This window comes from Sphingomonas sp. Leaf23, assembly GCF_001421585.1.
In the GTDB taxonomy this organism is placed as follows: Bacteria; Pseudomonadota; Alphaproteobacteria; order Sphingomonadales; family Sphingomonadaceae; genus Sphingomonas.
On sequence record NZ_LMKR01000004.1, the window covers coordinates 222,500 to 279,890 of the forward strand.

Consider the following 57,391-nt stretch of genomic DNA (forward strand, 5'->3'; position numbering starts at 1 on the left):
CTTGGCCAGCGCTTCGGCCACCGGGGGGACGGGGTTGCCGACCTCCTTGGCGCGCTCGGTCGCGAGGCGGGCATGGACCTCGATCATGAAGGCGTGGAAATGGACGCGGCGCTTGGCCGGTTCGGCGACGCAGTCGTAGAACAGGTCCATCAGCATCGACTTGCCGCGCCCGACCCCGCCCCACAGGTACACACCACGCGGCGCTGGCGCGTCGCTGCCGGTCAGGCGCGCGAACAGGCCGCGTTTGGGCGGATGGTCGATGGCATCGGCAAGGTGCGACAGCCGCTCGGCGGCGGCGCGCTGTTCGGGGTCGGGGCGGAGTTCGCCGGCGGAGACGAGTTGGTCGTAACGGGTGAGGACGGTCATGCGCGTCCCGCCTCTACCCAAACCACCCCGTTTGCTTCGAGCGCAGATTCGAGCCTGTCGAGAACCGAAGTCGAGACGGCGGTGGCAACATCAACCGAGTTCTCGACAGACGCTTTTCGACAAGCTCGAAGCTGCTCGAACCGAACGGGGAGGAAATAGTAGGGCACGAAGCGATCAGATGATCCGCTCGACTTCCATCTTCTTGATCTCGGCGATCGCCTTGGCCGGGTTCAGCCCCTTCGGACACACGTTCGCGCAGTTCATGATCGTGTGGCAACGATACAGGCGGAACGGATCTTCCAGTTCGTCCAGACGCTCGCCGGTCATCTCGTCACGGCTGTCGGCCAGCCAGCGATAGGCTTGCAACAGGATCGCTGGACCCAGGAACTTGTCGCTGTTCCACCAATAGCTCGGGCAGGAGGTCGAGCAGCAGGCGCACAGGATGCATTCGTACAGCCCGTCGAGCTTCGCGCGCTCGTCCGGCGACTGGAGCCGTTCCTTGCCGGCAGGCTCCGGGGTCACGGTCTGCAGCCACGGCTTGATCGACGCATATTGCGCATAGAAATGCGTGAAGTCCGGCACCAGGTCCTTGATGACGTCCATGTGCGGCAGCGGGGTAATGCGGATATCGCCCTTGATATCCTCGATCGCCGTCGTGCAGGCGAGGCCGTTGCGGCCGTCGATGTTCATCGAACACGACCCGCAAATGCCTTCGCGGCACGATCGGCGGAAGGTGAGTGACGGGTCCTGCTCCGACTTCATCTTGATGAGCGCGTCGAGCACCATCGGACCGCATTCGTCCAGATCGATCTCGAAATCGTCGTAGCGCGGATTCTGGCCCGAATCGGGATCGTAGCGATAGACCTTGAATTTCTTGATCCGGCCCGACGTCGGCGACTTGTGGGTCGTACCCTTCTTGACGACGCTGTTCTTGGGCAAACGGAATTCGGCCATGATACTCGCTCGGTTCGGCTAGTGGGTGGGTAATCCACCCGGTCTGCGGGTCAGATACATGACAGGTAGGGTTGCCGCAAACGCGAACAAGGGAAAACTGTCCTAAGGGGAGGGAGCAGTGTCCGCGACGGACGTCCGCTCCCCACCACCCCTCACACCGCCGGCAACCCTTCCAGCAGCTTGTCCAGCGTCGCGGGGTAATCGCGTACCCGGACGCCGGTCGCATTGTAGATCGCATTGACCACCGCCGCGCCCGCGCCGCCGATGCCCAGCTCGCCGATCCCCTTGGCATGGAGCGGGTTGGCATGGACGTCGCGTTCGTCGAGGAACACGATGTCGATCGGTGGAATGTCGGCATGTGCCGGCACATGATATTCCGCCAGGTCGTGGTTCACGATCCGCCCGTCGCGGTCGTCGTGCACCAGTTCCTCGGTCAGTGCGGCGCCGATGCCGAACACGATGCCGCCGATGCACTGCGACCGCGCGGTCTGCTGGTTCAGGATGCGCCCGGCCTCGAACGTCGCATGCCAGCGCGTCACGCGGACCTCGCCGGTGACGGCATGGACCTTCACCTCGCAGAAATGCGCGCCATAGCCGGCTTGCGTCGTTTCCTTCTCCTGTTTGCCCGGCTCGATCGATCCGGTGGCGGTGATCCCGTCGCCGACCAGCTCGCCGATCGGCACCCGGCGATTGCCGGCGACCGCATGGCCGTCCTTCAGCGTCAGCTCGTCGGGCGCGACGTCCATTGCCTTCGCCAGCTTCTCCCGCAGCGCCTGCGCCGCCAGATAGACCGACGACCCGCTGCTGCCCGCACCCCAGGAGCCACCCGAACCCGCGCCCGGCGGCGACTTGGTATCGCCCAGATGCACGTCGATCCGCTCGATCGGCAGGCCCAGCAGCTCGCCCGCGATCTGGGCGAGGATGGTGTAGGTGCCGGTGCCGATGTCGGTCATGTCGGTTTCGATCAGCGCGCGGCCGTCGGGACCGATCGTCACCGCCGCCTCGCTCGGCTGCAGCATGTTGGTGCGGGTGGTCGCCGCCATGCCCTGCCCGATCAGCCAGTCGCCCTCGCGCTTTCCGCCCGGCACCTTGTTGCGCGCATCCCAGCCGAACGCCTTCGCGCCTGAATCGAGGCAACGCGTCAGCGAACGGGTGGAAAAGGGCACGTCCTTTTGCGGATCGCGCGCGGCATCGTTGCGCCGGCGCAGCTCGACCGGGTCGATCCCGATCTTTTCGGCCAGCTCGTCCATCGCATTCTCATGCGCCAGCAGCCCGACCGCCTCGCCCGGCGCGCGCATCGATCCCGACAGCATCCGGTTCAGCTCGACCACGTCGTGGGTGATGACGCGGTTCTCGCCGGCATACAGGAACTGGGTGGCGATCCCCGCCGGTTCGAAATAGCCCTCGCCCGGCAGATTGCTGGTGATCGTCTCATGCCCGATCCCGGTCAGCTTGCCCTCGGCATCGGCGGCCAGCCGCATCCGCTGATGCGTGTTCGACCGGCGCACGGTGGTGTCGAACACTTGCTGGCGGGTCATCACCGTCTTGACCGGCCGTCCGACCGCCTTCGCGGCGATCGCGGTTGCGACCGATTCGGGCGCGATGCCGAGCTTCGATCCAAAGCCGCCACCGACATAGCGCGCGACGATCCGCACCCGCGACGCACGCTCACCCAGCGCCTTGGCCAGCTGTTGCTTGTCTGACGACGGCATCTGGTACGCGCCGTAGAGCGTCAGGCCGTCGTCGTCCCACACCGCGGTCGAGGCGTGCGGCTCCATCGCCGCCGAGTTTTGCGACGGCGTGGTCCAGATGTCATCGACGGTGAATGCCGCATCGGCCATCGCCGCGTCGAGGTCACCCTGCTTGTGATAGGGCGGCATCGATCCCGCCGGCGGCTTCTTCGCGCTGTCCAGCCGGTCGTCGAAGGTAAACACGCCCTCGGCGGGATCGAAGCGGATCGACACCAGCTGTGCCGCGTCGCGGGCAATCTCGAAGCTCTCCGCCACGACGATCGCCACCGGCTCACCGAAATAGGCGACGTCCTTGACGCCCTGCGTCGGCGCGCCGGTCTCGCCGCCCTGCTGCGCGTTGCGGATGAAAGTCTTCAGGTCGACCACGACGTCCAGCACACCGGGCAGTGCCTTCGCTCCCTCGGCATCGATCGCGGTGATCGTGCCCGCCGCGAATGGTGCACGCACCAGAAAGCCATAGGCGAGGTTGTCGGGGGCATATTCGGCGGCATAGGTCGCCTGTCCCGCGACTTTCAGCGGACCGTCGATCCGCTCGATCCCCTTGCCAATGATCCCCTGCACGCCCGAATCGAGCAGGCTCTGTTCGACGGGCTTGTCCATGCGCAGTGCGTTGGTGGTCATGCCGTCAGCTCCCGCAGCGTCGCAACCAGCGTGCGGCGCGTCAGTGGAATCTTGAAATCGTTGCTGCCGAAACCCCTGGCATCGCGCAGCAACAGGTCGGCGGCCTGTCCGAACAATTCGTCGGACGGGGCCTGCCCGACCAGCAGGCGCTCCACGCCCTCGTCCCGCCACGGCATCGGGCCGAGACCACCGAACGCCAGTCGCACGGAGGTGATCTTGCCGTCTTCGACTGCGACGATCCCGGCGACCGACACCAGCGCAAACGCATAGGACGCCCGGTCGCGCACCTTGCGATAGGTCTGCTTGCCTTCGGGAGCGGGCGGCAATTCGATATGGGTGATAAGCTCGCCGGGACGCAGCACATTCTCGACCTCCGGCGTGTCGCCGGGCAGGCGATAGAAATCGCCGATCGCGATCCGCCGCTTCTCACCATCGCTGCCGAGCGTCACGATCGTCGCGTCCAGCGCGCGCATCGCCACCGCCATGTCGCTCGGATGCGTCGCGATGCACGCCTCGCTGGTCCCCAGCACGGCGAGGATGCGGTTGAAGCCTTCCTTCGCATCGCAACCCGACCCCGGCACGCGTTTGTTGCAGCGCGCGGCGGTCTCGTAGAAATAATAGCAGCGGGTGCGTTGCAGCAGGTTGCCACCGGTCGACGCCTTGTTACGCAGCTGCCCCGATGCCCCGGCGAGCAGCGCGCGGCTGAGCACCTCGTAGCGCTCGCGGATGACGGGCGATGCGGCGAGGTCCGAATTGGGCACCAGCGCCCCGATCCGCACGCCGCCGTCGATGTCCTCGATATCGTTCAGCGGCAGGCGGCTGATATCGACCAGCCGCGCCGGCGTCTCGATCTGCAATTTCATCAGGTCGAGCAGGTTGGTCCCGCCCGCGATGAACTTCGTGCCGTCTTCGGCGCCCTCGCGCACGGCGGCTTCGGCGCTGTCGGCCTTGGCATAGTCGAACAGCTTCATGCCGCCGTCTCCACTTTTGCATCGGCGACTTCACGGATCGCGTCGACGATGTTGGGATAGGCCGAGCAGCGACAGATATTGCCGCTCATCCGCTCGCGGATTTCATCGTCGGTAAAGTCGGCGTCGGCAAGGTCGACGCTGACATGGCTCGGCCAGCCTTTCGCCACCTCGTCCAGCATGCCGACCGCCGAACAAATCTGCCCCGGCGTGCAATATCCGCACTGGAATCCGTCATGCTTGACGAACGCGGCCTGCAGCGGATGCAGCTTGTCCGGCGTGCCCAATCCCTCGATCGTCACGATGTCGTCATCCTGATGCATCACGGCGAGCGTGAGGCAGGCATTGATGCGGCGGCCGTTCACCAGCACGGTGCACGCCCCGCATTGGCCATGATCGCAGCCCTTCTTGCTGCCGGTGAGCGAAAGATGTTCGCGCAGCAGGTCGAGCAACGACGTGCGGATGTCGACCTCCGCCTGATACGGCTGTCCGTTGATGGTGAATTGCATGGGGCGCGCTCCGTTGGTCGTGATGGCTAACGATCGCGATCCAAAGGGTTTCCTGTTGCGAGAGGGTCGCAGATGTTGGGGATGATAGTGGCGGCGATGATGGGAAGTGCTCCGATGGCCGAGGAACGACCGCTGACCAGCCCACCGATCGTGATCGCGCATCGCGGGGCCAGCGGATCGCGCCCCGAACACACGCTGGCGGCGTATGAACTCGCGATCGAACAGGGGGCGGACTTCATCGAACCCGACCTTGTGCTGACCAAGGACAATGTGTTCGTCGCCCGGCACGAAAACGAGATTTCGGGCACGACCGACGTCGCAGACCATCCCGAATTCGCCAGCCGCCACACGACCAAGACGATCGACGGGGCCGCGATCACCGGCTGGTTCACCGAAGACTTCACGCTTGCCGAACTGCGCACGCTGCGCGCAAAGGAACGCCTGCCGCAGTTTCGCCCCGGCAATACCGCCTATGACGGCCAGCAACCCGTCCCGACGCTGGCCGAGGTGATCGCGCTGGCCAAGCGCGCCACCGCCGCGACCGGCCGCACCATCGGCATCTATCCCGAAACCAAGCACCCGACCTATTTCGCGTCGATCGGCCATCCGATGGAAAAGCGGCTCGTGCGCGAACTGCGCGCCGCCGGCTGGGACAGCCCGCAGGCGCCAGTGTTCATCCAGTCGTTCGAGGTGAACAACCTGAAGGCGCTGAAGACACTGACCGGCATCCGCCTGATCCAGCTGATGAACGATACCGGCGGCCCGGCCGATCACGCGGTCGACAGCTATGCGGCGATGGCGACCCCGGCGGGGCTGAAGGCGGTGGCGACCTATGCCTGGGGCATCGGCCCGAACAAGGTGCTGGTCGGCCGAGGAAAACCGCTGGTGCATGACGCCCATGCGGCCGGCCTGCGCGTCCACTCCTGGACCTATCGCGCGGAAAACGCCTTCCTTCCCGAAGCGTATCGCGTGCCGGGCGATCCGGCGACCCATGGCCGGATCGGGCAGGAGATCGCCGATGCGGTCGATGCCGGCGTCGATGGTTTCTTCACCGATTTCCCGCTAATCGGGGCACAGGTGCGAGACAAACCGTATTGAGGACAGACAGATGCGACTGGCGTGGATGGTATTGGCGGTGGCGCCGCTGACCGGGGGGTGCGTCAGCACGGTATGGAACGTGGCGACCGCGCCGGTGCGCGCGGGCGCGCAGGTGGTCGACTGGACCACCACCAGCCAGTCGGAAGCCGACCGCAACTACGGCCGGAAGATGCGCAAGAAAGAAGCCCGCGAAGGCCGCGAACTGCGCAAGGAAGAGGCACGGCGGCGGCGGGAACGTCGCCGCGACGACGATTGAGAGGGGTACCCGCACACAAATCCATTCGCCCTGAGAGCCTGATTCTTTATTCGGTTTTGGCAATTGGTCGCGCGAGGTTTTTAACGGAAGCAAGGTTGCATCGAGCTTCCTGTGCTCGTTCGGAGGCCTCATAGCCTTTTGCCAGATGCCGGTTGCGACCGGACCATGCGAAAATTCACTCGACGACCAATCGCCGTGGTTCCTGAGCGACGTGTCCGACGCGTTGCGAGCGGGTAATGTTCTGGATGGTCCAGGGCAATGGATCGGCGACTGCGGCGAGCAGCTTACCGGCGTGATAGATATGGCGGGCATGGACGTGCCGCAGCCGGGAAACCGGGGGCAAGCGCCTTGAGCAACGGCATGGCACCATGGGTTATCTTGCGACGTTTGACGGCGTGACCTGCGCTGCGATCAATCGACCTGACGTGTCGGTGGCGATGTGGCGCTTACGCCCTCTTAACCTTCGTGGCGGCATCGAACCCGCAAGGACCGCCGCGCCCGTTTGTGCGCGCGCTCTGGCTGTCGATCGCTAGCCCCGGTGGTTCGGGATCGCACACCTCAGGTGTACGCGATTGCGCTAATGGCAACGCATTGTTCCACGGCCACCAGCCCTGATTGCGCTTGTGGTAGAAGCGATATTGTACGGTTGTGAAGGGCGGAAAATCGCGCGGCAGGCCACGCCGCGGACGTTCACCCGTACGCAACGCGCTTACATACCGCCACTTGTCCCGGCGGTACCGTTTTGTCATCCAACCTTTCCCCTGTCAGCATCTCAGGAGGAGCGGAGGTTGGAGCCTTCCGAGAAGGGGCCGCCCCAGACGACCGAGTTCTCGACCGACGTTTCTCGACAAGCTCGACTAGCCCGAACCGAACGGGTTTCTTGGGGATAAAGCAGGCCGCCCTACCCCGTCGGCCGCCCGTCCGCGTCCATCAACACCTCGCGCCGCCCGACATGGTCGGGCCGCGACACCAGCCCTTCCTTCTCCATCCGCTCGATCAGCCGCGCCGCCGAATTATAGCCTACGCGCAACTGGCGCTGGAGCCAGCTGGTCGACGCCTTCTGGCTTTCCGCGACCAGCTGGCATGCCTGGCGGAACGTCTGTTCCTCCGGCGAATCGTCGCCGGTCGGTGCCCCGTCGAGGCTGAAGCCGGCATCGCCCTCCGGCTCGTTGACCACCGCGTCGATATAGTCGGGCGCGCCCTGCGAGCGCCAGAAGTCGGACACCGCCTGCACCTCGTCATCGCTGACGAAGGGCCCGTGGACGCGCGCCAGCGCCTTGCCGCCGGGCATGTAGAGCATGTCGCCGCGGCCCAGCAGCTGTTCGGCGCCCTGTTCGCCCAGGATGGTGCGCGAATCGATCTTCGACGTGACGTGGAAGCTGATGCGGGTCGGCAGGTTCGCCTTGATGACGCCGGTGATGACGTCGACCGAGGGACGCTGCGTCGCCATGATGAGGTGGATGCCCGCCGCACGCGCCTTTTGCGCGAGGCGCTGGATCAGGAATTCGACTTCCTTGCCCGCGGTCATCATCAGGTCGGCGAGTTCGTCGACGATCACCACGATCTGCGGCAGCGGCGACAGGTCGAGCGTCTCTTCCTCATAGATCGGCGTGCCGGTGTCGGCGTCATAGCCGGTCTGCACCTTGCGGCCGAGCTTCTGCCCCTTGGCGGCGGCGGCGCGCACCTTGTCGTTGAAGCTGGCGAGGCTGCGGACGTTGATCGACGCCATCATGCGATAGCGGTCCTCCATCTGCTCGACCGCCCATTTGAGCGCGCGCACCGCCTTGGGCGGGTCGGTCACGACATCGGCCAGCAGGTGCGGGATGCCGCGATACATGCTGAGTTCGAGCATCTTCGGGTCGATCATGATCATGCGACACTGGTCCGGGGTCAGCCGGTAGAGCAGCGACAGGATCATGCAGTTCAGGCCGACCGACTTGCCCGACCCGGTGGTACCGGCGACGAGCAGATGCGGCATGGGGGCGAGGTCGGCGACGACCGGGTCGCCCGCGATATTCTTGCCCAGCACGATCGGCAGCTGCGCATTCTGGTCGGCGAACGCCTGGCTGGCGATCAGCTCGCGCAGCGACACCATCTCGCGCTTCTGGTTGGGCAGTTCGATACCGATCACGGTGCGGCCCGGAATCGTCGCGACGCGGGCCGAGATCGCCGACATGTTGCGGGCGATATCGTCGGCCAGCTGGATCACGCGGCTGGCGCGGATGCCGGGTTCGGGCTCCAGTTCGTACATGGTGACAACCGGGCCGGGGGCGACCTTCACCACCTGCCCCTTCACGTTGAAATCGTCGAGGACGCTTTCGAGCAGGCGCGAGTTGCGTTCCAGCGCGGCCTTGTCGACGGTCGGGCCGGTCGATTCGGGCGCGGGGGCGAGCAGGTCGATCGCGGGCAGCGCGAAATTGTCGCGGCCTTCGCTGCTGGCGGGCCGGGGCGCGCTGGCGAGCGCGGGGGAGGCGGCGCGGTCGGCGATGACCGGCGGGGCGCGGTCGTCGGCGGGCGCCGCGCGCCGCGGCTGCGGGCGGGCGGGCGCTTCGTCCGGATCGTCGTCCTCCGTCGCCAGCGCGGTGCGCGGCGCGGGATCGAACGGCAGGTCGTCGTCCTCGACCAGTACCGCGCCAACGTCGGCGACGGAACGGGCGCGACGTTCGAATTTCGGCATGCGGAAGGTGCCGTCGGGGATCTCGATCGTCAGCCCCTTGGCCCAGCGCCACACGCCGAACAGCGCGGTGGCGAGCGCGACGACGCGGATCGTCCACAGCTCGGCGACCGGCACGCCGATCAGGTGGACCAGTCCCTGCACCGCCCGCGCGATGCTCCAGCCGATCACCCCGCCATAGCCGGCGGGCAGCGACAGGATCGCCTCCCCCGACACGAACGCCAGCGTGGTGCCCATTGCCAGCACGCCGATCCCGCAGTCGCGAATCATGCGCGGCCACGGCCCCACGGGCACGTCGCGCCACAACCGGACGCTGACGATCAGCCCCAGTGGCAACAGCATCGCGACGGGCACGCCAAAGATGGTGAGCAGCAGGTCGGCGAGCAGCGCGCCGGGCGCGCCGAGCTTGTTGGCGACCGGCCCGCCCGCCGCCGTGCTGAACGACGGGTCGGCGGGCGAATAGCTGACGAGCGCGATGGCGATCACGATCATGGCGACGAACAGGATCGTCGCACCGATCATCGCGCCGCTGCGCTTCGCACCCGCCTTCATCGCGTCGCGCCACAACATCGGCTGCGCGTTGGTCGCCATTCGTTCCACCCTTGTTCGATACGCCCCCGATGTGCGCCGCCGTGGGGTACGCCGTCAAGGCGGCGTTGCGGTGGGCCGCGCCAGACCCTAAGTCCGTTCGGACGAAGCGACTTTACGGATGGGACGGGTTTCATGGCACAGGCGGACGTCATCATCCTGGGCGGCGGGCTGGTCGGCAGCACGCTGGGCGTGTCGCTGGGCGTGCATGGGCTCAGCTCGATCATCCTCGATCCGGCCGATCCGGCGGTGACGCTGGCGCCGGGCTTCGACGGTCGCGCCTCGGCAATCGCCAGCGCGACGCACCGCATGTTCGAGGCGATCGGCATCGCGCCGGGCCTGGGTGACGAGGGCTGCCCGATCGCCGCGATTCGCGCGACCGACGGGCTGGAGGCGGGCAAGCTCGACTTCGTCCCCGATGCCGCCGACGATCCGGTGGGCGTGATGTATGAGAACAAGCGGCTGCGACAGGCGATCTACGACGCCGCCGTCGCATCGCCACATGTCGACCTGCGCTACAAGGATCGCGCGATCGACGTGCGCCGCGAGGCGCATGGCGTCACGGTGACGACGGCGGGTGGCGACACGCTGACCGCGCCGCTGCTGATCGCCGCCGAGGGTCGCAATTCGCCGACGCGCGAGGCGGCGGGCATCCGTGTCGCGCGCTGGAGCTACGACCATGCCGCGATCATCACGACGCTGGGCCATGCAGAGCCGCACGAGAATATCGCGTACGAAATCTTCTATCCGGCAGGCCCCTTCGCGATCCTGCCGCTGAACGACGACGCGCATGGCCATCGCTCGGCGATCGTGTGGACGGTCGATGCGAAGGATCGGCCGGCGATGCTGAAGCTGTCCGACCGCGCGTTCCTGGCCGAAGCGTCGAAGAAGATGGGCGGGTTCCTGGGGCAGCTGTCCAACCTGTCGGCGCGCTCGAGCTATCCGCTGGGCTTCCACCATGCCGCGCGGATCACCGCCGATCGGCTGGTGCTGGTCGGCGATGCCGCGCACGGCATCCATCCGATCGCCGGACAGGGTCTCAATCTCGGCCTGCGCGACGTCGCGGCGCTGACCGAGGTGCTGGTCGAGGGCAAGCGCACCGGCCTCGACCTCGGCGATCCCTATCTGCTGGAACGCTATCAGCGGTGGCGGGGGCTGGACACCTTTGCGGTGGCGCTGGCGACCGATGGCCTGACGCGCCTGTTCGGTATTCCCGGCAAGGCGGCGAGCGCGGTGCGGCGCTTCGGCCTGTCGGCGGTCGATTCGATCCCGCCGCTGAAAGCCGCATTCATGGCCGAAGCACGCGGCGAAACCGGAAAGCTGCCGAAATTGCTGCAGGGCATCACCGCTTGACGCTTTCCGCCGTCCAGCGCGGTGTCGCGCGCGGGATGGCGGGTGCAGCGGCGATCGGCATCGTTGCGCTAGTGACGGCGGGCTGGTTCGATCCCGGCCACGACTTGCCCGAGCGGCTGCGGGCCCTGGCGATGGCACTGGTCGTGCCCGGACTATGGAGCGCGGCGGCGATCGGCAATGTCGCGCGGTCGCGGTTCTTTTCGGCGCGGTCGATCGATGGCGGCGATGCCGATCCGGCGGTGGCGCAGGGTCGCGCGATTGCCCAGAATACACTGGAGCAGGCGGTGCTGGCGGTGATCGCCTATGCCGCGCTGACGATCGCCACCAATCGATCGACCTTCGCGCTTGCCGTGCTGGCGACCTGTTTCACGGTCGGACGGGTCGGCTTCTGGGCAGGCTATCGGCGGGGTGCCGCAGCCCGCGTTCGGCTTCGCGCTGACCTTCTACCCGACGGCGCTGGCGCTGCTAGCGGCGCTGGTCCTCGCGATCCGGGGGTAGCTACCAGTTGCCGCCGCCGGTTGTGCCGGCACGAAACTCGGCGATACGCCGCAACGTCGCCGGTGTCGTGCCATCGGGCAGCGCATCGAGCGCGAACCAGCCGACCTTCGCCACCTCCAGCGTGTCCGCGCCGTGCAGCGAATCATCGGGGGCATGTGCGACATAGACGATCACATGGTCGTCCTTGCCCTCGTGCCGGTTGTGATAGACGCCCAGCACCCGCTCGACCGTCGCACCGCGAACCGCGACCTCCTCGGCCAGTTCGCGGTGGAGCGCGTCGGTCACGCACTCCCCCTTCTTCACCCCGCCGCCGGGCATGTACCAGCCATCGACATAGGTGTGCCGCACCAGCGCCACGCGTCCGTCGGGACTGAGCAGCAGGCCGCGCACGCCGATCGTGCGCGGGCGGGTGATGCGCCACACAATCCGCGCCGCCCTGCCCAACAGGCGATGCAGCAGCGCCACGCCCTATGCCGATCCGTTGCGCGTGGCTTCGGCCGCTTCCTCCGCCGCCACCGGTTCGGCCATTGGCCGGATCATCAGGAAGCTGCCCGACCAGACGCCGGGAATGTCCCACCGCCCGCTGATCTCGCACCCGTCGTCGCTCAGTACGCCGGCATAGACGACCATGTCGGCATAGCCGTCGCTATCGTCGTAGAATTTGCTGAAGCGTACCTGCGCCCCGTCGCGATGCCCGTCGATCGCGGCGGCGATCAGCGCGCCCGGCGGCACCGAATAGAGGTCGGGTTCGTGGATCGTGCCGACGATCGACCCGCCCAGATCGGCGATATCCGCCTCGAACGCGGTCGGCGGGTTGGTGTGCGGGTAGTTGAAGATTCCGCTCCACTTGCCCGACAGGTCGCGGGTCACAACGCTCGCGCCGCTTCGACCAGCAGCACCGGCACGCCGTCGCGAATCGGAAAGGCGAGGCCGGCAGCCTCCGACACCAGTTCGCCCGCCGCCGCATCATGCCTGAGCGGCGTGCGCGTCACCGGGCAGACCAGGATCGACAGCAGCCACGGATCGATCGTCATTGCAGCGTCGCCTCTTCGTCATCGCCATGCCTGCCGAAGAATTGCATGAGCTGCACGATCAGTTCCGCACGTTCCGCGAGCGCGTCGACTTCCAGCAGCGCCTGCTTCGCCGCCACGTCGAACGGCGCGATCTGCGCGATGCCGTTGACCAGGCTTTCATCGTCCAGCCGCCCGACCGATTCCCAGTCGACGGCATAGCCCAGCCGGTCGGCGAAGCGTTTCGATTCCATCTCCAGCGACGCCCGCTCGGCCAGCGCCAGCGTAGTGTCGCCGACCATCGGCAGCATCTCCGCCTCCACCTGCCGGAACGCGGTCGTCACGTCGAGTTCTCGCACGATGCGAAATCGCGACAGCCCGCGCAGCACGACGTCGTAGCGGCCATCGGCATGCGCCTCGACATCGACGATCTGGCCGATACAGCCGATGTCGAACAGCGGCGGCTTGTCCGCTTCGATGCCGACCGGGCGCGGCTGGATCATGCCGATGCGGCGGTCCCGCGCCAGCGCATCGGACACCATCGCGCGGTACCGCGGCTCAAAGATGTGCAGCGGCAAATGCATGTTCGGAAACAGCAGCGCCCCCGCCAGCGGGAAGACGGAGACGCGTGCCGTCATCCGAACAGGATCGCCGAAAGCTTGCGCCGCTGCTGCGACACCCACGGGTCCTCCAGACCAACCGCCTCGAAGACCTTCAGCAGTTGTTGGCGCGCGGCATCGTCGTTCCACGCGCGGTCGGCAGCGACGATCTTCAGCAGCGATTCGGCGGCACCGTCGCGGTCGCCGGCCGCCATCTGCCCACCGGCCAGGCGGAAGCGCGCGTCGTGATCGTCGGGGTTCGCCTCCACCTCGGCCTTAAGCCCCGCCAGATCATCGACCGGCTGCGCATCACGGGCCAGCGCCAGCGCGGCGCGGACCTGCTCGATGCCCGGCTGCTTCGCCGCATCCTCAGGCAGCGCGTCGAGCGCCGCCTGCGCCGCATCGTGCTCGCCCAGCGCCATCAGCGCGCGGACGCGGCCAGCGGCGACGGCGGCGTTCTCCGGCACCATCTCCGCGATCTGGTCGAAGATCGACAGCGCGCGGGCCGCATCGCCCTCGACCAGCGCTTCCTCGCCCATCGCGATCAGCGGTTCGATATCCGGCCCCGCCGCCTCGCCCGGCTGTATCGGCAACTGGCGCAGTAGCTGGTCGAGCATCTGCTTGAGCTGGCTTTCGGTGCGCGCGCTGGTCAGGTCGGCGACCAGCTGCCCCTGGAACATCGCATAGACGGTCGGGATCGACCGGATCTGGAATTGCGAGGCGATGAACTGGTTCTTGTCGGTGTCGACCTTGGCCAGCACCACGCCCTTGTCGGCATAGGCCTCCGCAACCTTCTCGAGGATCGGGGTCAGCGCCTTGCACGGCCCGCACCATTCCGCCCAGAAATCGATGATGACGAGGCTGGTCATCGATGGTTCGACGACATCGCGGCGGAACGCCTCCACGGCATCCTTTTCCGGGGCGGTCAGTCCTAGCGTGGCCAAGCGTCGATTCCTTATCCTGTGACAGCCGCCCCTATGTGGGCATCACAGGCAAAACAGAAAAGAGTTCATTTAGGGCTTGCGCGATCTGAAACCCCCATCTAATAGCCCGCCTCACCCCAGCCGGTTCGCCGGTTCGGAACGCCAGAGCGGGCGTAGCTCAGGGGTAGAGCACAACCTTGCCAAGGTTGGGGTCGAGGGTTCGAATCCCTTCGCCCGCTCCAGTCGCTGCCGCTGATTAGCGGTAGCTAATCAGCGAAATGTCAGCGACTTCGGCCGGCGCCGTTTACGGCGACCGACGGCATGGCTTCGCCATGCCGCGCCCCCGTCCGTCGCACACTCCCGAATGTTTTGCCGACGCGGATGATTCGCACTCTTCGACATATTCGGAGCATGACGCGCCAGCGATGGCCGGCGATCAACGCGTCCGACGCGAATCAGCGTGCCCGCGCGCACCCTTCTTCGTTCCGATGGTCTTGATCCGGGCTCCCCGTTTCCCGCTTCGAAAAGAAAGAAGAAGCGGGACCCCGGATCAAGTCCGGGGTGACGATGGGATTGGAGTCGGCGCTGCCTGAAAAGGCGCGCGAATCACACCCGCTCCCGTCCGCCTCAAAATTCCGACCAGTCGTCCTCGCTGATCGCGACCGCCGCGTTGCCATGCGACAGGCGCTGCACCACGGCGCGTGCCGGGCTACGTACCGGCAGGCGCTGCACCGTGTCGCGCTGGTCGCGCACGGCCATCGCGCCCAGCTGGAACCGGGCGATTTCGCCCGACAGCGCGTCGGCTTCGGACGACAGGCTGCGCGCGGCGGCGCTGCTTTCCTCGACCATCGCCGCGTTGCGCTGGGTCACGCCGTCCATCTCGCCGACCGCGGTGTTGACCTGCGCCAGCCCCTGCGACTGCTGCTCTGCCGATCCCGAGATATCGGCGACCAGCGCGCTGATCTCGCCGAAGCGGCCGATGATCCGGTCGAGCGAGCGGCCGGTCTCACTGACCAGCGCGACGCCGGTGTCGACCGTCTGGACCGAGGCGGTGATGCGCTGCTTCACATCCTTTGCCGCCTCGGCCGAACGCTGCGCCAGCGCGCGGACTTCGGAGGCGACCACGGCAAAGCCCTTGCCCGCATCGCCCGCCCGTGCGGCCTCGACGCCGGCGTTCAGCGCCAGCAGGTTGGTCTGGAACGCGATACCGTCGATGACCGCGATGATGTCGGAGATTTCGGCCGAGGTGCGTTCGATCCGCGCCATCGCATCGACCGCGCGGCGCACGACTTCGCCCGATTCGATCGCCTCGTCGCGGGCGGTGCCGACGATTTGGTCGGCGCGCGACGCGCTGGCGGCGCTTTCGCGCATCGTCGCGGTGATCTGCTCCATCGCGGCGGCGGTCTGCTCCAGGCTGGCGGCCTGTTGCTCGGTGCGCTGCGACAGGTCGTCGGACGCGGCGCTGATCTCCCCGGCACCTTTCCGGATGCCGCCGGCGACGGTCGACACCGACAGCATCGTCGCGCGCAGCGAGGCGACGGCGGCGTTGAAATCGTCGCGCAGCGACAGGAACGGCTCCTGCAACTCAGCATCGATCCGCGCGGTCAGGTCGCCGGCGGCGAGCTTGCCCAGCCCCTCACCCATGATCGCCACCATCTGGCGCTGGGTATCGCGCTCCATCGCCGCCAGCGCGCTTTCGCGGAACGCCGCCATCGCCTTGGTAATGCGGCCCACACAGTCGCGATTGTCGGTATAGGCGACCGGACTTTCGAGGTCGCCCGCCGCCAGCGCCTCCATCCGCACCACCGTGGTGACATAGGGGGTGCAGATCAGCCGCGACGCGACCAAAGTGACGGCGACGATTGCCGCGACCCCCGCAATAGCCCCGCCGATGACGATGCCCGCCCCCACCGGAGCACCCAGCGCCAAAGCCATCGCCAACGCCGCAATCCCCCCGGACAGCAGCAGATAGACCAGCGCCAGGACCCGGAATTTGACCCGGATCGGCGCGTTACGCGAAAACCATGCGATCATCTGATCCCTCCCCCATGAAGAATATCGCCCCGGCCGGTCATGCCCGCCGGGCCTGTACCGGTGGCAGCGGACACTGCACCGGCCCCGCCGCCGGCCGCCCGAACAGATAGCCCTGCGCCAGCGCACACCCCTCCGCCTGCACCATCGATCGTTGCACCTCGTTCTCGACCCCTTCGGCGACGACCGGCAGGTTCAGCCCCTTGCCCAGCCCGGCGATCGCGCGAACGATCGATCGCGCCGCCTCGTCCTCGTGCATCGCCGATACGAAGCTCTTGTCGATCTTGATCTTGTCGAACGGAAAATGGCGCAGGTTGCTGAGCGAGGAATAGCCGGTGCCGAAATCGTCCATCGCGATGCGCACGCCCAGCGTCCGGATCTCGCGCAGGATCGCCAACGATACCTCCCGGTCGCGCAGCAGCGCGGTTTCGGTGATCTCCAGCTCCAGCCGTTCCGGCGCCAACCCGCTGTCCGCCAGCGCATCGCGCACCAGCATCGGCAGCGTCGCCACGCGCAGCTGCACCGGCGACACGTTGACCGCCAGCGTCAGCGGTTCGGGCCAGCTGCTGGCGTCGCGGCACGCCTGACGCAGCGCCCATTCGCCAATCGCCATGATCGTGCCCGCTTCCTCGGCCACCGGAATGAACAGCGTCGGCGGCACCTGTCCACGTTCGGGATGGTCCCAGCGCAGCAGCGCTTCATACCCCACGACATGATCGTCGTCGGTCGATACCAGCGGCTGATAGACCAGCCGCAATTCGCCACGGCACACGGCATGGCGCAGGTCATGCTCCAGGCTGCGACGGTCGCGCGCCTGCCGGTCCATCATTTCATCGAAGAAGGACGCGGTGCCGCGCCCGTCCTGCTTGGCGCGGTACAGCGCGACATCGGCATTGTGGCGCAGCGTTTCCGGATCGTCGCCGTCGCGCGGACAGGTGACGACGCCCAGGCTGCACCCGACCGCCATCGGATCGCGCGCCGAATCCATCTCCTCGGCAAAGCGCGCCAGGATATGCCCGGCAAGGCGACGCACATCGTCGGGCGAGGCGATGTCGCGCTGCAGGACGACGAATTCGTCGCCGCCGACCCGCGCGACCAGATCCTGCCCGCGGACGCAATCGTCGAGGATGCGGGCGACGCGAACCAGGATCGCATCGCCCGCGCCATGCCCGAACAGGTCGTTGACCGCCTTGAACCGGTCGAGGTCGACCGCGATCAACGCGAAGGGCGTGGCGGAGCGTACCGCTTCGTGCAGGGCGATATCGAATGCCGCGCGGTTGACCAGACCGGTCAGCGGGTCGTGCGACGCCAGATGTTCAATCGCGCGCTGCGCACGGGCCGTTTCGGTCAGGTCGCGCAGCGCGATGACGGTGGCGGCGCGGCCGCGATATTCGATCGCGCGCGCGGTCATTTCGACCAGCTGGTCCTCAACCAGACTGTCGCGAATCCTGGCCCGCGTGGCACCGCCCCGATGCGTCTGCAGCGCGTCCCGCGCGGGTGTTTCGAACCATGCGGCGGTCGCGGTGCCGACCAGCGCGGCCCGGTCGACGCCCAGCAGCGCGCACGCCTGTTCATTGGCATCGAGGATGCGGTCGTCGCTGGTGATGAGCAGCCCTTCGGACGTCGCATCGGCCAACCCGCGCAGGTCGGTCATGAACCGGTCGACGACCGATGCCACCGCCGTCAGCGCGATCAGCAGCAACGCGGCGCCGACGATCCACAGCAACAGCCACTGCGCCTCGCCACCGGTCGCCGCGACCGGCGCGGTGTCATGGCCGATCATGACCGATGCCATGGCGACGAAATGGATGATCCCGGTTGCCAGCACCATGCACAGCGCCGGCACCAAGATCCGCCAGCGGCCGTCCCGGTGCAGGAACGATGCGAACGCCGCCGACAGCAGCAGCCAGCCGACCAGCACCGCCCCGGCGATCGGGCCATGGTCGACATCGTGAACCATCGAATTGGCCAGCGCGGCCATGCCGGTAAAGTGCATGCCCACGATGCCGAGCGTCGCGATGCCCCCGCATAGCAGGACCGACACCATCCGCCGTGCCCGCCGCAACAGCCAGAAGGCGATGCCGAACGCCCCCATCGCGATCGTCGCGGACAGCGCGGTCAGCAACTGATCGAACTGCAACGCGACCGGGCTGCGATAGGCGATCATCGAAATGAAGTGCGTCGACCACACCCCGCCCCCGGCGGTGATCGCCGCCGAGGTCAGCCAGACCGGCCGGCGTTCGGCAACGCATTCGAACGAACGCTGCACCTGGGCAAAGGTCGACAGCGCACTGACGACGCACAACAGCACCGCGAGCAGCACGACCGGCAGGTCATGATGCGACACGATCGAATGAAACAGATACGACATTCGGCCCGATCCCCCATCCGGCACTGCTTTCCTGAAGGCAGGATGGGGGTCGGGCGCTTAAAGATCAGTGTATTGGAAAATCCGCTTAATTTCCAAAAAACCGTCACTTTGCCAGCATAGCCCGGCGACGACTTGCGGAATTTACGCAAAACCCAAACACTGTGCCACACCAGATACCGATCAGACGTAAACCGTATTCGATATGCAATGCAGTTGGGTCAGTTCTATTCCTTCGCCTGCGGCGGCGTAGCCTTCGGCTTGACGTAGCGATCGAGCCAGTCGGTCATCTGCCACAACGTCTCTTCGGTCGATTCCAGCGCGCGATAGCCGTGCGCTTCGTTGGGCAGGACGACATAGCGCACCGTCGCGCCATTGCCCTTCAACGCCGCATACATCCGTTCGGACTGGATCGGGAAGGTACCGCTATTGTCGTCCGCGGCACCATGGATCAGCAGGATCGGCTCCTTGATCTTGTTGGCAAAGGTGAACGGGCTCATGTCGGTATAGGTCTGGGTCGCCTGCCAATAGGTGCGCTGTTCCGCCTGGAAGCCGAACGGGGTCAGCGTGCGGTTATACGCGCCCGACCGGGCGATGCCGGCGCGGAACAGGTCGGTATGCGCCAGCAGGTTGGCGGTCATGAACGCGCCATAGCTGTGCCCGCCCACCGCCATGCGGGCACGGTCGGACACGCCCAGCTTCACCACCGCATCGACCGCCGCCTGCGCATCGTCGCGCAGCTGCTGGACATAGGTGTCGTTGGCCTCCGCGCCGTTCTCGCCGATGATCGGCATGGCGGGGTTGTCGAGGATCGCATAGCCCTGCGTCAGTAGGAACAGGTGGCTGATCCCGCGTGGCCGGACAAAGCGATTGCCCTGGTCCACCGTCTGCCCGGCGACTTTCGCATCGGTATATTCGGCCGGATACGCCCACAGCAACGTCGGCAGCGGCCCGTCACGCTTCGCGTCGTACCCGGCGGGCAGGTACAGCGATCCCGACAGCGGCAGGCCGTCGGCGCGGGCATAGGTGATCGTCCGCTGGGTCACGCCGGCCAGCGCGGGCGCGGGATCGGCGAAGTCGGTCACCGCCTTCGCACTGCCGCCCTTGACCGGGCGGAGCATGTAGTTGGGGGCGAGCTTTGCGCTCTCGCGGCGGGTCAGCATCCGCTGCCCCTTGTCATCCAGCAGCGCGACGACGGTTTCGTAATAGGGCGCCCTGGCGGTCCATAGCCGCTTCTGCTCGCCGCCCGCGACCGGCATCAGGCCGAGGAACGGGAACGCCCCCGCCTTGGTCGCGCCATCGCCGGTCACATACACCGCGTCGCGCGCGGGCGTGAAGCGCATCACCGGCTTGCCCGCCGCATTCTCGTCGGTCATCGGAAAGCCCGGATCGCCATACTGATCCTGATAATTGCGTGTCAGCAGCGTGCGCGCCTGCCCCGGCCGCGCGGGCGCGACGGCAAGGCGGTGTTCGGTACGCGTGCGCCATTCGCGGTCGAGCACCATCGCGAAGTCGTCACTGCCCCAGAACACGGTCGCAAAGCGCGCCGGGGTCTGCGCCAGTTCGACCGGCGCGGCGCTGAACGGTGCGCCCTGCATCAGTACGCGGTCGTGGAACGCCACCTTCGCCTTGGGATCGCCGCCGTCCAGCGCCTCGGCCCACACCAGGGTCGCCGGTGCATCCGACCGCCACATCGCCTCGCGCGGGCCCTTCACCACCGCATCGAAATCGACCGGCAGGTCGTCGGCCAGCGGGCGGGCGACCAGTGTCCTGACCGGCTGTCCGTCGATCGTCGCGACCGCGATCTCGGTCGGGAAGAAGCTGGCGGGCAGCAGATAGCTGTACGGCCGCTTCAACCGTTCGGTCAGCAGGTAGCGGCCATCGGGCGACACGCTGAAATCGGTAACCAGCCCCGGCTGCCCGATCGGCCGCGTCGCCCCGGTCAGGTCGATCCGCGCCAGCTGACCGGTAAAATAATGGTCGAACAGCGCCTCGTCGGTCGCGTTGCGCAACAAATCCTCGTAGGTGCGCGCGGCGGAGGTGCGACCCATGCTTTCCTGGACCACCGGCCCGGTCGGGGTCGCATCGGCGACCGGCGCCGCCCCGCGCCCGGCGGGCACCAGATAGGCGACCAGCGCCTTGCTGTCGGGCGTCCAGACGAACGGCGTGCCGAACGTCCCGTTCAGGCCCCGCGCGACCATCCGCGCGCTGCCGTCGCGCTCGGCGATCCACAGCGACAGCGCATTCGCCTCCTGCACGTAGAAGGCCAGCCGCGCGCCGTCGGGCGACCAGTCGGGCGCGGCGAAGCGCGTGCCGGCGGGCAGTTTGACTGCGACGGTGCGGCCGCTCGCGATATCCTTGAAGCTCAGCGCGTTCAGCCACTGGACCCGCATTTCCGCTTGGCCGTTGGTCGCCGGATCGATGCGATAGCCCGCCAGCCGCAGGATCGGTTTCGACAGGTTGGCGATGCTCGGCAGGTTCTCGCGGCCCAATATGGCCAGCGTGCGATGGTCGGGGCTGACCGCGACCGAGGGGGTCGGCGGCGTTTCGAGGATCTTTGCGATGGCAGCAGGCGCGCGGTGATAGCCGGTGGCCGGCTCCTGCGCATGGGCGGTCGTGGCAAGCAGCAGAGCGATCAGACAGGCACCAGCGCGCATTCGTAACCCCTTATGATTGTTTGCCGGTGATCCTGACATGGGCGCGCGCGGGGTGCTAGGCCGGGCGGGGCACCCAGCTTGCCCAACCGTCACCCCGGGCTTGACCCGGGGTCCCGCTTTTGACCGACGCCAGAAGAAGAAGCGGGACCCCGGGTCAAGCCCGGGGTGACGGTTGATCGCGCCTGAAAGGCCACCCGCGAACATATAGTAAAATCCGCCACCTAATGGCGGCGCATCCCACAGCTACAAACGTAGTCAAACCCTAAGCCATTGATATAACTTGCAGCATAAAACTGGCATGGCACCTGCAATGTAGTTGGCATCACCGGAACCAACCGGAAATTCAGGGAGCCAACACCATGACCGCCATCCGTTTCGCCGCTTCGATCGTCCTCGGCCTGGTTGCCACCACCTCGGCATTCGCTGCCGAGCCGAACGCCGCCCCGGCCTCGGTCGCGACCAGCGTCGCCGGTGCGAGCGCGGTCACGGCAGTCACGCTGGCCGCCGGCCCCGCCGCCCTCGCCTACAAGGCCGCACCGAACGCGCGCTACTGCTTCAAGACCGAAACCACCGGCAGCCGCATCCTGACCAAGCAGTGCAAAACGCGCGGCGAATGGGAAGCACGCGGCGTCGATCTGGACCGCGCCCTCGCCGGCCGCTGATCCCGCCTTAAGGCAATCTGACGAGGGCCGCATCCCGCACGGGATGCGGCCCTTGGCATGTCAGGGGAGCGTGGTGCCCATGCCGGCCTGCAACACCGCATACCATTCGGACGGGGTCCAGGTGACGCGATACGCCCCGGCGGCGGCGCGGATGCGATCGGCGTTCTGCGACCCGACGATCGGAATGATGCCGCCGGGATGCACCATGCTCCACGACAAGGCGGCGGTCGCGGCATCGACGTCGAAGCGCTGGCCGTGTTCGCGCAGCAGCAGCGCGGCGGGATGGTCGCCCCCGCTCAACCGCCCGCCGCCCAGCGGCGACCATGCCAGCACCGCCATGCCGCGCGCCATCGCCTGATCCAGCACCCCGTCGAACAGCGGCTGGCTGTGCAGCGGCGAAAATTCGGGCTGGGTGCTGAGGATCGGCAGGCCCAGGAACGCCTGCAGCGCATCGACCTCCGCCGGGCTGTGGTTCGACACGCCGATCCCGCGCACCTTCCCCTGTTCGACCATCGTCGTCAGGCTGGCGGCAACCTCCTGCGGATGGGTCAGGAAATCGCGGCGGTGAATCTGGTACAGGTCGATCCGTTCGATCCCCATCCGCTTGAGCGACGCATCGACCGCGTCGGCCAGATAGGCCCGGTCCGATCGATAAGGATTGCCGGGGCGGATGCCGCCCTTGGTCGCGATCACCATCGCCTCGCGCAGCGCCGGCGCCTCGGCCAGCACCTGCCCGAACAGCGCCTCCGCCGATCCGAAGCCGGCGGGCGTGTCCGCACCATAGATGTCGGCGGTGTCGAACAGGGTGATCCCCGCCGCCAGCGCCGCCTCGACCAGCGCCCGCGCCGGCGCGACGTCGCCGGTGAAGCGCCACATGCCCCAGGCGAGGGGGGAGACGAGAATATCGCTCTTGCCGAGCGGGCGGGGCGTGGGATCGATGGTCAGCATGATGCCCTACCTAGTCGTCAAGGCGTTGGCGGCAATGCGCAAATCCCCGCAGCCGCACCCCGCCCACCCGCGTGCCATGACCGGAGCGCATAAGGACATGACAGAATATCGCTTGGCCGCGTCCGTAACGACAGGCAACGCGGTTCGGTCGCCGCCTTGGAGAACCGCCATGTCCCGCCGTCTGCCCGCCCTGCTCCTGTTCGCCGCCGCGTTGCTGGCCGCTCTGCCCGCCGCCGCGCAGCCGGGCGACCGGATCGACGGGTCGGCGGTGATCGAGCGGCTGGACCTCGCCACCCTGCCCGCGGGTATCAGCCGGTTGTGGCTGCGGGTCGACGACAATGATGTCGGACAGGGCTATTATGTGCCGATCGTGGTGGTGAAGGGGGCGCAGCCCGGCCCCCGTTTCCTGCTGACCGCCGGCATCCATGGCGACGAACTGAACGGCATCGGCGTGATCCACCAGCTGGTGGCGGGGATCGACCCGGCGGTGCTGAAGGGGACATTGATCGCGGTGCCGGGCCTCAACGCAGCGGGCCTGCGCAATTCGACGCGGGCGTTCACCGGCAGCCACAATGGCGCGGGCGACAATCTCAACCGCCTGATCCCGCGCGATCCCCAGGCGCATGGCGACGAGGGCAATGCGGCGCAGCGCTATGCCGGGCGGTTGTGGTCGCGCATCTTCGTCGGCAACACCGATTTCGCGATCGACCTGCATACCCAGTCGCGCGGCGGCACTTATCCAGCCTACGTCTTCGTCGCGACCCAGCAGGCAAAACGCATCGCGATGATGCTGCGCCCCGACAGCGTGTATGTGAATGCCGGCATCGACGGCGCGGTCGAGGATATGCTGAACGCCAACGCCATTCCCGCCGTCACCTATGAACTGGGCGGCGCGGAGGTGTTCGACCGGGCGATGATCGCGCGTGGCCTCCGCGGCGTGCGCAACGTCATGATCGACCGGGGGATGCTGCCGGGCAAACCCGATTTGCGCGATCCCGAACCGTTTCTCGGCAATGTCGTCACCAATGTCGACAGCCCGCGCGGCGGCTGGGCGCAGGTGCGGGTGAGCATGAACCAATATGTGAAGAAGGGCGATGTGCTGGCGATCGTCACCGACCCGTTCGGGCGGACCATCGCGACGCTGACCGCGCCGCTCGACGCGCGGGTGGCGGGCATGGGCACCGATCCGCGCACCCAGCCGGGCGACATGGTGGTGCGGCTGCTGTCATGGGACGACAGCCTGCCATGCAAGCGCGACGGCTGTCCCTCGACGGTCACGCCGGTCAAGGCCCGCTAGGCCCCTTCATTCCCAACGCTCATCAACAGATGATGCCATTGCGTTTGTCTGCCCCCGCCGCCGGGTCCAATAGGACGGCCGTGCGAACCGCCGGCGGGCGCGGCGCGATCCGTCGCCCGCCCGCCGGTGCCTTCCCGAATCGAAGCGTAGGAGCCGTCATGACCGATCCCCTGATGAACCTGTACAACCGTGCGCCGATCGCGGTGGATCGTGGTGAGGGCGTGTGGCTGATCGATACCGAGGGGCGGCGCTATATCGACTGCGTGGCCGGCATCGCCACCGACGCGCTGGGCCATGCCCATCCGGCGCTGGTCGCGGCGCTGACCGAACAGGCGGGCAAGCTGTGGCACGTCTCCAACATCTTTCGCATTCCGGGGCAGGAGGCGCTGGCCCAGCGGCTGGTGGACGCCTCGTTCGCCGATTGCGTGTTCTTCGCCAATACCGGCACCGAAGCGGTCGAATGCGCGATCAAGACCGCGCGCCGCTATCACCACGTAAACGGCCAGCCGGAACGCATCGATATCGTCGGCTTTGCCGGGTCGTTCCATGGCCGCACCTATGCCGCGATCAATGCGTCGGGCAACGCCGGCTATATGGAGGGTTGCGGCCCGCGCCTGCCGGGCTTCGTCCAGCTGTCGCTGGATGACGCAGCGGCGATCGAGGCCGCCATCGCCAGCCCGACCACCGCGGCGGTGATCGTCGAGCCGGTGCAGGGCGAAGGCGGCGCGCGTGCCCTGTCGGGCGAATGGCTGCTGCGCCTGCGCGAACTGACGCGCCGGCACGGCGTGCTGCTGATCCATGACGAGGTGCAGAGCGGCATGGGCCGGACGGGCAAGCTGTTCGCGCACCAGTGGTTCGACGGTGCCGCGCCCGATATCATGGCGCTGGCCAAGGCACTGGGATCGGGCTTCCCGGTCGGTGCCTGCCTTGCCACCACCGAAGCGGCCAGGGGCATGACGCCCGGCGTCCACGGCACGACCTTCGGCGGCAATCCGCTGGCGATGGCGGTCGGCATCGCCGCGTTCGATACGATCGCGAACGAAGGCACGCTGGCCCATGCCCGCGCCGCCAGCGCCGATTTCTTCGAGCGGCTGGAAGCACTGCGCAATCGCTTCCCCGACGTGATCGCCGAAGTGCGCGGCAAGGGGCTGCTGATCGGGCTGAAGATGATCCCCAACAATCGCGAGTTCATGGGGATTGCACGCGACCACGGCATCCTGGTCGCGGGTGGCGGTGAGAATTGCGTACGCCTGCTCCCGTCGCTGCTGATCTCGGCCGAGGAAATTGCCGAGGCGGTTACCCGACTGGAGGTGGCGTGCGGCGCGGCGCGTGGGCTGATGGCGCAGGCGGCATGAGCGTGCTGACCTCGACCTGCCCGGCAACCGGGGAGACGGTGTGGTCCGGCCCCGCCGCCACCGCCGCCGATGTCGACGCCGCCGTCGCGCGCGCCCGCGCGGCGTTCCGCGACTGGCGGCGGACGTCGCTTGCGGAACGGGTGGCCATCGCCCGTGCCTATGCCACCGTGCTGAAGGCACGCACCGCTACTCTTGCCGAGCTAATCGCGCGTGAAACCGGCAAGCCGCTGTGGGAAACCACGCAGGAAGTCGGCACGATGGTCGGCAAGGTCGAGCTGTCGATCGCGGGCCAAGCCGAGCGTGCCGGGGAAAAGCGCAGCGCGATGCCGTTCGGGGAATCGGTGCTGCGCCATCGCCCGCATGGCGTGATGGCGGTGCTGGGGCCGTACAACTTCCCCGGCCACCTGCCCAACGGCCATATCGTGCCCGCGCTGCTCGCCGGAAATACGGTGGTGTTCAAACCGTCGGAACTGACCCCGGCGGTCGGTGCGGCGATGGCGGATGCCTGGGTCGAGGCGGGATTGCCGGACGGCGTGTTGCAGGTGGTGCAGGGCGCGCGCGAGACCGGCGCGGCGCTGGTCGCGGCCGATATCGACGGGCTGCTGTTCACCGGATCGGCGACGACCGGCGCGCATTTCCGCCGCGCCTTTGCCGAGCGGCCCGACGTGATCCTCGCGCTCGAGCTGGGCGGCAACAACCCGCTGATCGCATGGGATGGCGACGTCACCGAAGCCGCCGCGCTGATCGTCCAGTCGGCCTATATCACCACCGGACAACGCTGTTCGTGCGCGCGTCGGCTGATCCTGCCGACCGGCGCGTTCGGCGATGCGGTGATCGAGGCGGTCGCCGCGCTGATCCCGCGCCTGCCCATCGGCCGCTGGGACGAGAACCCCTATATCGGCCCGCTGATCTCCGATGCTGCCGCCGCAACGGCGCGCGGCCAAGTCGCCGCACTGGAGGACGCCGGTGCACGCGCGATCGTGCCGTTCGGTGGGATCGCCGGGCGCAGCGCCGCCTTCGTCACGCCTGCGCTGCTCGACGTGACCGGCGTGGCGGTGCCCGACGAGGAGATTTTTGCGCCGGTCCTGCAAGTCACCCGCGTCGCGGACTTCGATGCCGCCATCGCCGCCGCCAACGACACCCGCTTCGGCCTGTCCGCCGGGCTGCTGACCGGTGATGACGCGCTGTGGGACCGCTTCGTGCTCGACGCGCGCGCCGGGGTGGTCAATCGCAACCGCCCGACCACCGGTGCGGCGGGCGCGCAACCGTTCGGCGGGATCGGTGATTCGGGCAACCACCGCCCCAGCGCCTATTACGCCGCCGATTACTGCGCCTATCCGATGGCCAGCTTCGAGGCGGGCAGCGCGGCGGGCAACTGGGACGCGCTGAAGCCGGCATTGGGAGCCGGCGCGGCGTGACGATCGTCCTGCGGGCCGCCGGCGGGCACGACCTGTCGGCGCTCTACGACATGGCGCAAACCACCGGCGGCGGGTTCGTGAACCTGCCGCCGGACAAGGCCAAGCTCGGCGAACGGCTGGCCGCCGCCGATGCCGCCTTCGCGCGCGACACCGACCGTTTCGGCGTCGACCGGTTCCTGTTCGTGCTGGAAGACCTGGCGACGGAGGCGATCCACGGCACCTGCCAGATATTCTCGCATATCGGCACCGATGCGCCCTTCTACAGCTATCGCATCGACCGGCATGGCGCCGACCATGCGGTGCTGGGCCGGTCGGTCGATCACACCACCCTGACCATCTGTACCGATCATGCCGGGTGCAGCGAGGTCGGCGGGCTGTTCCTGCGCGCCGATGCCCGCGCGGGCGGCGCCGGCACTCTGCTCGCGCGCAGCCGTTATTTGTTCATCGCCATGCACCGCGCCCGCTTTGCCGACCGCACCATCGCCGAACTGCGCGGCGTGGTGGATGAAGCGGGCGAAGCGCCGTTCTGGGACGGGATCGCCGCGCGTTTTTTCGGCATGGGCTTTGCCGCGGCCGATGCGTTCAACGCCGAGCATGGCACGCATGTGCTGGCCGGGCTGCTGCCGACCACGCCGGTCCTGCTGGCGATGCTGCCCGAACGCGCCCGCGCCGTGCTGGGCGTGCCGCATCCCACCGGTCGCCCGGCGCTGCGGCTGCTGGAGAAGGAGGGGTTTCGCCATGACGATTATGTCGACCTGTTCGACGGCGGCCCGACCGTGACCGCCGCGACCGACGACATCGCCACCATCCGCGCCGCGCGCACCGCGATCGTCCGCGCGGTGGAGCAGGACGACACCGCCACGCCGGTCATCGCCGCCGCCGGCCGACTAGGCGATTTTCGCGCCTGTTTCGCGCAGGTCGCCGCGCGGGACGATGGCGTGGTGATCGATCCGCACGCCGCCCGCGCGCTGAACGTCGACATCGGCGACCCCATTACCCATGCCCCGCGCTGACCCTATCTGTCGTAAGGTATCCATGACCCAGTCCTTCACCGCCCCCGACGCGATCCGCACCCGCTTTTCCGAAGCCATGTCGGCGATGTACCGTGCCGAAGTGCCGCTCTACGGCGACCTGCTGTCGATCGTGGCGGAGGTGAATGCGCAGGTGCTGGCCGACCGCCCCGAACTGGCGGCGGAAATGGCGTCGGCCGACGAACTCGACCGGCTGGACGTCGAACGCCATGGCGCGATCCGGCTGGGCACCGCCGCCGAACTGAACATGATGCGCCGCGCCTTTGCGGTGATGGGCATGTATCCGGTCGGCTATTACGACCTGTCGGTGGCGGGCGTGCCGGTGCATTCGACCGCGTTTCGCCCGGTCGACGATGCAGCGCTTGCCGCCAATCCGTTCCGCGTCTTCACCTCGCTGCTGCGCCTCGAACTGATCGAGGACGCCGCCTTGCGTGCCGAGGCGGCGGCGATCCTGTCGAGCCGCCGGATCTTCACCGACGAAGCAATCCGCCTGATCGAACGGGACACGGCGCAGGGCGGCTTGGACGATGGCGATGCCGACCGCTTCGTGATGGCGCTGCTGGAGACGTTTCGCTGGCACGGCGATGCGCGGGTCGATGCCGCGACCTATGACCGGCTGCACGACGCGCACCGGCTGATCGCCGACGTCGTGTCGTTCCGGGGACCGCACATCAACCACCTGACCCCGCGCACGCTCGACATCGATGCAGCGCAAATCGCGATGCAGGCACGCGGCATTGATGCGAAGGCGGTGATCGAAGGACCGCCGCCGCGCGCCGTGCCGATCCTGCTGCGCCAGACCAGTTTCAAGGCGATCGAGGAGGACGTGACCTTTCCCGGCGACCAGCCCGGCCAGCACACCGCCCGCTTCGGCGAGATCGAACAGCGCGGTGCGGCGCTGACGCCCAAGGGCCGCGCGCTCTACGACCGGCTGCTGGCGACGGCGCGCGGGGACCAGGGATCGCAAGGGCCCAGCTATGCCGAGCGGCTGGCCACCGCCTTTGCCGCCTTTCCCGACACGCTGGACGCCTTGCGCGAACAGGGGCTGGCCTATTTCCGCTACGACCTGACCGATTGCGGCCGGCGGCTGATCGCAACCGGGGTGCGGCCGGCGGGCGATATCGACGGGTGGCTGGCGGCGGGCTATGTCCGCGCGCTGCCGATCGTGTATGAGGATTTCCTGCCGGTCAGCGCGGCGGGCATCTTCCAATCCAACCTGGGCGGCACCGAACAGCGCAGCTATGCCGCGTCGGCGGCGCAGACCGCGTTCGAGGACGCGCTGGGCGACAAGGTGCAGGACGAACTGGCGCTCTATGCCGAAGCGGAGGCACGGTCGATGATGCAGGTGCAGGACGCGTTGCGCGGGGTGGCGGCGGCCTGATGGTGGTGGTCGCGAACCTGCTGCGCCGTCTGGACCAGGCGGGGTTCGCCGGCGATGCCGAGGACGGCATCGGCGCGCGGCAGGTCGCATCGACCGACAATTCGATCTATCAGGTCCGCCCGGCGGCGATCGTCTATCCGCGCACCGGCGACGATGTGACGTTGCTGGTCCGCACGCTGGCCGATACCGGCCTGTCGCTCACGCCGCGCGGCGGCAATACCGGTACCAACGGCCAGTCGCTGAACGACGGGATCATCGTCGATTTCGCCCGCCACATGCGCGGGATCGGCGCGTTCGACCCGGATACGAACACCGTGACGGTCGAACCGGGCGTGGTGCTCGACCAGCTCAATGCCTTTCTGAAACCCCATGGCCGCTTCTTTCCGCCGATGGTGTCGACCGCCAGCCGCGCGACGATCGGCGGAATGGTCGCGACCGATGCGTCGGGCAAGGGATCGCGCCGCTGGGGCAAGACGTCGGACTATATCGTCGCGCTGGACGTCACGTTGTCGGACGGCACCCCGTGGCGCGCCGAACCGATGACCCGCGCCGACGCCGAAGCGATCGCGGCGGGCAGCGGCATCGTCGCCGATATCCACCGCGAGGCACTGCGCATCGTCACGGATCGCACCGACGATATCGCCGCGACCTTTCCGGAGATGAACCGGGGCCTGACCGGCTATAACCTGCAAAAGACGTGGGACGCCCCCGCCGACCGCTTCTTCCTCGGGTTCCTGCTCGCTGGGTCGGAAGGCACGCTGGCGATCACCCGCTCGATCACGCTGCGGGTGGCGCACAAACCGAAGAAGCGCGCGCTGGCGGTCATCCGCTATGCTGCATTCGACACCGCGATGCGCGACGTGCAGCGGCTGATCTCCGCCGATCCGGTCGCGATCGAAATCCTCGACGACAAGGTGCTGGGCGTCGCGCGCAGCGATATCATCTGGGCGAGTGTCGAGGGGCTGCTGGGCAGCGGCGGCGATGGGCCGGTCGCCGCGATGAACTTCGTCGAATTCACCGCCGACGACGATGCGACGATCGACGCCGGCCTTGCCACGCTCGCCGCGATCGGGCCGCAGGGTGACATGCGCATCATCCGCGACGATGCCGCGATCGGCCAGCTATGGACCTTGCGCGAGAAATCGGTCGGGCTGCTCGCCCGGCTGGGCGGCGCGCGGCAGGGGATTCCGTTCGTCGAGGACACCGCCGTCCCGCCCGAAAAGCTCGCCGATTTCGTTGCCGAGTTCCGCGCGCTGCTCGACGGCCATGGCCTGAACTATGGCATGTTCGGCCATGCCGATGTCGGCTGCCTGCACGTCCGCCCGTTCCTCGACCTGCGCGATCCCGCACAGGCGGCACTGATCCGCCCGATCTCCGACGCGGTGGCCCAGTTGACCAAATCCTATGGCGGGTTGCTGTGGGGCGAACATGGTCGCGGCTATCGCGGTGAGTTCTCGCCGCTGTTCTTCGGCAACCTCTACCCCGAATTGCAGGCGCTGAAGGCGGCGTTCGACCCGCACAACCGGCTCAATCCCGGCAAGCTCGCCGCGCCCGCCGGGCAAGTGATCGACCGGATCGACGGCGTGCCGTTGCGCGGTGAAGCCGACCGCCACATCGACGCGGTGCGCTCCGAGGACTTCGACCGCGCGGTGGCGTGCAACGGCAACGGCGCGTGCTTTGCATGGGATTCGCTCGACGTGATGTGCCCGTCGTACAAGGCGACCCGCGACCGCGCGCAGTCGCCCAAGGGCCGCGCCTCGCTGCTGCGCGCCTGGGCCCGGCTGGATTCGATCGAAAGGCCGACGCCGGCCGAAGCCGCCGAGCGCGACGCGCTTGCAGCCGACACGCAAGCCTCGCTAGCGACCTGCCTGTCATGCAAGGCGTGCACGACGCTGTGCCCGGTCAAGGTCGACGTGCCGACGATGAAGTCGCGCTTTGCCGAACGCTATTGGGCCAAACGCGCCCGCCCGCTCCGCCACCGCCTGATCGCGCAGATGGAATCGATGCTCGCCGCGGCGCGTGCGTTACCTGGCATCGCCAACCGCGTCGCCGGCAGCGACCGGGCGCAGGCCATGCTGGAGCGGCGGCTGGGCTATGTCGACCTGCCCGCTTTCGCCGTCGCCGATCCGCGCACCCTGCCCCCGATCGCGTCACCGGCCGCGATCAAGGCGCTGTCGCCGGAGGCACGGGCCAACACGGTCGTGCTGGTCGAGGACAGCTTCACCGCCAGCTTCGACGGGCCGCTTGCCGCCGCCGCCGGGCGGGTGCTGACGGCGTGCGGTTACGACGTGCTGCGCCTGCCGCCGCGCAGCAATGGAAAGGTGCTGCACCTGCTGGGGATGCGCGACCGCTTCGCCCGCATCGCGCGCAAGCGGATGGCGGAGGTGCGCGCGCTCGCCGATCTGGGCGTGCGGCTGGCCGGGCTGGATGCCGCCACCGCGCTGATGTTCACCCAGGAATTTGCCGAGATGACCGGCGACAGCGTGGACGTCGCCGGGCTGGAAACCGTGCTGGCCGACGCGGTGCGGCAGGGGCGTATCGCCGCGACCGCCGCCACACTGCCCCCGCAACGCCTGCTCGGCCACTGCACCGAACAGGCGCTGCGGCCACAGGCGCTGTCGCTGTGGGCGGAAACGCTGGCGGGCTTCGGTATCACCGCGGCTCCGACAAAGACCGGCTGTTGTGGCATGGCCGGGCTGTTCGGGCACGAAGCGGCGAACCAGAAACTGTCGCGCGACATCTTTGCGCTGAGCTGGTCACAGGTGACGCAGGACGACGCGATGCTCGCCACCGGCTTTTCCTGCCGCTGCCAGACGAAACGCCTGACCGGCCGCCGCCCGCTGCATCCGGTGGAGCTGATCGACCGGGTGCTGGCGGGGTAGGCCGCCCTACCGCCGCAACCGCGTCGCCAGCACCACCGCCGACGTCGTCCGCCCGATCCCCTCCAGCCGCCCGATCGCGTCGATCACGTCGTTCAGCCGCTCGAGGCTCGGCGCCTCGACCATCGCGATCAGGTCATATTCGCCGGCGATCGCATACAGCCCGGTCAGTTCGGGGATGGCGGCCAGCGCCTCGTTCGTCTCGACCAACAATTTGGGCAGCGTCGTCATCATCACATGTGCGCGCACCATGCGCCGGTCATGCGCCTCGCCCAGCCGCACGGTATAGCCGTCGATCGTCCCATCCTGCTCCATCCGCGCGATGCTGGCATAGACATGCGCGCGCGACACGTTCAGCGCGTGCGCCAGTTCGGACACGGGCACACGCGAATCCTGCCGCAGCAGCGCCAGCAACCGCGTGTCGAGTTCGCGCTTCGACAGGTTCGAACTATCGGCCGACATCCATTTCTCCCGCATAGATGGCGGTACGTGGGGCTTGGTCATCCGCCACGCTACCACGATACATGCCGTCGCTGTTCATCGCGAAGGCGATGCGTCCGCTACCGTCCATCGCGATCAGCCCGCCGTCGCCACCGATCTCGCCCACCTCACCGATCGTGTCGTCGGCCGCCGCGGCGATATCCTGCCCCTTCCACTGCACCCGGTCGCAGATTTGGCGCGCCGCGACCTGCCGGATGAAGAATTCGCCGGTGCCGGTCGCCGACACCGCGCAGGTCTTGTCCATCGCATAGGTGCCCGCCCCGATGATCGGCGAATCGCCGATCCGGCCCCAGCGCTTGCCGGTCAGCCCGCCGGTCGAGGTCGCGGCGGCCAGATGCCCGCGCTGGTCGCGCGCCACTGCCCCCACCGTGCCGAAGCGGTGCGTCGGGTCGAGCGCGGCATGATCCTCGTCACGCTTCCACTCCAGATATTCGCGCCAGCGCTTGTCGGTGCGGAAATAGGATGGATCGACCTGCTCCACCCCCTGTTCGCGCGCGAACTGGTCCGCGCCGGTGCCGGTCAGCAGGACGTGGCGGCTATGCTCCATCACCGCGCGCGCCAGCACGACGGGGTTCCTGGTCGCGCTCACCCCGGCGACGGCGCCGCCGCGCAGCGTCGCCCCGTCCATGATCGCGGCGTCGAGCTGGTTCTTCCCCTCCGCATCGAACACCGCACCGCGCCCGGCATTGAAGTTGGGATCGTCCTCCAGCACCCGCACCGCCGCTTGCACCGCATCGAGGCTGGACCCCCCCTTCGCCAGCACCGCCGACCCGGCGTTGAGCGCGGCGTTCAGACCGGCGCGATAGGTACGCTCCTGTTCGGGGGTCAGCGACCCCTTGGGGATCACCCCCGCCCCGCCATGGATCGCCAGCGACCAGTGGCCACCGGGCGGCAATGGCGCGTCGATCAGCTTGCCCGCCACCACCTTCGCCGTGCCGGCAAACGCGGGCTTCGGCACCGTCATCCGGTTCAGGTCGATCGTCCCACCCGGCGCGATCCCGGTGACGCGGATGTCGCTCCAGTCGAGCGGCTTGCCCTTCACCAGCACCGGCACCCCCTTGGGCTGGACCAGCCACGCATGGGTGTTCGCCGGCCCGCGATAGGTCGCCCGGCCATCGCCATCGACGCACAGCGCGCCCTTTTCATCCACGCCCAGCCCGATCGCAGTCGGATCGCCGGTCGCCCGCGCCTTCGCCACGAACGCGATCAGCCGCCCCAACCGGTCGCGCTGGTTGAAATGCGTGTCGGTCACGACATGGGCCATGCGCGGCATGTGCAGGAAATCGCGCACCAGCGTGACCGCATCGCCTAGCGGATCGGACAGCGCCTTGAACGAATCGATGCTGCCGCCGTCCGTCGCGCCATAGGCGGTGCCCCCCAGCACGGCGAGGCCCGCACTGGTCCCCGCGATCGGCTTGCCCGCCGCGACATGCGCGTCGAGCGCCTTTGCAACCGGCGTCCCCTGCCAGAAGCGGACATATTTCGCCTGATCGCCGCCAGCCAGAAAGATGCCGTCGGCCTTCGCGATCGCCGCCAGCACGCGGGGATCGGTCGATGCCGCGCGGTCGGTGAACAAGATGGTCGACACCGACTGGACGCCCGCCATCTCGGCGAACATCTCGCGCCCGCCCTCGCCATCGCCCGATGCGCGCAGGATCAGGATATGGCCATAGCCGGCCTTCTTGGCGAACCATGCGAACGCTTGGCTGTCCCAGTCACCGCCGCCCATCAGCATCAGCCCCTGCGACGGTACGGCACGGCGGGGTTTGGCAGGGTCGCCGGTCACGAAAAAGCGCGCACCAGCGACCGACTCCGCCGCCTGCTGCGCGCACACCACTGGGGCGGCCGATACAATTCCCCCGCATATCAACGCGATGCCCAAACCATAGTGTCGCAAGGCCACACCCCCCATCAAATTACCGCTACGCCGGATCAACATGACGTTTTTATGTTTCAATATGTCAGAAGTCCATGGCATTATGATTACGTATCGGGGCATGATCGGGGAGTATTATAATGCGGGGGAATGGGATCGCACGTTGGCTGGCGGGTACGGGGCTGGCAGGTACGGGCATGATGGCGATGGTGGGCAGCGCGCTGGCGCAGGACCTGCCGACGACCCCGCCGGGCGCCGACGCATCGGATGAAATCGTCGTGCTGGGATCGCGTATCCCCCGCGTGCAGAAGGAAGGCCCGGCACCGGTCACCGTCGTCACGTCCGAAGACATATTGAAGGGCGGCTTCCTCAGCGTCCCCGACGTGCTGCGCAGCCTGACCCAGAATAGCGGCGAGACGCAGGGCCAGCAGAGCGCCTCGGGCGCCAGCTTCAGCCCCGGCGCGCAACAGGTCGACCTGCGCGGCCTCGGCCCCAACCATACGCTGGTGCTGGTCAACGGGCGCCGCATCGCCGATTTCCCGCTGCCGTTTCAGGGCAACAGCAACTTCACCGATATCTCGAACATCCCCGTCGGCCTGATCGAACGGGTCGAGGTGCTGAGCGGCAGCGCGTCGGCCATCTACGGCTCCGACGCGATCGCCGGCGTCGTCAATTTCCAGCTGAAGACCAAGCCCGACGGCACCCGCATCGACCTGCGCTACAGCGATACCGAACATGGCGGCGGCGAAGCGTACCGGCTGATGGCGACGACCGGCTGGGAGACCGGCGGCTTCCACGGCGTCGCCGGCATCGAATTGCTGAACCAGCGCCCGCTCTGGCAGTATCAGCGCAAGCGGCAGGATTCGACGGCCGACAACCCCACCACCGCGACCCCGCTGGCGCAGCGCACCTTCCTGCGCGCGGACGAAGACGCGAACTATATCGATCCGGGCCAGGCGACCTGCGCGTCGCTGTCCTCGCTCAATCAGGGCACGATCTATTACGCCAGTCGCCGCCGCTACGGTCAGTTTTGCGGTAGCAACGAATCGGTCGCCTATGGCACGATGATTTCCGAGCGGAAGGCCATCACCGCCTATAGCGCGCTGGGCTATGACCTGGGCGGCGGCACCGAACTGTTCGCCGACCTGCAATTCAGCGTGTCGAAGCTGAAGCTCTTCCGCCGGTTCAAGAGCTGGTATTATGTCTCGCCCGACGGGAATGAAGAGGGCACCTTCTTCAACCCGAACCTGTCGCCCGACGACACCGACAGCGGGTTGCAGCTCGACAACTGGACGCGCCAGTTCACGCCGGAGGAAATCGGCGGGTTCAACAATGGCATGACCCGCAACCGGTCGATCACCTTCAACATCACGCCGGGCATTCGCGGCCAGTTCGGTGCGCGCGACAAGTGGAAGTACGAGGTGTCGTTCAACCACGCGCAATACACCTCGCGCGTCACCTTCCCCGAAATCGTCATTTCCAAATCGAACGCGCTGTTCCTTGGGGCACAGCAGGGGGTCGATCCGGCCACCGGCTATGCAATCTTCAACGCCGATGTCCGCCGCCTCTACAAGCCGCTGACGCCGGAGGAATATCGCTCGATCTCGGTCGATTCGCTCTACAAACCGCGGTCGTGGACCGACACGCTGGCCGGATCGCTCAACACCACCGACCTGTTCCAGCTGCCCGCCGGCCCGGTCGGCTTCGCGTTCGTCGCGGAGGCAGGCAAGCAGGGCTACGACCTCAACCCCGATCCGCTGACGCTGACCAACTATTATGTCGGGCTGGTCGATTCGGACGGCAGCGGGTCGCGCAGCCGCTGGGGTCTCGGCTATGAATTCCGCGTGCCGGTATTGTCGTTCCTGCAGCTGAGCACCGCGGGCCGCTATGACAGCTTCCACATCGCCGGCAATAATTTCGGCCGCTTCACCTATAATATCGGCAGCGAAATCCGCCCGACCCGGCGGCTGTTGCTGCGTGCCGCCTATGGCACCGGCTTCCGCGCGCCCGACCTGAACTATGTGTTCCGGGGGCCGGGCAACACCCATCCGTCAGCGACCGACTATTATCTGTGCCGTGTCGAGGAGCCGAACGAGACGATCGGCGATTGCAGCTATTCCGACCAGACGATCATCGCCCGCAAGACCGGCAACCGCCAGCTGCAACCCGAAACCTCGAACTCGCTGAACGCCGGGATCGTGTGGCAGCCGTCGAACCGCATCGACCTGTCGGTCGATTATTTCCGGGTGAAGATGAAGGATCAGGTGCGCGACATCAGCATCGATTCGGTGCTGCGCGACGAATCACGCTGCCGTACCGGCGGCGGGGCCGATGCGGCGTCGCCGACCTGCCGCGACGCGCTCGCCCGCGTGATCCGCTATACCAGCGGGGCGCTTGCCGGACAGCTACAGGCGGTGGCGGTCAATCCGATCAACGTCGCGGAGGAGACCACCGACGGCATCGACATCGCCGCCAATTTCCGCCTGCCGACCGCCGCGATCGGCGAATTCACCCTGTCGGGCGGCTATACCTATGTCTTCAACCACACCGTGCGCCAGTATCCGGGCGACCCGATCATCAACAAGTTCGCGCTCGACAGCAATTTCGACATCCCGCGCGAAAAGGGCACCGCCAGCCTGACGTGGAGCCTCGCCGATTTCTCGACCACACTCACCGGCCTGCGGCTGGGCAAGCTGCCAAATTACGATCAGGACGCCTTCATCCGGGCCAGCTACCTGTTCAACCTGTCGGCACGCTATGACCTGAACGAACGCCTGCGCCTGACCGGTACCGTCACCAACCTGTTCGACCAGGGCCCGGTGCGCGACCCGACCTATGCGTCCTATCCCTATTACGACATCTCATGGTTCGACGCGATCGGCCGCAGCTATGCGGTGCAGCTGACGTGGAAGATGGGGGGCAAGCCGCTGTAAGCCCTTCATCGTCACCCCGGACTCGATCCGGGGTCCCGCTGCTTCTTTCTGGTGGAGAAAGCGGGACCCCGGATGCAATGTTCACGCCTCCGCCCCCGCCTCCTCCAGCAACCACTGCCGGAACCGGTCGAACAACGGGCTGTGGCTGCTGCTGCGCGGCCACACCAGATAATAGGCTTCCGACGCGCTCAGCGTTACGTCGAGCGGCGTCACCAGCGCCCCCGATTCCAGTTCCGGCCGGATCAGGAACGACGGGATCAGCGCCACCCCCATCCCCGCCGCCGCGGCATGGGCCAGCATCAGGAAATGTTCGTACACCGGCCCCTCGCCGATCGCCGCATCGGCCAAACCGGCGGCGGCGAACCAGCGCCCCCACGCATCGGGCCGCGCCTCCAGCGACAATAACGGATGCGCCAGCAGGTCGCCGGGCGTCGCCACCGGATTGCGCGCCAGCCAGTCGGGCGAACACACCGCCACCACATCCTCATGGAACAGCAGCGCATGGTCCGCCCCCGCCCAATCGGGCAGCCCGAAATGGATCGCCGCGTCGAACCGCTCCTCGGCGAAATCGAACGGATAGGACCTTGCCGCGAAGTTGACGAGCAGCTCCGGATGCCGCGCGGTCAGCCCCGGCAGGCGCGGGGCCAGCCACCGCATCCCGAAACTGGGCAGGGTCGCGATGGTCAGCGCGCGATCGGCGACCGGGGTCAGCAACCGCCGCGTGGCGCTGCGCAGCTTCTCGACCGCCGGCCCGACCGCCTCGGCATAGGCCAGCGCCGCCGGGGTCGGCGTTACCCGCCGCCCGCGCCGTTCGAACAACGGCACGCCCAGCCAGTCCTCCAGCAACGCGATCTGCCGGCTGATCGCGCTCTGCGTCAGCGCCATCCGCTTGGCCGCGCGCGAAAAGCTGCTGGTCTCCACCGCCGCCAGGAAACTGGCGAGCGCGGGCAGCGGCGGAAGTTCGCGGCGGTGAACGTCGTGATGATCGTTGGGCATGAAGGGTGGGCCGATTGCAGTGGTGCGTTCGGCGTCAACGCTGGCACCGCCCGCCGGTGACGGCAAGCGGATCATGCCAACCGCGCATCAGCCCGATCTCCTGGCCATTACCAAATCCGTTCGGTTCGAGCAGCTTCGAGCCTGTCGAGAAGCGTCTGTCGAGAACCCGGCAGTTTGGGGCACCGTCTTCTCGACAGGCTCGAAGCAAACGGGAGGGGGTATGGAGGGAATGCGCGAGCCTACCCCGCCAGCACCACCGACCCCACCTCGATCACCGGCACCTCCCACGGATGCGCCGCGACGATCGCCGCCAGCTCCGCCGCGATATCCGCGCCCTCGGCGGCATAGCTCTTGACCACCACGGTCGGCACCACCGCCGGCTCACCCGCGCGCCCGGTCGTCGGCACCTCCTCCGCCTGCGGCACGAAACTCTCCAGCCCGAAGCCCAGTTCGAACACCCCGCGATACGGCCCGATCGCACCCAGCACGTCGCTGCCCCGGATCACGCCGACCACGGCGGACAGCAGCGCATCGTCGGCCAGCGCCGCCGCCTCGCCCGCCTGCAACCGCGCCAGCACGTTGGCCGATACCGGGCAGTGCACCCGCACGACCTGCATCGGCGTCACAGCAGCAGCCAGTCGTTGCGGGTCCGCTTGACCTCGCCCCCGCCCTGTCGCCGCGCCAGTTCGGTTTCGGCGGTGAAGCGCACATCCTCGTCGCGATCGGTCAGGAATCCGTCGAGCGAATCGTCGTCGATCTCGGTCCATGCCCGCCCGCGATCGGGACCATAGCGCACGCGCGGCAGCAGTCCGGGCTGGCGCGACCAGTCCAGCAGCTGCGCGATTGACGCCTCGTTCAGCATATCGCGCAGGTGGAACGCGGTCACATAGGCATCGGGAAACGCGCGGTGCGCCGGCAGGCCGCGCTCATGCTCCATCCCATAGGGCTTGCGCCAATAGCGCAGCATCTGGTTGGAAAAGCCGGGCGAATCCGGCCACAACCGCATCGCGCACTTCCACGTGCAGATCCAGTCGGCGCCGTGCGTCAGCTGCGCGGTACAGAATTTCTGTTCGAAATCCGCGCGATGCGCCGCGAGCGCAATGCGCCGGGGATAGGGGTCCAGCACGCGCCGGGCGATATCCTGCCAGAACGGCGCGTCGGCCACCTGTTCGTCGAGGATGTGGTGCACCGCCTGCGTCACCGGCGGGATCGGGCGGCCGGGATTGACGAAATACTGCCCGCCCTCGCCCGACAATTCCCAGCGCCCATCCTCGCCCAGCGCCACGTCCTGCCAACCGACCTCGCACACGCCATGCACCGGCGGGGCCTGCCCCGTGGTTTCGAGGTCGACGACACGGATGATCTGCGCTTGGGCCATAGGCTCCAGATGGCGCGTCCGGACCGGAAAAGCCACCCCGCTGGGACGAAGCACCCTCACCCTTCCGCGGCTACGCTGCTCCCTCCCTCTCCCAGCGGGAGAGGGAAGGGGCCCGCCCGGCGCAGCCGGGTGGGAAGGGTGAGGGCGAGCGCCCTACCCCCGCGCCACGCCGGACGCCGCCAACTGCGCATCCACCGCCGCCAGCAACCGCGCCAACCCCGCCGCGTCACGCGCTTCGGCCCGTGCGGTCAGCACGTCCTGCGTATTCGACGCCCGCAACAGCCACCAGCCATCCGCCGTCGTCACCCGTGCGCCGTCGGTCGTGTTCACGTCCGCCGCCGCCAACCGCGCCAGCACTTCGTCGATCACCGCGAACTTGCGCTCCTCGCTGACCCGGAACCGCAACTCCGGCGTGTTCACCATCTCCGGCATCGCGTCGCGCAATTCGCTCAGAGACCGCCCGCTCAAATGGATCGCCCGGATCAGCCGCACCGCGCCGTAGGGCGCATCGTCAAAGCCGTATTCGTCGCCCCCGAAAAAGATATGCCCCGACATTTCGGCGGCCAGCGGCGCGCCGGTTTCGTGCATCTTGGTCTTCATCGGGCTGTGCCCTGTCTTCCACATCAGCGGCGTGCCGCCCAATTCGGCGATGCGGTCGAACAGCGCCTGGCTGGCCTTCACGTCCGCAATGATCGTCGCACCCGGCGTCTCCTTCAGCGCCGGTTCGGCAAGGATCGCGAGCAGCTGGTCGCCCCACAACACCCGTCCCTGCCCGTCGACCGCGCCGATCCGGTCGCCATCGCCATCGAAAGCCAGTCCGAAATCGAGCTGCTTCTCCGCGACAAGCCGTTGCAGATCGACCAGATTTTCGACCTCGGCAGGATCGGGATGGTGGTTCGGAAAATGCCCGTCGACGTTCGTAAACAACAGGTGATGCTCGCCCGGCAACAGCTGGACCAGCCGCTCGATCACCGGCCCCGCCGCGCCGTTGCCGGCGTCCCAGCCGATGCGATAGCTGCCCCCGGCATAGCCCGCGATCAGCCGGCCGACATAGGTATCGGTGAAATCATGGTCCGAAACGGAGCCTTGCCCGTCGTCCCACTCGCCCGCCGCCGCCATCGCGCCGATGCGCTGGATATCGGCCCCGAAGAACGGACGCCGCTGCATCACCATCTTGAAGCCGTTATACTCGGCGGGATTATGGCTGCCGGTTATCTGTATGCCGCCATCGACCTCCAGCACCGCTTCGGCATGATATAGCATCGGCGTCGGCGCCAGGCCGATGCGGACCACATCGACGCCGCTTAGCGTCAGCCCCTCGACCAGCGCCACTTCCAGTTCGGGCGACGACAGCCGCCCGTCACGGCTGACCACGACCCGCGTACCGCCCGCGCGGCGCAGCAGCGTGGCGAAACACCGCCCGATCGCCCGCGCATCGTCCACGCCCAACGTCCGCCCGACGATGCCCCGAATATCATACTCGCGCAGCGAACTTGCGTGGAAATTGTGGGACATAGGCGACATCCTGTCGATTGCGGGGCCGGCGACCTTATGCCCAAGCGGCCGGGCTGAGTAGGGTCGTCTTTTTGGAAAAGATCAGTGCCGGAGCCGCCCCAGCAGCACGTCGCGCGCCGCATTGATCCGCCGCGCCAGATCGGCCGAGCCGCCGCGATCGGGATGCACCGCCTGCATCAACCGCCGGTGCGCCGCGCGAATCTCGGGCGCCTTCGCCCCCGCCCCGACGCCCAGGATCGCCCGCGCCTCCGCCTCGCTGCCGACCTTTTTCGGCTTGGCGCGCTGCCATAGCCAGAACGCGATCAGCAGCGACAGGATCAGGACCAGCTTGACCATGGGTTCGTCAGACGACGAGCGACGAACCGGCCGGTTCGGGCAGCTGTAATCCGCCCATCATCTCGCGCAGCTCCTGCCGCGCGGCGACGTGCGCCAGCCCCATCTCGCCGAATTCGTTGCGGTCGAGCATGGTCAGCCCCGACGGAAACAGCTCGCGATAGATGACACGTTCGGACAGGCCCGGCGTGACGCGAAACCCGACCCGCTTCGACAGCGAATTGATCGCCTCCGACACGCGGCGCATGTTGCGCGCCTCGATATGCTGCAACCGGTTGCGCAGCACGACCCAATCGATCGTCGACCCGTCGATCTTCGCGCGGTGCTTGCGCGTTTCCCAGATCAGTTCGGAATAGAAGGACGGCCGCGTCACCTTGAACGTGTCCGGGTCGACCTGCCCGATCAGGTCGAAATCGACGAAGCTGTCGTTCATCGGCGTGACCAGCGTGTCGGCGTTCGTCACCGCGATCCGCGCGAAGCGATCGTCGCGGCCCGGCGTGTCGATCACCATATATTCGGCCTGCTCGCCCAACCGCCCCAGACAGTCGTTGAACCACGCCATGCTTTCGCCGTCATGGGTTTCATAGACCGGCATGGGCAGGTTGCGCCCGGTGCGCTTGATCGTCTCGGCACGATTGTCGAGATAGCGCCCCAGCGTCCGCTGACGATGGTCGAGGTCGAAACAGGCGACACGCGCGCCCTTTGCGGCCAGCGCGATGGCGACGTGTACCGCCGTCGTCGACTTGCCGGTGCCGCCCTTTTCATTGGCGAACACGATGACGTGCAATCGATCCGAAGCTTCGTCCAAAGCGCACTAACCCAAGCTTGTTGATCCGCGGCGGCTTGCCCCATAGAAGCCGCCTCCCCCGTCCATATCGAAGGGCCATCGGCCGTGCAAATTATCCGTCGACTGGAGGCGCTTCGCGAAGCGCTCGCCGCCTATGCCGCAGCGGGCGAGGCCGTGGCGCTGGTGCCGACCATGGGCGCGCTCCACGCCGGGCACATGGCGCTGGTCGATGCCGCCCGCCGCCTTGCCCCGCGCGTCGTCGTCTCGATCTTCGTGAACCCGAAGCAGTTCGGCCCGAACGAGGACCTCGCCCGCTATCCCCGGCGGGAGGCGACCGATGCGCAGATGCTGACCGAAGCCGGCGTCGACATCCTGTGGGCGCCCGAACTGGAGGAGATGTACCCCACGGGCTTCGCCACGAACGTCAGCGTTGCCGGCGTCAGCGAGGTGCTGGACGGTGCCCACCGCCCCGGCCATTTCGATGGCGTGGCGACCGTCGTCGCAAAATTGTTCGGGCAGGTCCGCCCGGCCGTCGCGCTGTTCGGTGAAAAGGATTTCCAGCAGCTGGCCGTCGTCCGCCGGATGACCGCCGACCTCGACCTGGGCGTGGAGATCGTCGGCGTGCCGACCCAGCGCGAGGATGACGGCCTCGCCCTCTCCTCGCGTAACATCTATCTCGACGATGACGAACGCGCCCGCGCCGTCACCCTGCCGCGCGCGATGGGCGTCGCCAAACGCGCGATCGAGCGCGGCGACGATGTGGCGACCGCGCTGTCCGCCGCCACCGCGACGCTGACCCGCGCCGGCTTCGGCCCCGACTATGTGACGCTGGTCGACGCCGACACGCTGCGCGATCCCGTCCGCGGCCAGCCCGCCCGCCTGCTCGCCGCCGCCCGGATCGGCACCACGCGGCTGATCGACAATATCGCGGTGGACTTCGCATGATCGTGCCGTCCCCCCGGCGCTGGCCGGGGTGACGGTTCGGGCAGGATCACATCCGCGCCAGCATCCACACCGCCATCGCCACCATCAGCACATTTTCCAGCAGCGACACGAACCCCAGCGGGACGTTGCTATTCCCGCCGACGCACGCGCATTTCAGCGAACGCCGCTCGATATAGACCGCCTTCACCACCGATACCGCGCCGATCGTCCCGATCACCAGCGCCACCGGAATCGCGATCCACAGCAGTGCCCCGGCGATCATCAACACCCCCGCCAGCCCCTCGGCCCACGGATAGACCAACGCATAGCGCACCACCCGCTGCGCCAGCAGGTCATAGTTCAGGAACCCGTTGGCAAAGCCGTCGATGTCGCGCAGTTTCTGCAGCGATAACAGGCACATGGCGATACCGACGAACCACTCGCCCGCCCGCATCGTGAACACGTCGCCGAACGCCGAAAAGCTCGCCGCCCCGGCAATCGCCGCCGCCATGCCGAAAATCGCCGCGACCGGGGCATAGGTCGTCGCCTTGGGATCGCGGATCTTCAGCCCCAGGAACCGGCGCAGATCGTCATGTCCGCCGATCCGCTCGCCATCGACAAACGTCTGCGGCGTGGTCTTCACGCCGTGTTCGGCCTTGAACGCATCGACCGCTTCGCGCGTCGTCAGGTGCCGGTCGTCGACCGTGTAGCCATGCCGCTGCAACAGGTCGAGCGCACGCCGTCCGAACGGACAGACATGGTCGGGCATCACCATGCGGTACAGGGTAGCGGTCTTCGCCATGCGTCCTCCTTGCCCTCGGCATATGGGATACGCACGCCGGGCCGGAACCCCGCAGGAGCGCCTTTCCTACAGCGCGCCCACCTGTCAGGCTCCGGCGGTTCTTTGACAGGGCCGACACCACATCCGCGTCACCCCGGACTTGATCCGGGGTCCCGCTTCTCGTCGACGGCAGAAAAAAGCAGGCCCCCGGGTCAGGCCCGGCATGACGGACATAAAACGCCACGAGTGTGAACTTTGTGAACTTTGGCCGAAAAAACGTTATTTTTCAACGACCCGTCACGCGCGACGCTCGCGCCCCGACCGACTTGCCCTACCCGCTGTTACGCAGCGCCGTCGCGATCGCATTGATCGACAGCAATATCCCCTCGCCGATCCGTGCATCGGCCTCGCCCGCACGGTGACGCTTGAGCAGTTCGATCTGCAACAGGTTCAGCGGCTCGATATAGGGCGTGCGCAGCCGGATCGACGCCTCCAGCGCCGGGCTTTTCTCCAGCAGCCGGGTCTGGCGCGTGACCGACAGCAGCCCGTCATGCGTCGCCTGCCAGCCGTCGCGGATACGTCCGAAGATCGCCTGCCCCAGCGCCCTGTCCTCGACCAACCCGGCATAGCGCGCCGCGACGTCCATGTCGGACTTGGCCAGCACCATCTCCATATTGGCCAGCGTCGCGGCGAACAGCGGCCATGTGCTCGCCATCTCGCGCAGCAGCCCCTTGTCCTCGAACCCCTGCAACGCCGCGCCAACGCCGTACCAGCCCGGCAGCATGATCCGCGCCTGTGCCCAGCTGAACACCCACGGGATCGCGCGCAGATCCTCGATCGCGTCGGACTTCTTCCGGCTGGCCGGACGCGACCCGATCTTCAGGCCCGCAATCTCGGCGATCGGCGTCGCCTGGCGGAAGAAGGTCGTGAAGCCCTCGGTGCCGTAGACCAGCCCGCGATAGGTCTTGAACGCGGTCTCCGACAGCGCGTCCATCGCCGCGGCAAAGCGCGCCGCATCGGCCGGCGACAGCGTTTCGGGTTCGAGGCTGGCGAGCAAGGTCGCCGACGTCATCGCCTCCAGATTCGTCACCGCGCTGTCGCGGGTGCCGTATTTGGCGGCGATCACTTCACCCTGTTCGGTGATGCGGATGCGGCCCTGCACCGTGTCGTGCGGCTGCGCCCGGATCGCGGCGAACGACGACCCGCCGCCACGCCCGACCGCACCGCCGCGCCCGTGGAACAGCTGCATCCCGATGCCGGCTTCCTCGAACACCGGCGCCAGCGCGGTTGATCCCTTCGACAGCTGCCAGGTGGAGGTGAGGTACCCGCCATCCTTGTTCGAATCGGAATAGCCGATCATCACTTCCTGATGCCCCCGCTTCCGCGCGATCGCGGCGACCTCGGGCAGCGCCAGCCACTTGGTCATGATCTCGGGCGCGGCCTCCAGATCGGCGACGGTCTCGAACAGCGGGATCGCCATGATATGCGCCTGCGGCTCCGCGCCCGGCACGTACAGGCCCGATTCCTTCAGCAGCAGATGGACTTCGAGCAGGTCGGACACCGACTGCGCCATCGACACGATGTAATGGCGGATACACTCGCGGCCATAGCGGGCATGGGCGGCGGCGGCTTCGCGCAGGATCGCCAGTTCAGATGCGGTCTGCTCCGAATATTCGGCATAGGGGCTGACCAGCGGGCGCGGGCTTTCCAGCTCGCGCCGCAGCAGCGCGACGCGGGCGTCCTCGTCCAGCGCCTGGTAATCCGCCTCGACCCCGGCGACCTGCAACAGCTCGGCGACGACACTCTCATGGATCACGCTGTTCTGGCGCATGTCGAGCGTGGCGAGGTGGAAGCCGAACGTCTCGACCGCGCGGATCAGCCGCCCCAGCGCCCCGCCGGTCGACAACGGGCCATTGCCCTCCTGCACCAGCCCACGCGCCAGCGTCGCCAGATCGGCGCGGAACGCCGCCGGATCGGCATAGGGCTCGCCGGTCAGGTTGCCGGGACGCGGCGCGACCTTGCCGGTCAGCTTCTGATGGGTCGCGGCCAGCCGGGCATAGACGCCGCTGATCGCCCGGCGGAACGGTTCGTCGGCGCGGCTGAGCGCATTGTCGCCGCTCTTGTCGGCCAGCGCCGCGATCGCGTCGTCCACCGCGACATGCTCGGTCGAGATCGACAGCTCCGCGCCCAGGCTGTGCAACTGGTCGAGATAATAGCCGAGCACCGCCTCGGCCGCCTTGGCCAGCGCCAGGCGCATTGCCGGCGCATCGACGAACGGATTGCCGTCGCGGTCGCCGCCGATCCAGCTGCCGGGCTTCAGGAACGATGGCGGCCGCTCGCCCAGCACCCGCTCCCACCGGGCATAGAGCGCGGGCAGCGTGGGGAGGAAGATGTCGCGCAGATAGCTGAGCGCCGTCTCCACCTCGTCGGCGACGTACAGCCGCTCGCGCCGCAGCACGCGGGTCTGCCACAACAGCGCGATCTGGCGCAGGATCGCCTCGTCCACCCGGTCGCCTTCCGGCGTCTCGTCGCGGCCCTGATCCTTCAGTTCCATCAGGTCGGCGATACGGTTCTTGTGGTCGATCATCGACTTGCGCCGCACCTCGGTCGGATGCGCGGTCAGCACCGGCGCGATCAGCGCGTGGTCGAGGAGCGCCCGCACCGCATCGGCACCGATCCCCTCGGCCTTCAGCTTTTCGATCGCAGTGGCGACGTCCGCGCCGGGCTCGGCAGCGATGCCCTGCCGGTCCTCGGCCATGTTGGCGAGCATCGAAAACAGCATGAACCCGCGCACGAACGCAATCGTGTCGTCGAGGCTGAGGCTGTCCAGCCCCAGGTCGATCCCGTCTGCCCCCGCGACTCCGCGATGCCGGTCGACCGAGGTGGAGCGGATATGCTCGATCCGCTTGAACAGCGCGTCGCCGCCATAGGTGCGGATGACATCGCCCAGCAGCCGGCCGAGGAAGCGGATGTCGGGATTGTTCGTGATGGGGGGCAGAGTCGTCATGGGGACACTTGCTGCAATGCGGCAGGATTTCGGTCAAGGCACGATGTCGCGGGTGGCCTAAAGCCCGGCCATGGCGTAGATCGCATGGCGCTGCGAGCGTGCGCGGCGAACCGTTCGAGGGAATTGACCGATGCAGACGCCGATGACTGCCTGGTGGCAGATCTGGACCGATGCCGCGCGCACCGGGCTGCAATTCTGGGAAACCATGGCCGCCTCCGCCGTGGTGATCGACCGGCGGATGCCGATGATCGATGCCGGGATGCGCAATCCGTGGACCGCCGATCATGTCGAACTGACCGGCATGGTCACCGAAAAGGCGACGGCCTTTGCCAAGGCGGGCGATTCGCTGGCCCACGACATGGCCGCGATGCAGACGCTGTGGTTGCAGGTGATGCAGGACGCCTGGTCGATCGGCACCGCCGGGCGGATGCCGACGGCGGGCAAGATGGCGGCGGGCAGCGACCGCGCGATGCGGCTGGCGGCGGGGATGATCGGTGCCGGCGGCCGCGCGCTGACCCCGATCCATGCCAAGGCGACGGCGAATGCCAAGCGACTCGGCACCCGAAAAAAGTGAGCGGGCGCTCACAAAGAATTGAACCGTTCGCCCTGCGTAACGTTTAGCCGATCGATCCAGGGTCCATCGACGAGCCACGCCATCCCGAAACCTCTGCCCCGTGCGTTACTTTCGCCAGTCGAGGACCGGCCAGCCCCGCTTGCGCGCCAGCGCCTTCAGCGGGGCGTGGGCGTTGACCGGGAACGGCTCGTCGGCCCATTCGAACACCGGCGCATCGGACACATGGTCGCTGTAGAAGCGCACGCCCACGTCGCCGCGCGCGATGCCGCGCCCGGCCGCCCATGCCTCGATCGCGCGCAGCTTGGCCGCGCCGTAGCAATTCTCGCCATCGATCCGCGCCAGCACGTTGCCGCCCTCGCCCCGCGCCGTTTCGGTCGCGATTACCGCGTCGAAGCCCAGCAGGTTCGCGATCTCCTGCGCATAGAATCGGTAGGACGCGGTGGCGAGGATCAGCATCCGCCCCTCCGCCCGATCCGCCTCGATCCGCGCCCGCGCGCCGTCGAGCAGGCCGGTGGCGACCGTCGCCCGGGCAAAGGCGCGCGCCGTTTCGATCAGCCGCGCATCGGGCACCGCGCGCCCCAGCACCAGGCGGTGGGTCAGTTCCTTCAACCGGTCGCGGCCATAGAATTTCAGGGCATAGCCGGCGACCGCGATCCCCGCGATCGGCAGCAGCCACAACGCACCCCGGCCGCGTTCCTTCAACGCATGGCGCAGGAACGGCGTCCACGTCGCGACGCGGGTGATGGTCTTGTCCATGTCATAGATGGCGAGGTCGGGATGGCCCATATGCCTTGCGCGTACCACCTTGCCGCGACGCCGCAAATCGCCGATGAGGGGTGCCGATGAGCGCTTCCGCCGATTTTTCGCACGACCGGGCCGATGGTGGGGGCGTTTTGCGCTTCACCGGTGACCTGTCGCTGGCCCATGTCGGTGACCTGCCCGAACGGCTGAACGCCGTCGACGGGCCGGTCAACCGCATCGACCTGTCGCGGGTCGACCGGATCGACACGGTCGGCGCGTGGCTGATCCACCGTTTCGCCCGCGACCGCGACGTCACGATCGACGGGCTGAGCGACGACAGCCGCCACCTGTTCGATCAGGTCGCCGCCGCCGACGATCCCGTCGTGCGCAAGGACAAGGCACTCAGCCCACCCTTGCGCGTACTGGAGGAAATCGGCGACGCGGTATCGGGCAGCGGGCGGCAGTTGCTCGGCCTGCTCGGCTTCATGGGCGCGACGGTCATCGCGTTCGGCAACGTCCTGCGCCATCCGCGCCGCTTCCGCTTCAACGCGACGGTGCAGCGGTTCGAGGTCGTCGGCGTCTCCGCGCTCGGCATCATCGGATTGATGAGCTTCCTGATCGGCATGGTCATCGCGCAGCAGGGCGCGGTGCAGTTGCGGCAGTTCGGCGCGGAGGTCTTCACGATCAACCTGATCGGTCGCCTGACCTTCCGCGAACTGGGCGTGCTGATGACCGCGATCATGGTCGCGGGGCGTTCCGGCTCGGCGTTCGCGGCACAGCTCGGCACGATGAAGCTGACCGAGGAAATCGACGCGATGCGCACCATCGGCGTGTCGCCGATGGAGGCGTTGGTGTTGCCGCGCGTCATCGCCGCGATCGTGATGATGCTGCTGCTGGGCTTCTACGCCTCGATCATCGCGATCATCGGCGGCGGGCTCTTGAGCTGGGCACAGCTCGGCATTCCGCCGATCACCTTCGTCACCCGCATCCGCGAAGTCGTGCCGATCACCGACCTCTATATCGGCATCATCAAGGCGCCGGTGTTCGGTGCGATCATCGGCATCGCCGGCTGTTTCCACGGCATGCAGGTCGAAAGCGACGCCGAACAGGTCGGCAACCGCACGACGGCGGCGGTGGTGCAGGCGATCTTCCTCGTGATCGTGCTCGACGCGTTCTTCGCCATCTTCTTCGCATGGATCGGCTGGATATGAGCGACGACAACGACGCCATCATACGCGTGCGCGGCCTGAAGAACGTGTTCGGCGATCAGGTCATCCACGACAATCTCGACCTCGACGTGCGGCGCGGCGAAATCCTCGGTGTGGTCGGCGGGTCGGGTACCGGCAAGTCGGTGCTGATGCGTTCGATCATCGGACTGCAGACCCCGGCGGCCGGCACGATCGAGGTGTTCGGCGAGAACACGATCGGCCGCGAAGAAACCGAAGCGACCGAAATCCGCAAGAAATGGGGCGTGCTGTTCCAGGGCGGGGCGCTGTTCTCCACGCTGACCGTCGCCGAAAACGTGCAGGTCCCGCTGAAGGAATTCTACCCGAAGCTGAAGCCTGCGCTGCTGGAGGAGATCGCCGGGTACAAGGTCGTGATGACCGGCCTGCCCGCCAATGCCGGCCCGAAATATCCCAGCGAATTGTCGGGCGGCATGAAGAAGCGCGCCGGCTTGGCGCGCGCCCTCGCGCTCGACCCGCAGCTGTTGTTTCTCGACGAACCGACCGCCGGGCTGGACCCGATCGGCGCGGCGGCGTTCGACGACCTGACCGCCTCGCTGCAAAAGACGCTGGGGCTGACCGTCTTTCTCATCACCCATGACCTCGACACGCTGCACGCCATCTGTGACCGGGTGGCGGTGCTGGCGGACAAGAAGGTCATCGCCGTCGGCACGATCGACGAACTGCTCGCGCTGGATCACCCGTGGATCCAGGAATATTTCAATGGACCCCGTGGCCGCGCCGCGACCGATGCGCAGGATCGCATCGCCCAGGCGCGCGACCACAACCGCGATACCGGCACTGATCCGGTGTCGCCGCAAGCCCAGAGGCGCTGATGGAAACCCGGTCGAACCATGTCCTTGTCGGCGCGGTGGTGCTGATCCTGCTGACCATGCTGGCGCTGTTTACCGTGTGGCTCGCCCGCGTCGGCGGCGGCCATGAAAAGGAATATGACGTCTTCTTCAAACAGGGCGTCGATGGCCTTGCCAAGGGGTCGCCCGTGTCCTTCTCCGGCGTGCCGGTAGGCCAGGTCGAGGATATCGCGCTGTGGCCGAAGGACCCGCAGTTCGTCCGCGTCCGGCTGAAGGTGAAGGAGGAGACCCCGGTCCTGCTCGGCACGACCGCGACGATGGTCGGCAGCTTCACCGGTGTGTCGACGATCACGCTGGACGGCGCGGTCAAGGGCGCTCCGCCGATCGCCTGCCCCGAGGCGAACCCGGAACAGGTCTGCCCGATGGGCGTGCCGGTCATCCCGCCCAAGGCCGGCGGCGTCGCCGCGCTGCTCAGCTCTGCGCCGCAGCTGCTCGAACGCGTAACCACGCTGACCGAACGGCTGGCCGATGTGCTGTCCGACCGGAACCAGAACTCGATCGCCGCGATCCTCGACAGCACCAACCGGCTGACCGATGCGCTGGCCGATCGTGGTCCCGAAATCGCCGCGACTCTGGCCGAAACCCGCATCGCGATCCAGCGCGCGGGCGTCGCATCGCAGCAGATCGGCGATCTGGCGGCGACGACCAACGGCGTGCTGTCGCAGGACATCAAGCCGACGATCCAGCAGCTCAACCGCACCATCGCCAGCGCGCAGAAGAGCGCCGACACGCTGAACGACGCGATCGGCGATGCGAAACCGGGGCTGCAGGCGTTCAGCAGGCAGACGATCCCGCAGGTGAACCAGTTGGTCGGCGACCTGCGCGCGATGACCGGCGCACTCGCCTCGGTCGCGGAAAAGGTCGATCAGGGCGGCGCGACCGCGCTGGTCGGTCGTTCGAAGCTGCCCGACTACGACCCCAAGAAGAAGTGATGCGGACAAGGATGAGGGCCCCCATGAAGAAGCTGTCGGTTCTGCTGCTCCTGCCGCTGGCGGCCTGTATCCGCTTCGGGGCGGAACCGCCCCCTGCGCTGCTGACGCTGACGCCCGCCGCGCCGATCGCCGCCGGGCAGACGCAGAATTCGGCCGCCGCGCGTTCGATCACGGTACAGGTGCCGGTCGTGCCGCAGGAACTGGCCGTGACCCGCGTGCCGGTGCAGTCCAGCCCGACGACCATCGCCTATGTGAAGGAAGCGCAGTGGGTCGAACCGCCCGCGCGCCTCTTCGCGCGGTTGCTGTCTGACACGCTGACGTCGCGCGCGAACATGGTGGTGCTGAGCCCGCGTCAGGGCTTCACCGATCCGGGCGCGCAGCTGTCGGGCGAGCTGCGCGAGTTCGGCATCGATGCCAGCCGCAACGAAGCGGTGGTCGTGTATGACGCGACGTTGCAGCGGGTGAACGCCACCACCTTCGAAAAGCGTCGCTTCGAAGCGCGCGTACCGGTGACCGCGATCGACGCGAACAGCGTCGGCCCGGCGATCAACCAGGCCGCGAACACCGTCTCCGCCGCCGTTGCCGACTGGGTGCGGGGCTAAACGACCGCGATGGCGCTGCACAGCTGGCTGTTGTTCCTGGCGGCCGTGATCGTGCTGTGCGGCACGCCCGGCCCCAACATGCTGCATGTCCTGACGCGCAGCGTGGCACTGGGCTGGCGGGGCAGCCTGCCGGCGATGGCCGGGTGCCTGACCGCGCTGGTCGGGTTGTTGGCAGCATCGGCGGCCGGCCTGACCGCGCTGTTGACCGCCGTGCCGGGACTGTTCGACGTGCTGCGCTATGCCGGTGCGGCGTATCTGGCGTGGCTCGGCTTTCGCGCCTGGACGGCCAAGGCGTCGCCGGCGGATGCGATGCCGACCGACCTGCCCCGCGCGCACCTGTTCCGCGGCGGTTTCCTGGTCGGGATCAGCAACCCCAAGCTGCTGCTGTTCGCGACCGCCTTCCTCCCGCAGTTCGTCGATCCCGCCCGGCCGCAGGCGCCGCAGTTCGCGATCCTCGTCGCGACCTTCGCGGTGGTCGAATGCCTGTGGTACGCCGCCTATGCACTGGGCGGCAGCTCGATCGCCCGCCACCTGACCCGCCCGCGTGTCCGCCGCTGCTTCGACCGCGCGACCGGCGGAATCTTCTTGGGGTTCAGCGCCGCGCTGCTCGCCTCGCGCGCCTGATCGTCAGGCGGCCGGAGCCTTGCGCACCGGCGGCATCGCATTGCACACATCCGCCCCGCCCGCCGGCACCGTGAAGAACGGCGGCTCACGATTTTCCCGCCCGCGCAGCCATGCCGCGAACCGCGCATTGTCCGCCGCGCGATATTGGTAATGCGGCCGCGCGGCGGCGGGCAGATCGCTGGCCAGCCGCACCGACAGGATCGGCGTCGGCACCTGGTCCAACGCGTAAAAGCCCATATTGCCCGTGCCGCGCGGCAACGAGGATAGATATTCCATCCCCTCGATCACCCGCCCGACCAGCGCGATATTGCGGTCGAGGTGCCGGGGCGCATGGCCGATCACCGTATAAAGCTCCGCCCCGCTGCCGGTGCTGGGCGCCATGTCGCGTCCGACCCCGACCATCGCATAGCAGTGCGTCAGCCACGCGCCCTTGCCGTCCCCCGCCACCGGCCAGCCATCGGCGCTGTGCCCGCTCTTGGCCGCATAGGGATCGCGCCGGGTCATCTGCGTAACCGCATCGTAGCGTGGGGTCACATACTCCGCCGGTGGATTGGCGACGACACCGGCGGGCAGCGGCTTCTTCTCGGTCACGTCGCCCCATTGCGCGACATAATTGTCCTGCACGCGATAGACCGAAGTACCGTCCCACCAATGCGCCAGCGCCAGCTTGCGCAGATTGGCGACATGCACCGGCGCGTATCGCGGCGCCAGCCGGATCACGACCCGTTTGCCACCATCGAGCGTCATCACCATCAGTTCGTCGTCGGGAATGGCGCGCCAGTCGGCCTCGACCGGATCGGCCGGGCCGGGCAGCGGCGGGGCGGCGGCCGGCGTGGCGGATTGAAGCAAGGCGGCGATTAGTGAGACGAAGGTCATGGGCGTATCGTGGCACGCATTCCGCGCATCCCGCAACTGCCGCTTGCACGAAATCCCGCCGGGCCCTAGGGAACCCACCTTCCGGCAATGCGGAGCGGTGGCCGAGTGGTCGAAGGCGCTCGCCTGGAAAGTGAGTATACGGCAAAACCGTATCGAGGGTTCGAATCCCTCCCGCTCCGCCATTTACCCCACGGAAAACCATTCCGTTCCCGCAAGAACCCCGAACCACCCCGGCCTGCGCCTTACCCTGATCGCGTATTGATCCGCGTGAGCCCGGGTTATCCGGCCCCGAGGGTTATGGACCTCCCGATCTGATCCCGCCGCTATCGCGCGCGCTGCTGCGGCACGAATTCCTCCAGCACCGCCTTTTCCAGCAGGTCGGGCGGGAGCAGCCCCTGCCGCAGCAGGAAATCGTTGAACGCCAGCCGATCGAATTTCCGCCCCAGCGCCAGCTCCGCCTCGATCCGGATGCGCAGCAGGCGGGTATAGCCATAGAAATAGCTGCCCGCCTGCCCCGGTGCGCGCGAGGTGTAGCGTTCGATCTCCTGCTTCGCCATCGCGGGCGACGTCACCACCTGTTCGAGCAGGATGCGTCGCGCCTCTTCGCGCGAGATCAGGCCGAGGTTGAGCATCGGGTCGAGGAACGCGCGCGCCGCCCGCAGCAACCGCGCCTGATACGCCATCAACTGTCCCTCGACCGGGTGATAGGGCAGCGCCTCCGCCTCGGCATAGAGCGCCCACCCTTCCACGTTCACGCTGTTGAAGGCATAGAGGATGCGCGCCTGCGACACCCCGCCCTCCAGCATCGCCGAAAATTGCAGCTCGTGGCCCGGCCGCCCTTCGTGCGCGCTGACCGTCCATTGCGCGGCGGGGAAGTTGAAATCGTCATAGACCGCCTCCGGCCCTTTGCCCGGCACCCCCACCGGCAGGACGAAGGTGCCATATTCGCCCTTGTTGTTGAGCAGCGGCGGCGGTTCCATGTGCGGCGCGGGCGACGCGGCCGATTCCGCAGCACTCGCCAGCCGCATCTTCATCGCTCGTTCCGGCAGGGTGACGATGCGTTCGCGGCGGAGCGCGCCTTCGATCGTGCGGTTGACCGCGGCATAGCTCGCCTCGATCCGGTCGTCGGGGATGCTGCCGCGCTTCAGCTGGCGGATGACGTCGACATAGCTGCCCAGCGCCAGCCCCTTGTCGGCGGCGACGCGCGGTGCCAGCGCGATCATCGCGGCGCGCGTCTCGGCGAATTCCACCTGTGCCTGCGCGATCAGCAGGCGGGGATCGATGTCGATGCCGAACTGCTTCAGCCGGAACGCATAGACCTCCGGCGGCAACCGGGGATCGGTGCGCGCGATCGGCAGGATCGTCGCCTTCGTCCATGCGGTATAGTCGGCGATCTGGGTGTTCAGCCGGGCCAGCGCCTTGTCGGCGCCGGCCACCTTGTACTGCGCGAACAGCCGAGCAATGCCATCGGCATAGGTCCCGGCATTGGCGATGGCATTGTCCACCGCCACCTTGTCGGGGCCCAGCAGCCCGGGCGCGCGCGATTCGTCGAAACGCTGCCGCGCCAGATCGGTCAGCGGCGTGGTGCCCGGCCAGTCGCCGACATAGCGCCGCAGCAGCTCGACCGCCTTGGCCCGCCGGTTCGGCGCGACCTGATCGTCGAGCAGCCCCTTGATCCCGTTGAACATCGCCTGCGGCGCATCGGTCCAGTTCAGGAAATATCTGCGCCGCAGCCGCACCCCCTCCAGATCGTCGGACACCGACTGGATCAGGATGTCGAGGTCCTGGGCGATCCGCGCATCCCGCTCGGCGGCGCGGCGGCGCTTCAGCTCGGCGATCACCGCCGTCAGCGCCTCGCCACGGCGTTCGTCGCGCCGGGGGGCCAGGTCGCTGGCCAGCCCGTCATAGGCCGACAGCCCGTTGGCCGACGCATCCTCCGGATCGAACTTCGCCTGCGCCGCCAGCACCAGCGCGGTATTGCGGTTGCTGGCCGCCACCCAATCGGCACCCTGCGCGACCGGGGCCGGCGGCGCGGCCTGCACCGTCGCCGCACCTGTCATCAGCGCGGCACACACCGTAATTCGTACCAGCCTGCCCATCACCGCCCCCTCATCTGAACCATCAGGCTATGCGGTGGCGCAGCCGCTGTCAGCAGCAAAGTCCTGCCCCTTGCCGGTCCCCGTCGAACCGATTGCGGCCGGCCCATACGCGCCCTATCGTCGGTGCCGGGAGAGGAAGCGAGGAAACGGGCCGCTGTACGACGATCACGTCCTTCTCGATCTATATGCGGCGGCGGAGTCGGAGGCGCGCTGGACACCGATGCTCGATGCGCTGTGCAGCGCGCTGTCGGTGCGCAGCGCCGTGGTGCAGATCGTGCAGGAATCGGCCTCGTCCAGCTGGGAGGCATGGACCACCCGCGATTCCCACTCGACCCGCCACGCCGAACGGCACGACAGCTGCCTCAACCGCCCCGACAGCCCGCGTTTCCAGCTGCTGCCCGGCCATGTCCCGCATGTCGAGATTTCGAGCGACCAGCGCAGCTTTGGCACGCGGCCCGACCTGATCGACGACCTGCGCGGCCGGACGGATCGGGCGGGACTGGGCATCGGGCTATGGGCATCCTTCCCGATCGGTGGCGACCGGACCTTCAGCCTGATCCTGCATCGCCATCCCGGCGACATGCGCGACCTGACCGACGAGGAGGAACGCGACCTGACACGGCTGCTGCCGCATCTGCAACAGGCGGTGCGGCTGAACGCGCGGATCGGGTCGCTGCAACGCCGGGTCGACACGCTTGGGGCGGTGTCGAGCCATGTCCATGCCGGGTTGCTGCTGTGCGATGCCGACCTGACCGTCGACTGGTGCAACGCGGCGGCGCTCGAGGTGCTGGCGTGCACGTCGCTGATCGCGCGGGTCGCCGGGCGGCTGCGCTGTGCCCGGCCGCACGATGGCGAACGGCTGCGCGATGCAGCGCAGGCGGTGGCGCGCGGTGCCGTGCGCGTCGGGCGGGTGGTGCTGATCGGTGATGATGGCGCCAGCCTGCACCTGCGCATCGTGCCGACCGCCGATGCCGTCGGCACGTCGCCCGCCGGTACCGATGGCGCGGCGCTGGCGGTGATGCTGTCGCTGCCCGACAGCCGTACGCAGTTCGACGTCGACGACATCGCCGTGCTGTTCGACCTGTCCCCGGCAGAGGCGCGGTTGACCTCCGCGCTGGCGGGCGGCGCGTCGATCACCGAATATGCCGCCACGCGCGGCATCGCCACCGGCACCGCGCGGGTCCAGCTGAACCGCATCCTGTCGAAGACCGGAACCCAGCGGCAGGCCGATCTGGTGCGCGTCGTCCACGGCTCTCCGGCACGGCGCAGCATCACCGCACCATAAAGCTATGCTATATATCAAATGAGAGTCGCGGCGGCCGCGCGACCCGCCCTACGCTCTGTCCATGATCGCAGCGACCTTCCGGTTACGCCGGGATACGGATCGCGCGACATGGGGAGAGGTTCATGCGCAAGTCGTTCGTTCGCCTGTTGTCCGCCGCCGCCCTGCTGGCCGCGATGCCCGCCGCCGCGCAGCAGGTGCTGCCGCCCCCGCTCGCCAGCGGTGCGAAATCCGACGTGCCGGTCGCGGTGCAGATCGCGCGCTGGCACATGCTCGACGGCAATATCAACACGCTGACGTTCCGCAGCATGGATACGCTGTTCACCACGCGCACCGTCGC

At 67.7% G+C, this 57,391-nt stretch carries 49 protein-coding genes, 2 tRNA genes and 1 pseudogene (2 of these 52 cut by a window edge); 23 read left to right on the plus strand and 29 right to left on the minus strand.

What is annotated here, in order from left to right; genetic code table 11:
• The 5 genes from zapE to ASE67_RS13510 form a co-directional block, all read right to left on the minus strand.
• Positions 1-366 carry the beginning of a cell division protein ZapE gene (zapE, locus tag ASE67_RS13490; RefSeq protein ID WP_055762305.1) on the minus strand. 741 nt of this gene lie to the left of the window's left edge, so 366 of the gene's 1,107 nt are visible here — the first part of the coding sequence; its start codon is at positions 364-366; the stop codon falls past the left edge of the window.
• 174 nt (positions 367-540) lie between these two features.
• Positions 541-1,320 carry a succinate dehydrogenase iron-sulfur subunit gene (locus tag ASE67_RS13495; RefSeq protein WP_055762308.1) on the minus strand — a complete coding sequence of 260 codons (780 nt, stop codon included), beginning with the start codon at positions 1,318-1,320 and terminating at the stop codon, positions 541-543.
• A gap of 152 nt (positions 1,321-1,472) precedes the next feature.
• On the minus strand, positions 1,473-3,692 hold the full coding sequence (locus tag ASE67_RS13500) for a xanthine dehydrogenase family protein molybdopterin-binding subunit (protein WP_055762312.1): 2,220 nt from the start codon (positions 3,690-3,692) through the stop codon (positions 1,473-1,475).
• Positions 3,689-4,663 carry an FAD binding domain-containing protein gene (locus tag ASE67_RS13505; RefSeq protein WP_055762315.1) on the minus strand — a complete coding sequence of 325 codons (975 nt, stop codon included), beginning with the start codon at positions 4,661-4,663 and terminating at the stop codon, positions 3,689-3,691. The genes ASE67_RS13500 and ASE67_RS13505 overlap by 4 nt, the downstream gene beginning before the upstream one ends.
• Positions 4,660-5,169 (minus strand): 2Fe-2S iron-sulfur cluster-binding protein, encoded by a 510-nt coding sequence (locus tag ASE67_RS13510; RefSeq protein WP_082457134.1) that lies wholly within the window; start codon positions 5,167-5,169, stop codon positions 4,660-4,662. The genes ASE67_RS13505 and ASE67_RS13510 overlap by 4 nt, the downstream gene beginning before the upstream one ends.
• Positions 5,170-5,265: 96 nt before the next feature.
• On the opposite strand from ASE67_RS13510, the gene ASE67_RS13515 reads away from it, so the two are divergent.
• Positions 5,266-6,267 (plus strand): glycerophosphodiester phosphodiesterase, encoded by a 1,002-nt coding sequence (locus ASE67_RS13515; RefSeq protein WP_235511910.1) that lies wholly within the window; start codon positions 5,266-5,268, stop codon positions 6,265-6,267.
• 10 nt (positions 6,268-6,277) lie between these two features.
• The gene (locus ASE67_RS13520) at positions 6,278-6,523 is read left to right on the plus strand and encodes a hypothetical protein (RefSeq protein WP_055762318.1); all 246 of its coding nucleotides are present in this window, start codon (positions 6,278-6,280) and stop codon (positions 6,521-6,523) included.
• A gap of 901 nt (positions 6,524-7,424) precedes the next feature.
• On the opposite strand, the gene ASE67_RS13525 is transcribed toward ASE67_RS13520, so the two are convergent.
• A complete protein-coding gene (locus ASE67_RS13525; protein ID WP_055762321.1) occupies positions 7,425-9,788 on the minus strand; it encodes a DNA translocase FtsK in 2,364 nt (787 codons plus the stop codon).
• Between the two features lie 132 nt (positions 9,789-9,920).
• On the opposite strand from ASE67_RS13525, the gene ASE67_RS13530 reads away from it, so the two are divergent.
• A complete protein-coding gene (locus tag ASE67_RS13530; protein ID WP_055762324.1) occupies positions 9,921-11,138 on the plus strand; it encodes a UbiH/UbiF/VisC/COQ6 family ubiquinone biosynthesis hydroxylase in 1,218 nt (405 codons plus the stop codon).
• Here ASE67_RS13530 and ASE67_RS18625 read toward each other — a convergent pair.
• Positions 11,128-11,316 (minus strand): hypothetical protein, encoded by a 189-nt coding sequence (locus ASE67_RS18625; RefSeq protein ID WP_235511911.1) that lies wholly within the window; start codon positions 11,314-11,316, stop codon positions 11,128-11,130. The genes ASE67_RS13530 and ASE67_RS18625 overlap by 11 nt on opposite strands.
• Here ASE67_RS18625 and ASE67_RS18630 point away from each other — a divergent pair.
• Positions 11,270-11,506 (plus strand): annotated as a pseudogene (locus ASE67_RS18630) (MAPEG family protein); the annotation flags it as partial. The gene ASE67_RS18625 and the pseudogene ASE67_RS18630 overlap by 47 nt on opposite strands.
• Before the next feature lie 130 nt (positions 11,507-11,636).
• Here the strand turns inward: ASE67_RS18630 and ASE67_RS13535 are convergent.
• Genes ASE67_RS13535 through ASE67_RS13550 form a run of 5 tightly spaced genes read right to left on the minus strand, consistent with a single transcriptional unit; the run spans position 11,637 to position 14,189 of the window.
• Complete coding sequence (locus tag ASE67_RS13535; RefSeq protein ID WP_055762326.1) at positions 11,637-12,101, minus strand: NUDIX domain-containing protein; 465 nt, start codon at positions 12,099-12,101, stop codon at positions 11,637-11,639.
• Positions 12,102-12,104: 3 nt separating this feature from the next.
• Positions 12,105-12,506, minus strand: a complete 402-nt coding sequence (locus ASE67_RS13540; protein ID WP_055762330.1) for a hypothetical protein — start codon at positions 12,504-12,506, stop codon at positions 12,105-12,107.
• A complete protein-coding gene (locus tag ASE67_RS17805; protein WP_082457136.1) occupies positions 12,503-12,670 on the minus strand; it encodes a Trm112 family protein in 168 nt (55 codons plus the stop codon). The genes ASE67_RS13540 and ASE67_RS17805 overlap by 4 nt, the downstream gene beginning before the upstream one ends.
• Positions 12,667-13,284, minus strand: a complete 618-nt coding sequence (locus tag ASE67_RS13545) for an LON peptidase substrate-binding domain-containing protein (protein WP_055762332.1) — start codon at positions 13,282-13,284, stop codon at positions 12,667-12,669. The genes ASE67_RS17805 and ASE67_RS13545 overlap by 4 nt, the downstream gene beginning before the upstream one ends.
• Positions 13,281-14,189 (minus strand): tetratricopeptide repeat protein, encoded by a 909-nt coding sequence (locus ASE67_RS13550; RefSeq protein ID WP_443025582.1) that lies wholly within the window; start codon positions 14,187-14,189, stop codon positions 13,281-13,283. Before ASE67_RS13550 ends, ASE67_RS13545 begins: the two co-directional genes overlap by 4 nt.
• Before the next feature lie 146 nt (positions 14,190-14,335).
• Here ASE67_RS13550 and ASE67_RS13555 point away from each other — a divergent pair.
• A tRNA-Gly gene (locus ASE67_RS13555) sits at positions 14,336-14,410 on the plus strand.
• Positions 14,411-14,795: 385 nt separating this feature from the next.
• Here ASE67_RS13555 and ASE67_RS13560 read toward each other — a convergent pair.
• From ASE67_RS13560 to ASE67_RS13570, 3 genes are all read right to left on the minus strand, one after another.
• Positions 14,796-16,202 (minus strand): methyl-accepting chemotaxis protein, encoded by a 1,407-nt coding sequence (locus tag ASE67_RS13560; RefSeq protein WP_055762334.1) that lies wholly within the window; start codon positions 16,200-16,202, stop codon positions 14,796-14,798.
• A 37-nt stretch (positions 16,203-16,239) separates the two neighbouring features.
• Positions 16,240-18,570 (minus strand): bifunctional diguanylate cyclase/phosphodiesterase, encoded by a 2,331-nt coding sequence (locus ASE67_RS13565; protein ID WP_055762337.1) that lies wholly within the window; start codon positions 18,568-18,570, stop codon positions 16,240-16,242.
• Between the two features lie 224 nt (positions 18,571-18,794).
• Positions 18,795-21,224: an alpha/beta hydrolase family protein gene (locus ASE67_RS13570; RefSeq protein ID WP_055762344.1), complete on the minus strand. Its 2,430-nt coding sequence runs from the start codon at positions 21,222-21,224 to the stop codon at positions 18,795-18,797.
• A gap of 359 nt (positions 21,225-21,583) precedes the next feature.
• On the opposite strand from ASE67_RS13570, the gene ASE67_RS13575 reads away from it, so the two are divergent.
• On the plus strand, positions 21,584-21,886 hold the full coding sequence (locus ASE67_RS13575; protein WP_055762345.1) for a hypothetical protein: 303 nt from the start codon (positions 21,584-21,586) through the stop codon (positions 21,884-21,886).
• Between the two features lie 60 nt (positions 21,887-21,946).
• Here ASE67_RS13575 and ASE67_RS13580 read toward each other — a convergent pair whose 3' ends face one another.
• Positions 21,947-22,834, minus strand: coding sequence for an aldo/keto reductase (locus ASE67_RS13580; RefSeq protein ID WP_055762350.1), 888 nt, complete (start codon positions 22,832-22,834; stop codon positions 21,947-21,949).
• Between the two features lie 169 nt (positions 22,835-23,003).
• Here ASE67_RS13580 and ASE67_RS13585 point away from each other — a divergent pair, with 169 nt between their 5' ends.
• From ASE67_RS13585 to ASE67_RS13610, 6 genes are all read left to right on the plus strand, one after another.
• Complete coding sequence (locus ASE67_RS13585; protein WP_055762353.1) at positions 23,004-24,131, plus strand: succinylglutamate desuccinylase/aspartoacylase family protein; 1,128 nt, start codon at positions 23,004-23,006, stop codon at positions 24,129-24,131.
• A gap of 158 nt (positions 24,132-24,289) precedes the next feature.
• On the plus strand, positions 24,290-25,486 hold the full coding sequence (locus tag ASE67_RS13590) for an aspartate aminotransferase family protein (protein ID WP_055762354.1): 1,197 nt from the start codon (positions 24,290-24,292) through the stop codon (positions 25,484-25,486).
• Entirely contained in the window at positions 25,483-26,904 is a 1,422-nt protein-coding gene (astD, locus tag ASE67_RS13595) for a succinylglutamate-semialdehyde dehydrogenase (protein WP_055762929.1), read from the plus strand. The genes ASE67_RS13590 and astD overlap by 4 nt, the downstream gene beginning before the upstream one ends.
• Entirely contained in the window at positions 26,901-27,917 is a 1,017-nt protein-coding gene (locus ASE67_RS13600; RefSeq protein ID WP_055762357.1) for an arginine N-succinyltransferase, read from the plus strand. Before astD ends, ASE67_RS13600 begins: the two co-directional genes overlap by 4 nt.
• Before the next feature lie 22 nt (positions 27,918-27,939).
• Entirely contained in the window at positions 27,940-29,316 is a 1,377-nt protein-coding gene (hglS, locus tag ASE67_RS13605) for a 2-oxoadipate dioxygenase/decarboxylase HglS (RefSeq protein WP_055762360.1), read from the plus strand.
• Positions 29,316-32,198 (plus strand): FAD-binding and (Fe-S)-binding domain-containing protein, encoded by a 2,883-nt coding sequence (locus ASE67_RS13610; RefSeq protein WP_055762364.1) that lies wholly within the window; start codon positions 29,316-29,318, stop codon positions 32,196-32,198. Before hglS ends, ASE67_RS13610 begins: the two co-directional genes overlap by 1 nt.
• A gap of 6 nt (positions 32,199-32,204) precedes the next feature.
• On the opposite strand, the gene ASE67_RS13615 is transcribed toward ASE67_RS13610, so the two are convergent.
• Together ASE67_RS13615 and ASE67_RS17810 are read right to left on the minus strand one after the other, a co-directional pair.
• The gene (locus ASE67_RS13615) at positions 32,205-32,657 is read right to left on the minus strand and encodes an Lrp/AsnC family transcriptional regulator (protein WP_055762367.1); all 453 of its coding nucleotides are present in this window, start codon (positions 32,655-32,657) and stop codon (positions 32,205-32,207) included.
• Positions 32,644-34,533 carry an isoaspartyl peptidase/L-asparaginase gene (locus ASE67_RS17810; protein ID WP_235511912.1) on the minus strand — a complete coding sequence of 630 codons (1,890 nt, stop codon included), beginning with the start codon at positions 34,531-34,533 and terminating at the stop codon, positions 32,644-32,646. The genes ASE67_RS13615 and ASE67_RS17810 overlap by 14 nt, the downstream gene beginning before the upstream one ends.
• Before the next feature lie 236 nt (positions 34,534-34,769).
• On the opposite strand from ASE67_RS17810, the gene ASE67_RS13625 reads away from it, so the two are divergent.
• Positions 34,770-37,505 (plus strand): TonB-dependent receptor plug domain-containing protein, encoded by a 2,736-nt coding sequence (locus tag ASE67_RS13625; RefSeq protein ID WP_200922228.1) that lies wholly within the window; start codon positions 34,770-34,772, stop codon positions 37,503-37,505.
• 81 nt (positions 37,506-37,586) lie between these two features.
• Here the strand turns inward: ASE67_RS13625 and ASE67_RS13630 are convergent, their stop codons facing one another.
• The 6 genes from ASE67_RS13630 to ASE67_RS13655 form a co-directional block, all read right to left on the minus strand.
• Positions 37,587-38,576: a LysR substrate-binding domain-containing protein gene (locus ASE67_RS13630; protein WP_327196681.1), complete on the minus strand. Its 990-nt coding sequence runs from the start codon at positions 38,574-38,576 to the stop codon at positions 37,587-37,589.
• Positions 38,577-38,740: 164 nt separating this feature from the next.
• A complete protein-coding gene (locus ASE67_RS13635; protein ID WP_055762373.1) occupies positions 38,741-39,127 on the minus strand; it encodes a hypothetical protein in 387 nt (128 codons plus the stop codon).
• Complete coding sequence (locus ASE67_RS13640; protein WP_055762376.1) at positions 39,124-39,879, minus strand: 3'-5' exonuclease; 756 nt, start codon at positions 39,877-39,879, stop codon at positions 39,124-39,126. Before ASE67_RS13640 ends, ASE67_RS13635 begins: the two co-directional genes overlap by 4 nt.
• A gap of 153 nt (positions 39,880-40,032) precedes the next feature.
• Complete coding sequence (gene pgmG / locus ASE67_RS13645; protein ID WP_055762378.1) at positions 40,033-41,394, minus strand: phosphoglucomutase/phosphomannomutase PgmG; 1,362 nt, start codon at positions 41,392-41,394, stop codon at positions 40,033-40,035.
• An 81-nt stretch (positions 41,395-41,475) separates the two neighbouring features.
• Positions 41,476-41,730, minus strand: coding sequence for a J domain-containing protein (locus tag ASE67_RS13650; protein WP_055762381.1), 255 nt, complete (start codon positions 41,728-41,730; stop codon positions 41,476-41,478).
• 7 nt (positions 41,731-41,737) lie between these two features.
• Complete coding sequence (locus ASE67_RS13655; RefSeq protein ID WP_055762386.1) at positions 41,738-42,535, minus strand: division plane positioning ATPase MipZ; 798 nt, start codon at positions 42,533-42,535, stop codon at positions 41,738-41,740.
• Positions 42,536-42,619: 84 nt separating this feature from the next.
• Between ASE67_RS13655 and panC the strand changes: the two genes are divergently transcribed.
• Positions 42,620-43,459: a pantoate--beta-alanine ligase gene (panC, locus tag ASE67_RS13660; protein ID WP_055762389.1), complete on the plus strand. Its 840-nt coding sequence runs from the start codon at positions 42,620-42,622 to the stop codon at positions 43,457-43,459.
• Positions 43,460-43,505: 46 nt separating this feature from the next.
• Here the strand turns inward: panC and ASE67_RS13665 are convergent, their stop codons facing one another.
• Positions 43,506-44,240: a MauE/DoxX family redox-associated membrane protein gene (locus tag ASE67_RS13665; protein ID WP_055762392.1), complete on the minus strand. Its 735-nt coding sequence runs from the start codon at positions 44,238-44,240 to the stop codon at positions 43,506-43,508.
• Positions 44,241-44,550: 310 nt separating this feature from the next.
• Complete coding sequence (ppc, locus tag ASE67_RS13670; protein WP_055762395.1) at positions 44,551-47,226, minus strand: phosphoenolpyruvate carboxylase; 2,676 nt, start codon at positions 47,224-47,226, stop codon at positions 44,551-44,553.
• A 130-nt stretch (positions 47,227-47,356) separates the two neighbouring features.
• On the opposite strand from ppc, the gene ASE67_RS13675 reads away from it, so the two are divergent.
• Entirely contained in the window at positions 47,357-47,800 is a 444-nt protein-coding gene (locus ASE67_RS13675) for a hypothetical protein (protein ID WP_055762398.1), read from the plus strand.
• 105 nt (positions 47,801-47,905) lie between these two features.
• Here the strand turns inward: ASE67_RS13675 and ASE67_RS13680 are convergent, their stop codons facing one another.
• Complete coding sequence (locus ASE67_RS13680) at positions 47,906-48,586, minus strand: HAD family hydrolase (RefSeq protein WP_055762401.1); 681 nt, start codon at positions 48,584-48,586, stop codon at positions 47,906-47,908.
• Between the two features lie 56 nt (positions 48,587-48,642).
• Here ASE67_RS13680 and ASE67_RS13685 point away from each other — a divergent pair, with 56 nt between their 5' ends.
• From ASE67_RS13685 to ASE67_RS13705, 5 genes are read left to right on the plus strand one after another with little or no spacing between them, the layout of a single operon-like run.
• Positions 48,643-49,752, plus strand: a complete 1,110-nt coding sequence (locus ASE67_RS13685; protein ID WP_055762404.1) for an ABC transporter permease — start codon at positions 48,643-48,645, stop codon at positions 49,750-49,752.
• Complete coding sequence (locus ASE67_RS13690; RefSeq protein ID WP_200922229.1) at positions 49,749-50,600, plus strand: ABC transporter ATP-binding protein; 852 nt, start codon at positions 49,749-49,751, stop codon at positions 50,598-50,600. The genes ASE67_RS13685 and ASE67_RS13690 overlap by 4 nt, the downstream gene beginning before the upstream one ends.
• The gene (locus tag ASE67_RS13695) at positions 50,600-51,568 is read left to right on the plus strand and encodes an MlaD family protein (RefSeq protein WP_055762410.1); all 969 of its coding nucleotides are present in this window, start codon (positions 50,600-50,602) and stop codon (positions 51,566-51,568) included. The genes ASE67_RS13690 and ASE67_RS13695 overlap by 1 nt, the downstream gene beginning before the upstream one ends.
• Positions 51,569-51,591: 23 nt before the next feature.
• Entirely contained in the window at positions 51,592-52,170 is a 579-nt protein-coding gene (locus ASE67_RS13700) for an ABC-type transport auxiliary lipoprotein family protein (protein WP_235511913.1), read from the plus strand.
• A 9-nt stretch (positions 52,171-52,179) separates the two neighbouring features.
• On the plus strand, positions 52,180-52,794 hold the full coding sequence (locus ASE67_RS13705; protein WP_055762416.1) for a LysE family translocator: 615 nt from the start codon (positions 52,180-52,182) through the stop codon (positions 52,792-52,794).
• 3 nt (positions 52,795-52,797) lie between these two features.
• On the opposite strand, the gene ASE67_RS13710 is transcribed toward ASE67_RS13705, so the two are convergent.
• Positions 52,798-53,670 carry a peptidylprolyl isomerase gene (locus ASE67_RS13710; RefSeq protein ID WP_055762419.1) on the minus strand — a complete coding sequence of 291 codons (873 nt, stop codon included), beginning with the start codon at positions 53,668-53,670 and terminating at the stop codon, positions 52,798-52,800.
• Positions 53,671-53,761: 91 nt separating this feature from the next.
• On the opposite strand from ASE67_RS13710, the gene ASE67_RS13715 reads away from it, so the two are divergent.
• A tRNA-Ser gene (locus ASE67_RS13715) sits at positions 53,762-53,852 on the plus strand.
• Between the two features lie 141 nt (positions 53,853-53,993).
• Here ASE67_RS13715 and ASE67_RS13720 read toward each other — a convergent pair.
• Positions 53,994-55,769, minus strand: a complete 1,776-nt coding sequence (locus ASE67_RS13720; protein WP_055762422.1) for a DUF885 domain-containing protein — start codon at positions 55,767-55,769, stop codon at positions 53,994-53,996.
• Positions 55,770-55,989: 220 nt separating this feature from the next.
• Here ASE67_RS13720 and ASE67_RS13725 point away from each other — a divergent pair, with 220 nt between their 5' ends.
• Both ASE67_RS13725 and ASE67_RS13730 read left to right on the plus strand, forming a co-directional pair.
• Positions 55,990-57,054 (plus strand): helix-turn-helix transcriptional regulator, encoded by a 1,065-nt coding sequence (locus ASE67_RS13725; RefSeq protein WP_055762425.1) that lies wholly within the window; start codon positions 55,990-55,992, stop codon positions 57,052-57,054.
• Positions 57,055-57,176: 122 nt separating this feature from the next.
• Positions 57,177-57,391 carry the beginning of a serine hydrolase domain-containing protein gene (locus ASE67_RS13730; RefSeq protein ID WP_082457137.1) on the plus strand. Its footprint extends 1,012 nt past the window's final position, so 215 of the gene's 1,227 nt are visible here — the first part of the coding sequence; the start codon lies at positions 57,177-57,179; its stop codon lies beyond the right edge, outside the window.

Excerpts from the sequence above, each read along its gene's own strand:
- ASE67_RS13580 (WP_055762350.1), bottom strand. The coding sequence starts at position 22,834 with ATGCTGACCATCGATCCCACGCCCCGCCCGCTCGGCAAGAGCGATATT.
- ASE67_RS13690 (WP_200922229.1), top strand. The coding sequence starts at position 49,749 with ATGAGCGACGACAACGACGCCATCATACGCGTGCGCGGCCTGAAGAAC.
- ASE67_RS13700 (WP_235511913.1), top strand. The coding sequence starts at position 51,592 with ATGAAGAAGCTGTCGGTTCTGCTGCTCCTGCCGCTGGCGGCCTGTATC.
- ASE67_RS13530 (WP_055762324.1), top strand. The coding sequence starts at position 9,921 with ATGGCACAGGCGGACGTCATCATCCTGGGCGGCGGGCTGGTCGGCAGC.
- ASE67_RS13650 (WP_055762381.1), bottom strand. The coding sequence starts at position 41,730 with ATGGTCAAGCTGGTCCTGATCCTGTCGCTGCTGATCGCGTTCTGGCTA.
- ASE67_RS13520 (WP_055762318.1), top strand. The coding sequence starts at position 6,278 with ATGCGACTGGCGTGGATGGTATTGGCGGTGGCGCCGCTGACCGGGGGG.
- ASE67_RS13585 (WP_055762353.1), top strand. The coding sequence starts at position 23,004 with ATGTCCCGCCGTCTGCCCGCCCTGCTCCTGTTCGCCGCCGCGTTGCTG.
- astD (WP_055762929.1), top strand. The coding sequence starts at position 25,483 with ATGAGCGTGCTGACCTCGACCTGCCCGGCAACCGGGGAGACGGTGTGG.
- ASE67_RS13570 (WP_055762344.1), bottom strand. The coding sequence starts at position 21,224 with ATGCGCGCTGGTGCCTGTCTGATCGCTCTGCTGCTTGCCACGACCGCC.
- ASE67_RS13710 (WP_055762419.1), bottom strand. The coding sequence starts at position 53,670 with ATGACCTTCGTCTCACTAATCGCCGCCTTGCTTCAATCCGCCACGCCG.
- ASE67_RS13610 (WP_055762364.1), top strand. The coding sequence starts at position 29,316 with ATGGTGGTGGTCGCGAACCTGCTGCGCCGTCTGGACCAGGCGGGGTTC.
- ASE67_RS13680 (WP_055762401.1), bottom strand. The coding sequence starts at position 48,586 with ATGGGCCATCCCGACCTCGCCATCTATGACATGGACAAGACCATCACC.
- ASE67_RS13720 (WP_055762422.1), bottom strand. The coding sequence starts at position 55,769 with ATGGGCAGGCTGGTACGAATTACGGTGTGTGCCGCGCTGATGACAGGT.
- ASE67_RS13505 (WP_055762315.1), bottom strand. The coding sequence starts at position 4,663 with ATGAAGCTGTTCGACTATGCCAAGGCCGACAGCGCCGAAGCCGCCGTG.
- ASE67_RS13545 (WP_055762332.1), bottom strand. The coding sequence starts at position 13,284 with ATGACGGCACGCGTCTCCGTCTTCCCGCTGGCGGGGGCGCTGCTGTTT.
- ASE67_RS13625 (WP_200922228.1), top strand. The coding sequence starts at position 34,770 with ATGATGGCGATGGTGGGCAGCGCGCTGGCGCAGGACCTGCCGACGACC.
- ASE67_RS13695 (WP_055762410.1), top strand. The coding sequence starts at position 50,600 with ATGGAAACCCGGTCGAACCATGTCCTTGTCGGCGCGGTGGTGCTGATC.
- ppc (WP_055762395.1), bottom strand. The coding sequence starts at position 47,226 with ATGACGACTCTGCCCCCCATCACGAACAATCCCGACATCCGCTTCCTC.
- ASE67_RS13705 (WP_055762416.1), top strand. The coding sequence starts at position 52,180 with ATGGCGCTGCACAGCTGGCTGTTGTTCCTGGCGGCCGTGATCGTGCTG.
- ASE67_RS13515 (WP_235511910.1), top strand. The coding sequence starts at position 5,266 with ATGATGGGAAGTGCTCCGATGGCCGAGGAACGACCGCTGACCAGCCCA.
- ASE67_RS13675 (WP_055762398.1), top strand. The coding sequence starts at position 47,357 with ATGCAGACGCCGATGACTGCCTGGTGGCAGATCTGGACCGATGCCGCG.
- ASE67_RS17805 (WP_082457136.1), bottom strand. The coding sequence starts at position 12,670 with ATGACGATCGATCCGTGGCTGCTGTCGATCCTGGTCTGCCCGGTGACG.
- ASE67_RS13640 (WP_055762376.1), bottom strand. The coding sequence starts at position 39,879 with ATGGCCCAAGCGCAGATCATCCGTGTCGTCGACCTCGAAACCACGGGG.
- ASE67_RS13615 (WP_055762367.1), bottom strand. The coding sequence starts at position 32,657 with ATGTCGGCCGATAGTTCGAACCTGTCGAAGCGCGAACTCGACACGCGG.
- ASE67_RS13525 (WP_055762321.1), bottom strand. The coding sequence starts at position 9,788 with ATGGCGACCAACGCGCAGCCGATGTTGTGGCGCGACGCGATGAAGGCG.
- pgmG (WP_055762378.1), bottom strand. The coding sequence starts at position 41,394 with ATGTCCCACAATTTCCACGCAAGTTCGCTGCGCGAGTATGATATTCGG.
- ASE67_RS13560 (WP_055762334.1), bottom strand. The coding sequence starts at position 16,202 with ATGATCGCATGGTTTTCGCGTAACGCGCCGATCCGGGTCAAATTCCGG.
- ASE67_RS13510 (WP_082457134.1), bottom strand. The coding sequence starts at position 5,169 with ATGCAATTCACCATCAACGGACAGCCGTATCAGGCGGAGGTCGACATC.
- ASE67_RS13495 (WP_055762308.1), bottom strand. The coding sequence starts at position 1,320 with ATGGCCGAATTCCGTTTGCCCAAGAACAGCGTCGTCAAGAAGGGTACG.
- ASE67_RS13665 (WP_055762392.1), bottom strand. The coding sequence starts at position 44,240 with ATGGCGAAGACCGCTACCCTGTACCGCATGGTGATGCCCGACCATGTC.
- ASE67_RS13590 (WP_055762354.1), top strand. The coding sequence starts at position 24,290 with ATGACCGATCCCCTGATGAACCTGTACAACCGTGCGCCGATCGCGGTG.
- ASE67_RS13565 (WP_055762337.1), bottom strand. The coding sequence starts at position 18,570 with ATGTCGTATCTGTTTCATTCGATCGTGTCGCATCATGACCTGCCGGTC.
- ASE67_RS13500 (WP_055762312.1), bottom strand. The coding sequence starts at position 3,692 with ATGACCACCAACGCACTGCGCATGGACAAGCCCGTCGAACAGAGCCTG.
- ASE67_RS13685 (WP_055762404.1), top strand. The coding sequence starts at position 48,643 with ATGAGCGCTTCCGCCGATTTTTCGCACGACCGGGCCGATGGTGGGGGC.
- ASE67_RS13575 (WP_055762345.1), top strand. The coding sequence starts at position 21,584 with ATGACCGCCATCCGTTTCGCCGCTTCGATCGTCCTCGGCCTGGTTGCC.
- ASE67_RS13630 (WP_327196681.1), bottom strand. The coding sequence starts at position 38,576 with ATGATCCGCTTGCCGTCACCGGCGGGCGGTGCCAGCGTTGACGCCGAA.
- ASE67_RS13725 (WP_055762425.1), top strand. The coding sequence starts at position 55,990 with ATGCTCGATGCGCTGTGCAGCGCGCTGTCGGTGCGCAGCGCCGTGGTG.
- hglS (WP_055762360.1), top strand. The coding sequence starts at position 27,940 with ATGACCCAGTCCTTCACCGCCCCCGACGCGATCCGCACCCGCTTTTCC.